Consider the following 57,376-nt stretch of genomic DNA (forward strand, 5'->3'; position numbering starts at 1 on the left):
GACGACGAGCTTCTCGTCGCCGATGGACTTGATGTAGTCGTCCAACTCCAGCGGCTCGGAGGCGCAGACCACCTCGGCCTCGGGCCACAGCTTGCGGCAGGTCGCGTACGAGCGGCGTTCCATGTACGGCTTGGAGATCAGTAGCAGCGACTCCACCTCCACGCCCGCCTCCGCCAGCAACTCCCGGGAGAAGGTGATGTTCTGGCCGGTGTTCGCCGCCTTCGACTCGACCAGGATCGCCTCGTCCGGAACGCCCAGGGCGAGCGCATGCTCGCGGTAGTGGACGGCCTCGCCGCGCGGGAAGCGGGCACGGGTGGTGGGGCTGTTGCCGCCGCTGAACACCACGACAGGGAAGAGTCCGGCGCGGTAGAGGTCGGCGGCCGTGGTGGCCACGCCCAGGTCGTGGCTGCCCAGGCCGATCGCCGCCGAGCAGGACCGCTGCTCGTGGCCCATCTGGTGGTAGTTCCAGATCAACGTCGCGTCGTGGAACTGCTCGTCGGTGATCTGGCGCTGCTGGTGCTCCGGCACGTGCACTCCCTGGCTCATCCCTGCTGGCCTCTACGGATGCCCTCGATGCTGCGCAGCTGGTGGCTCAGCCCGAACTGCTGAGCCACTTGTGCCGCCTGATCGAGGACGGACAGCCCATCATTCCGGGTCGCCGCATCCGACAGAAGGATGTGCCCGTACGCGGTGTCCAACCGCACCCGCTGCATCGGAGAGTCGACCGTGCCGGTGGTACGCGCGATCTCGATGTAGTGCAGGGCCTGCTTCAGGTCCCCTGCACCGCGGTGGGCCAGGGCCAGCTTCTGGTGGGCGACCGACCAGTCCTCCGGCTCGCCGAGGTCCTCGAACGCTCGAGTGGCGGCCGCCATCACGTTGGTGGCGTACTCGTTGTCGCCTTCCTTACTCAGGGCCGTACCCACCCAGAGCTGGGCCCTGGCGCGGTCGCGAGGGCTCAGGCGCTCGTCGGTGGCGAGGAGTTCGTAGTGGCGGGCGGAGGCTTCGAGTTGGCCGGACATCTCCTGTACGACAGCGAGGGACAGCTCGATCTGCGCCACCCGGCGCGGGATGTCGAGTTCGGTGAACATGCCACGGGCGGTCCGGTAGGAGTGCAGGGCGGAGAGCGGGCCGAGGATCGCGCCCTGGTCCCGCTGAAGGTCACCGAGGAGCACGAGTGAACGGCCGTACAGATAAAGGCCCTTGTCCTCCAGGCGGTGTGGGTCGTGACTCCCCAGCCAGCGGTTCAACAAGGTGGAGGCGAAGGAGAAGTTCTGGCGGCTGACGCAGACCACGGCCCGCTCGATGTCCTCGGTCCAGGTCTCGTAGTCCGCCGGCCTCGCGCTCTTTCGCTCCGGGCACAGCACCGCCTCGAACCGGGCATGGGCGGCGGCATCGGCACGAGCGAGCGCGGTGTCGAGGATCGCCTGCGTATCGGGCCGCGGCTGCGTTTCGGCGCGCAGGCTCTCCCACTTGGCCACCGTACGCAGGGCGACGCCCAGGTGCTCGGCGAAGGCGCGCGTGCTCATCCGCAGGGCAGCGCGCAGAGCGCTCGCCTCCCGGCCTGTCCATTGCTCCACGCTGACCACGGATTACCTCCCCTCCGCCAGGTATGTAAGCACCCTCTGTGACGGAGCAGGGCGAGAAGTGCAACGGAAGTACAACAGCAGGTCATTTCGAGGCCGTTCGCGCCGGCCGACGCTATGGGCATGGACGAGGAACTCATCACGGAACGCCGCCCGGTCACCGGCCCACACGTCTTCGGCTACATACGCCACGTCACCGGTGGACAGGCCCGCCACGCGGCGTTGGTCGACTGCCTCACCGAGTACTGCCGACGGCACGAACTGACCCTGTGCGGGGTCTTCACCGACCGCGAGGCGACTGTGACCGTCTGCTCCCCCGCCTTCGTCGGCCTCCTCGACGCCCTGGAACTCCCCGACACCTACGGCACCGTGATCCCCGTCCTCAGCCACCTCGGCCCCAAGCGCACCGCCAACGAGCGGAAGCGGCGGATAACCGCGACCGGCACCCGTCTGATCGTGGTCCGTTCCACCAGGGTGACCCCTGGTCCTTCGCCTTCACTCGGCGCAAGTTCCGACCTCCAACGGCAAGGAGGCACGTGATGTTCCTACGCGAAGCGCTGCGGAGCGCCCTCATGGTCAACGATGTGCCCGGACTGCGCCTGCTCCAGGTCGGCGACTGCTGGGACCTCGTACGGACGCCCGCGGACATCGGCCTCCTGGCCCTGGCTCACCTCCGCGCCACCGGCGCAACGATCGGCCCCGTGCTGTACGACAAGCCCAACGAACGCCTCTACTACGCGATCAGGACCGGCACCCTCGGCATTTGGGACGACCTGCCCGTGCGGCATCTCTCCAGCAACTCTTGGCTGGTAGCCCCTGGCCTTGAGCTGATGGACGACTGGTTCGGCGGCTGGTGCGAGCTGCCCGACGACAACACCCTCACGGACGTCGACACCCTCCGCGCCGCACTGTCCAATCCGTACGTCCTCGCCGGCCAGGAGGAGCCCTCCGGCGCCTGTCGCAGACAGACCGAGTTCGAAGAGGCAGGCCGGTGAATACGCGCGCAGTCATCTGCCACATGGAGTGGACCATCCAGCCCGACCGGGAGCCGGATGCGGAGCCGACCATGTACGCGATGCAATGCGCCGTCTGCGGCGAGACCTCCCCGCCCAGCGTCGACTTCGCCGAACCGCAGGACTGGGTGTTCGGGCACGGCGGCCGCAACCCCTCACATCACACATACCGCGAGATCATCACCCGACCGTGGCGAGCCTGGTGGAAGCCGTGACAGGCCACGTCGTGAGCTGCCTGGCGCGGTACACCGGCCCGCTTCCGACCACGCTGATTGCGGCTTCGTGATCGGTGTCGCGGTCTCCACCGCCCCGGCCGGCCCCTGAGTTCCCGTCCCTGCCGGACGTAGCCGATCGAGAGGTTCCCCCCACCCGATAAGCCCCGGCAGGGGCGGGTTGCAAGCCCGTCCCGGGCGGATCAACCGCCCGAGTCCATGGACAGGTCAAACGCCGTCCGGGACGGGTCTGCAATGCCGTTTCATCCCCGAACCCCAGGAGGAGCAATGCCGAACAACACCGCCACCACCCCGGCGACCGGACCGGCCCAGGCCGGACTGGTCAAGGCACGCCGCCGCATCCAGGCCGCCCGCGAGCGGGGCGTCACCCCGTCCGACGGCGGCAGCACCGGCCGTACCGACGGCAACGACTGACCCAGGAGGAGAAGCGTTGTCGCCGCTGAATCTGGCGGCTCACCTGGGCCAGGACGAGTTCCTGGCCCAGGTGCTCCACCGCCACTATCGCCACATCCCGTCCGCCGTCCCGAACCCGGGCGAGCTGATCACCTGGGACGACGTGAACACCATCCTGGCGACCCACCGCCTGGAGCCGCCCCGCTTCCGCCTGTCCACCGACGGGGAGATGCTGCCCGCCCACCGCTACACCGCGCCCGTCACCACCCGCCGGCACACCGTCTGGCAGCGCCTGCACCCCGCCGAACTCCACGCCCGGCTCGCCGAGGGCGCCTCCCTGGTCATCGACGCCGTCGACGAACTCCACCCACCCATCGGCCGCGCCGCCATGGAACTGGAGCAGTGGCTGCGCACCGGCGTGCAGACCAACCTGTATGCGTCCTTCACCGCACGCGAGGGCTTCGGCGTGCACTGGGACGACCACGACGTCGTCGTCATCCAGATCGACGGCGCCAAACGCTGGAAGCTGTACGGCCCCACTCGTACCGCTCCCATGTACAAGGACACCGACGAACCCGAACCGCCGCCGGAGGAACCGGTCGCGGAACTGGTCCTGCGCCCAGGGGACATGCTCTATCTCTCGCGCGGCTGGTGGCACTCGGTAGCCGCCTCCGAAGGCGAGCACTCCCTCCACCTCACCTTCGGCATCCAGGCCACCACCGGCGCCCAACTCCTGTCCTGGCTCGCCGACGACCTACGCCGCCACGACATCCTGCGCGAGGACCTGCCCGTACACGCCACCGCGGCGCAACAGGCCACGTACCTGGAACGACTGCGCAGGGAAGTCACCACCGCCCTAGAAGACCCCGGGTTGCTCGGCCGCTACACGGCGATGCGCGACAGCACCGACCTCACCCGCCTCCGCCCCAGCCTTCCTCACATCACCGGGCTCCTCCCCGCAGACCCGGACATCCGCATCCGGCTGACCAGCAGTCGCGCGCAGATAAGCCCCGCACCGGACGGGGACGGAGTGATCTTCCGAGCCTGCGACAACGAATGGGAGTTGGCCAAGGAGGCCCTGCCTCTGATTCAGCTCCTGACGTCCGCCGCACCCGGCACCGTCTCCGTCGGCGAGCTGGTCGCGGCAACCGGAATCCCCATCGCGGACGTGACGGCCGTCGTTTCCGATCTGGTGAACGGCCAAGCAGCCACAGTGGTGCAAGGAGACAGACGGTGACGATCCCATCTCTCGGTCTGGGCACCTACCGCATCCACCCGGCCGCACTGCCCGACGCCGTCATCCGCGCAGCCACCGACCCGACCACCGCATGGATCGACACAGCGCCCAACTACCTCAGCGGACAAGCCCAGTCACTGCTCGCCCCCGTTCTCACCCAGCACCGCGTCGCGGTCTCCACCAAGGTCGGATTCCTCACCGACCGAGCCATCAAGGACGCCGTCGCCGACGGAGCCCTCACCACAGACGCCGCCGAACACGGACACTGTCTGAGCACCCCGTACGTCCACTGGCAGTGCTCCCGCAACCGCACCGAACTCGGCCGCGACCACGTGGACCTCGTCTTCGCACACAACCCCGAGCGCGCTGACGGCGACCCGTACGAATCCCTGCGCGACGCCTTCACCGCCCTGGAAGCAGAAGCGGCAGCAGGCACCCTGAGCGCGTACGGCGTCGCCACCTGGGAAGGCTTCGACACCGGCGCCCTGAGCATCCCCTCCCTGCACCAACTGGCTGCCGAAGCCGCCGGCACGGAACACCATCACCTGCGAGCCGTCCAACTGCCCGTATCCCTCGTCACCGCCACCACGTTCGCCCAAGCCCTGGACGGAAAGGGTCCCATCGCCCAGGCAGCCGAACTCGGATGGCAGGTGTACGCCTCAGCGCCCCTGTTCGGCGGGGAACTTCCCCACCTGGCCACACCCGAACTCACCGCACTCCTCAGCCCGGATCTCACCGTCCCCCAGGCATGCCTCCTCGCCACGGCCTCCTGTCCGGGAGTGACGCGGATCCTGCTCTCCACCTCCACCCCGGCACACTGGGCCGAGGCACAAGCGGCTCTGCGAAGCCCGCCCATCCCGGTCCCCACGCTGCGAAAGGTGCTGGATGTACTCGCCGCCGACTGACGCCGCCGACCAACAGCGCATGCACCGAGCATTCGTCCAGGCCGCGCAGACGCTGAACACCACGGTCGTCGGTCCGGAGGTCTGGGGCTGGTACGGCCGCACCCTCAGCAGCCGCGTCCAGCACCCGGACCGCGGAGTCTGCTGGCTGAGGCTGCTCTCGGCACCCGAGGACAAGGCGGCCGGGAAGATCTGGGAGGGCAACGGCCGGGCCGCCGCCCTGTTCGACCGGCACGTCCGCAAACCGCTGCTGTACGACACCTCGGACACGAGCAGCGACGGCCACGCCTACCGCGCGGACCTGCACCAGTACGTCACCGAGCCCGCTGTCTCCCCGAGCCCGGTCCTGCACACGGATCCCGATCCGCCGGTCTCGTGGTGGGACTCGCTCCGAGCGAACCTGGACTACGTGAGCAGGGTCCCGACGGACCGCGTGGCCGTACGCCAGGAGTGGGTGGACCGCACCGTGCCCCGCTTCCTCAACATGCCCGGCCCCAGGATCACGGACTGGACGACAGCCCACGGAGACCTGCACACCGCCAACCTCACCGACACCACCCCCTACGTCCTCGACTGGGAAGGCTTCGGCCAGGCGCCGGCCGGCTACGACGCGGCCATGCTGTTGGCGTACTCCCTGCTCGTGCCCAGATTCACCCAACGCGTCCGCGAGACCTTTCCCGTACTCAAGACAGAGCCCGGACGCGTCGCACAGATCATCGTCATCACCGAGTTGCTGCAGTCAGCCTCGCGTGGAGACCACCCCGAATTGGTCCCCACGCTCCGAGCCCTGGGCGCGGAGCTTGCTTGACGAGTCTTCGAAGTTGAGCGGTGCAGCATCGACGCGCCCTGACTAGCCGTCAGAATCTGTGGTGAATGGGGTGGTTGTCAGTTCTGAACGCAGGACAACCCGTGGTCCTGATTGATCTTTTCTGTTCTCCATGCAGAAGGACCACCACCGGGGAGCCACGGGCTTGGTCAGCCATCCGGCATTGGGCGAGATTCTTCGGCGACGCAGATGTCGTCGCCCATGTCGTGTCGGGCCTGGGTCCGGCGATCGTCGGCCCCAATGAAGAGGACGAAGTCCTGCAGCGTCGTCGTCCTCTTCAGGGGCCAAGGCCGTTCTGGGAGGCGGTGCGTCGTGGTGCGTGTGCTGGACTGTCCCGGTGGCTTTCTCTCCTTAAAGTGAGAGGCAGTCGGCGAAAGCAGCGCTCGCTGCGATGGCCGGTCAGTGCCTGCGCAGGCCAGCGCCTCGGTGTCGCCGAGTTGCATAGGCAGCTGCCGCAACAAGGGAGGCACAAGCCAGGCCCGCGCCCAGGGCCCGTTCGAAATCGGCCGGGCTGGTGTTGCCGCCGATGCCACCCTGAACCCCGCGGGTGGGGAGAGGCGTGGCCGTCGTCATACTGGTGCTGCTTCGGTGGGGCAGGACCTCGCAGGCAATGCCATCATCCGGCCCTTGGTCCTCGTCCAGGCGGTGAGGGTCGCTGAGGTCTCGGTTCAGCTGTGCCTGCGCGTCTTCCTGGAAAACGAAGTCGCGGCAGTCCAGATCGGGTTGGGCATGCGCCAGACCCGCCAGGGGGCCGGCAACGAGGGTAATCGCCACCGCGGCGGCGTACGTGGTGCGTATTCGCATCGGGGTTCTTCCGGGCTGCGGGACCATCACCGCGACCCTATGGACATGGCCCCGGCCCGGCGCGTGATGTTGAGCCGAACGGGCACGGATGGGGTTTCGTCCAGAGCAGCAGACTCGCCGCCACGGTCGATCGGCGGTGGCCTGAGACCGCTCGTTCATCGCCACCGGCCCAGCGACACCAAAGAGAAGGCATCAAGCGCGTGATCAAGCTCGTTGCATGGGCTACCCACGGCTACCGCAATCGCGCTACTCAGCGTCTGCGGACACTATGTACCTCCACTCGCGCCGAGCCCGAGGCCACCTCCGCACCGCCTAAATTCGAAGACCCGGTTTTGCACGTCAGACGCGCTACCTCAGTATGAACGCCACGGAAATCTCGCCAGAAGAGCAGACAGTAGACCACTCCAAAAAATCAGACAAGCGGATGGCCCTTGAATTACACCAACGCGGCAGGGGCAGCCAGTTAGGAGTTTATCATTCCCAGCAGGGTCTGAGCATTTTCCGCTTCACCGTCGAGGCCGAGAATCGTATATAGCTGTATGGCTTCTCTCAGGTGACCGACAGCGCTCAAGTGCCGACTCGATTGAATCAGAGTCATGGCCATGGCTACGTGGGTCTGCGCTTGGAGTGCCGAATTTTCGGCCCGCGCGTATGCTGCCACCGCCTGTTGGTAATAAGTGACAGCCCGTTCAGGGTCAACAGTCTTCGACAATTCGGCCCTGATCAGGAGGAGTGTGCCCTGCTGATCAGGTTCGTCGAGAGGGCTGACCATCTCAAACGCGCGCTCGCAGGCAGCGAGGGCCTCCTGGGTTCGGTCCTGCTCGTGGAGTGCCCAGGCCATCGTTCCCAACGCTGTCGCTCCGTTTACGGCGTCATCGAGTTGATGGAAGAGTGAGGCTGATTTTTCTGCAGCTGCGGTGGCCTCGGCATGGTCCTGTAAATCTTGATGGACCAGAGAGATGTTGTTCAGTAGTGCTGCCTGTTCCCGCAAGTCTGCAGCATGCTGCTGGAGTGTCATCGCCTCACGGAGTTTCGGCAGGGCTTCAGCAGGACGCCCTACTTCACGCAGTGCCAGACCGTGGCTATTTAGAACCCTCCCCAGCTCATTCTGATCGTCGAGATCGGTAAATAGTTCGGCCGCTCGAGTGAAGGACGCGAAGGCATCCTCGTAGCGGTCTACTTCTGTGAGGGCGATCCCAAGGTTGTTGCTCGCCTTGGCTTCGCCCAACTTGTCTCCCGTGAGGCGGGCAGTTTCGACAGCGATGGCGGTGACGGCAATGAGGTCGTCGAAGTGTCTGCGTCGGGTCAGGTAGGCGTAGAGGCGTATTGGGAACCCAATGGCGATGTACTGGTGCCCGGCGACGCTGGCGGCCGCTACGGCGGCCGTGAGGTTGGGACGTTCTGCATCCAGCCAAGCAAGAGCTTCATCCCTGGTGGCGAAGGTCGCGGTCGGAAGCGGCCCGCGCGGGCCGCTCAGATGGTCGTCAGCAGCGTCCGTGGTGGCGAAGTAGTACTCCAGCAGCCGCATTTGAGCCTTACGGTACGACTCTGCAGGATGCTCACCACGGCCCTGGCCTAGCTCAACGCCTGCGGCCATTACGGCGGCGGCCTGTTCGCCGACGTAGTCGCGCACGAGGTCGTGCATGGTCCACCGGCCGCCGGTCCGCTCGACCAAGTGGGCCCGGACCAGTTCGCGAAGAGTGGTGCTCACAACCGCAGGGGGCTGGCCGGCGAGGACGGCCACGCCCGCAAGCGAGATATCGGGTCCAGGGTTGAACGCCAGGAGGCGCAACAAGTCGGCCTCCTCGTCCGTGAGGTGACAGTAGGAGAGATCGAAGGAGGCGCGCACGGCGCGATCGCCGTCATCCAGGTAGTCCAGGCTGGAACGAGCCTGGACCAGCGCGGAGGCCACGTCCGCGACAGTCTGTTCGGGCTCAAGAACCAGAAGGGCAGCGACGATCTGCAGGGCCAACGGCAGATAGCCACACAGCCGCGCCACCTCCGCAGCGTTCTCGCCAGCCTCGGCAACACGTTGGTCTGCGGGATCGGCCGTGCGCAGAGCTTGTCGCAGGAGTTCTACCGCCGCTTCAGCATCGAGAACCTTCAAATCGATCAGACGGGCTCCCAGCGTGGGAAGAGTGTGACGGGAGGTCACCAAGACGCGGTGTCGGCGAACACCAGGCACGAGCGGCATGACCTGATCTGGGCGAGAGGCGTTATCGAGGACCAAGAGGAGCGGTTCAGCCTGTTCCGCAAGAAGCGTGCGATAGAGGGAGCACTTCGCATCGGTGGTCGCAGGCAGGTCCGTGTCGCGCATACCGAGGGCTTCGAGGAGAGTAAGGACCGCCTGGTCGGTGGTGACAGGGTTGTCGTCGTAGCCGTGCAGATCGATAAAGAGCACGCCACCGGGAAACCAGCCGTCCCCAGCCGCACGGTGAGCGACGTGCAAGGCGAGCGAGGTTTTACCTATCCCGCCCAGACCAGACACGGCGCAGATCAGCACGGGCAGCTCCGCATCGGAATCCGGATCAATCAGGGGAAGTAGCCGACCCAAGTCGCCTTCCCGGCCCGTGAACACGAGCGGTGCTGCTGGCAGGGACGCGACGGCCGTCCGGACCGGACCAGGGTGATAGTGGTGCTCTACCTTGCCGGTGACGGGGCCGTGGAACGTGCTATCCGACAGGTCGAAGTGGTCACCCTCGTACGTATTCGCCATCAAACACCCCTGTTCCGCCAGGCAAATAATAGCCTCGCCGTTTCGCTTGGACGTGCCGGTCGTCGAAGCGGAAACGCGAAGGGTGTAGCTCACCTGGAGGGACCAGCGGAACTGAGACTGTGAACAGCTCGCTCAGGCGTGACTCAATCGAGATCCAGGCCATCACGCAGATGAACGCGCCGAGGACCGATCAATTCGCGGTTGCGGCGGTGGCCACCGAGGTACTGGAAGGATCACGCGTGAGATGCGAACCCACAGGTCTGCAAGGGCGGTTTAGGTTCCTCCAGACGAGCTACATAAATCAGACAATGCCAGCGCTAGTCGGGCCGCTCGGTCCGACCGGTTGGTTCGCGGCGCTGACTGCGGAGTGCGCGAGTCGCGCTGCCTCTTTGACCCCCTTGGGCTGCTTACGCAGGACGAAGAGGGAGGCTAGTGCCAGACACGTGGGTCCGAGTAGGACGTAGGAGAGTGCCGCATTGCCCAGTTGGGCACTGATGATGCTGCCCGGGCCATCACCACGACCCGGCTCGCCCACGCCCCGCTCACGCAGGGCGCCCCCGAAGCCGCCACGGCCACCGCCATGAAGGTCCCCGCCGACGCCGCCACCCAGCACGCCCGGGTCACACGCATGCTGCAGGAGTACGGGGCCGCACTGCGCGCCACCGCGCCCGGCAGCACCAGCGCGCAGACCTGGACCGAGCACGCCGCCACCTGGAGGATGGCCGCATGACCACGGCCCCCGCCAACGACCTGCGCACCTTCACCACCCTCGACACCGCCCGCGGCGACCTCCTCGACGTGTACGCCGACGTACGCGCCCCGCTTCTCCACCTGCCGAACTACGCGGTCACGGCGTTCGACGAGCGCCTGGACCGACACAGCACCGAGCCGGGGTTCGTAGCCGTCCTGGCGTACGCGGATGGACATCCGGTCGGCTACGCCTACGGCAACACCATTGAGCACGGCGATCGGTATTGGCAGCGCACAAGCCCGACGCCGGCGGAGAAGTACACCGAGCGCCCGGCCGTGGCCCTGAAGGAGATCGGCGTCCGGTTGGCCTGGAGGAAGACCGGCACTGCCCGCCGTATCCATGATGCCTTCCTCACCACACGCGAGGAGCCGTTCGTCACGCTTATGGTCAATCCGGCCGCTGGCGACGGAAAAGTCCACTCGCTCTACAAGTCATGGGGCTACCGGGACATCGGACAAAGCCAGCCGTCACCTGCCTCTCCAACCCTCACCGTGATGATCCGGGACACCCGCTGACCCACGAGGCGGGCAGCGCAGGAATTGCCCCTCGAGGCCCAGTCTCGGAGTACGTCCGGCGCGTGCTCTTGCCGATCGGCCCGGGGGCTTGCACGTGTTGCCGGAGCGGCAACTCCGCAAGGCGTTGGAAGATGGCAAGAACGAACCAGGCGCAGGCTGGCTTCGGCAACTCCAAGGTCCCTGACAGAGTCTGGCCACGGGTCCCGAACATCACCGCCCGCAGCTCCTCCACGTGGGGGGTGACAATGTGTTCACTCCGGTGAGTCCGGTGCCTTGGTGCGGCTCATGGCCCGTCACCAGCAGGATGCCCAGGGCCAGGGCCAGGACGACGTCGCGGATTCCCCTGACGATCAGGAAGCCGTCGCCGGACGGCCGGCTCGGCAGGCCGAAGCCCGGAGCCGTTGTCCCCGGGCGGGCGCAGCTCGCCGGGACGCCTGCTCCCGCCCGGGGAGTAGGCATAGTGCGCCGCCGACGTGGAGCCGGACCGCGGGGTCAGGCGAGGGCCGCGACGAGCAGGGCGAAGGCTGTGACAACTCTGACCCGGACGGACACCTGCCGCCCGAGGACACCGAGCGGAGGGTGGAACTGCTGGTGGACCGGCTCTCCATGACCTGACGACACCCACAGCGGCCACCCCTGATCGCCTCGTCGCCCTGCATGGAGCCCAGGCACACGCACACGCACACGCACACGCACAGGCGATCCTGGAGGAAGTCCGTCAGGTAGGGCGGCCGTTCCTTGCCTGAACGGTGGGGCCTCACTACGGTCGATCGTGTTGGTGAAAGTGGAAGTGGCAGGGGAAGTTCGAGGCAACTCGGGGCAGCCATCGGCACTCTGATGGACCGTCGGCGTTTCGGCGCCGGGCTTCCCTGCCGGTCGACGCGTTCCGTGGGGGAATATGAGGATGAGGATCATGAGCGCAGGCCTCGTCGAGGTCGGCTCAGCGAGGGCAGCCGGCTGAGAAGGGCGTGTTCGTCACGCCTCCTTCGGTGCGGGACCGGCTCCGGCACCGGCTCCGGCACCGCGTTCGGCGAAGAGGACGATGAAGTCCTTCAGCGCCGCCAGGTCCGCGGCCTCGCCGTTGGTCTCCAGGCACAACCGGCTGAGCTGAGGCATCACCAACGGCCAGGCGCCCAGTCCGATCAAGGTCAGCAGCAGGCGTCCGCTGTCCTCCTCGGAACAGCCGGTGTTCTCGGCCAGGGAGCTGGCCGCGAGCGAGTACCACGCGGCCCGGCCAGAGGTGTCCGAGGCGTCAGCGGTTCCGAGATGTCCGTCCTGGAGTCCTTCGAACATGAGCAGTCGCAGCAGGGTGGGGTCGTTGCGGTGGTAGTCGAAGACCCGTCCGACGTAGTCGCCGACTGACCCCTCACCCGGCCGCACCTCCCGGACGAGCTCGCTCATCGCCTCGGCGACGACAGCTCTGAACAGTCCCTCCTTGCTGTCGAAGTGCCCGTAGATGCGTTCCTTGTTGACCCCCGCGCGCTCCGCGATGCGGTTCACCCGCGCTCCGGCGATGCCGTAGCTGCTGAACTCCGCTCGCGCGGCGTCCAGGAGTCGACGCTTGGTCGTTTCGGTGCTTCCAGCCATGCGGCCAGTCTATTACCTGCACCACCCAACCAGTTGGTTGACAGCGTTCGATGCATATGCAAGTATTTCCAACCAACAGGTTGGATGGCTCTGCCGGCGCAGCCGGAGCCTCCCTGTGCACTCGTCGCTCCCGACCGGCGTTCCTGACCGGCGTTCTTGATCGTCGCCGACGGCAAGACCCCAGGTCCGGGCCCAACAGCGCGCCCGACCGCCTGTCTCGACCTCTCTCAACCGACCGTCCCGACCAGTCCCAACGGAAAGGCCATCAAGCGCGTGAAGATCGCAATCTCAGGTACGTACTCGGCCGGCAAGACCTCGACGGTCATGGCGTTGTCCCGCTACACCGGGGTTCCGCGCACCCTGGCCCGCACCATCCGGGAGATCCTCCCCGAGGCCGTGCCCGGCAAGGCCCTCGCGGAGGTCACGCCGGCTGAGTTCCTCCAGCTGATGCTGCGCCGGCACACCGGGCGGGCCGCGGCGGAGGCCGTGCTCGGCGATCACTTCATCTCCGACGGCTCGTCGCTGCAGGAATGGCTGTACGGCGCGGGCCGCGTCATGCACGGGATGAACCCGAACGCCACCGCGGACAACGCGGGTGGGCGCGCGGTCGTGACGGAGGCGGAGATGGAGTTCTTCGCCAAGGTCGTCGACCAGTACGCCATCGCGCTGAAGCAGCATGTGCGGGACACCTACGACGCGTACGTCCACCTGGAGCACGAGCTTCCGATAGCCGCCGACGGCCACCGGCCGATGAACGAGGGTTTCCGGGCGACGATCGACAAGAAGCTGCTGCAGACGCTGGACGAGCTGGAGATTCCGTACCACATCGTCCGGGGCACCATGCCCGAACGCCTCACGCAGATCTGCGAGTTGTTCGACCTCAAGCCCGTGATGGGCATGGACGAGGCCCTGGAACTCTCCCGCCTGGACTACGCGGCCCAGGACTTCCGCCTGGAGACGGAGCGCGTCGCGGCAGCCGCCTGACCGGCGGCGCCCACGGCTCCCGTTCCCCCTCCTCCGCTCCCGTTCCCCCTTCTCTGCTCCCGCCGCCCCAACCGCCCTTTCTCATAACGTCGTTATCGCCCTGGAGGTCCACCGCATGTCCAAGAAGCCGTCCGTCGTCATCGCCTACTACTCCGGCTTCGGCCACACCGACGTCCTCGCCCAGGCCGTCGAACGCGGCGCCCAGGCCGCCGGAGCGGACGTCACCCTCGTACGCGTCGACTCCATCACCGACGAGCAGTGGCAGCTCCTCGACGACGCCGACGCCATCGTCTTCGGCTCCCCCACCTACATGGGCTCCGCCGCCGGCAAGTTCCACGTCTTCGCCGAGGCCACCAGCAAGCGCTGGGCCACCTCCGCCTGGAAGGACAAGCTCGGCGCGGGCTTCACCAACGCCGCCTGCAAGGCCGGCGACAAGCACTCCACCCTCGGCTACTTCGCCACCCTCGCCGCCCAGCACCAGATGAACTGGATCAACCTCGGCCTCCACCCCGGCTGGCACACCAGCACCGAGTCCGAGAACGACCTCAACCGCCTCGGCTACTTCAACGGCGCCGCCGCCAGCACGCCCGCCGACCTCCCCCCGCAGGACGTCTCCAAGGCCGACATCGCCACCGCCGAGCACCTCGGCGAACGCGTCGCCCGGCACACCGCCGTCGTTCTCGCCGGCCGCGAAGCCCTCAGCGCCACCGCCTGACCCGGCGGACGACGCCGCTCATCGGGAGGGGCGGCCAACCGGCCCCGTCCCGGGGCCACTTCGCGCACGTCCTCACCGAGCCGCAATCGTTCCCGAGCGCCGCGTGCCAACCAACCTCCCCTCCCCGGAGCCCACCAGATGAAAAACTCCACCCTTCTCGTCCGCACCGCACTCGGTCCGGCGATCGGCGGCACCCTCTTCTACGTCGCCGGCCACTATCTGCCGCCCACCCCCTACTGGGACAGCTTCCTGCGGGTGCTGCCCGCCGGTCTGCTGCTGCTGGCGATCCGTCCCGGCCTGCCCCGCGGCGACTGGTGGTGGAAGTCGCTCGTGCTCGGCACGCTCAACATGGGCATGTTCACCCTGTTCCTGCTGATCTCGGCGCAGCGGCTGCCCGGCGGCGTCGCGGCCACGCTGAACTCCACGTCCAGCCTGGTGGCCATCGCCGTCGCGTCGGTGGTCCTCAAGGAGAAGATCCGGCCGCACCACTACATCGCCTGCCTGGTCGGTGTCACCGGCGTCGCGCTGCTCGTTCTGCGCAGCTCGGCGAGCCTCGACGCGATCGGAATCCTGGCCGGCTTCGGCAGCGCCTCCAGCATGGGTATCGGCAGTGTCCTCGCTCGTAAGTGGGGCCGCCCCGAGGGAGTGCACAGCCTCACCACGGCGGGCTGGACCCTGCTCGGCGCCGCGGTCGTCCTGCTGCCGCTCTCCCTCATCTTCGAGGGTGCGCCGCCGAGCTTCACCGGCAGGCAGCTGGCGGGCCTGGCCTGGGCCGCGTTCGTGGTCGGCGCACTCGGCTTCGCCCTCTTCCTCTCGGGCGTCCAGCGGCTGCCGGTCTCCCAGTCCGCTCCGCTTCCCCTGATGAACCCGGTCACCGCGGCGATCGTCGGCTGGGTGGCGGTCGGCGAACGGCTCACCGCACTGCAGGCCCTCGGCGGAGTGCTCGTGTTCAGCGCGATCCTCCTGGTCGCCAACCCGAAACTCCTGGGCCGCTTCTTCCCCCAGCCGGAACCGGCGAAGCCCGCCGCCCCCGCCGACGACACAGCGCGGGCCGCGTCGTCCTCCTAGACCGCGACGCGGCTTGTTCCCGAGAACGGGACAGCCTGAGAACGGGAGAGCAGGAGAAGGTATGAAGAACTACGACGTCGTCGTGATCGGCGGCGGGCCGACCGGGCTGGTCCTGGCGGGACTGCTGTCGCGGGCCGGGGTGCGGGTGTTCGTCGCGGAACGCCGGCTCCACCGCGGGGACCGGCCCAAGGCGGTCGTGCTACACGCGCCGACCCTGGAACTCCTCGACTCCTTCGGGCTGCTGGGCGACGTGTACGCCCGCAGCATTCCCCTCGAAAGGTTCACCTTCCGGGTCAGCGGGGCGGGGACGTACTCCGCCGAGATGACCGGAATGGACACCTTCCTGGACGGCTACCGGAACATGCCGCAGCCGATCCTGGAAGGGCTGCTCGAGAAATACGCGCTCGAATTCGGCGCACAGACGGAACACGGCGTCAGTTACCTTTCCCACGAGGCGACGGACAGCGGGGTAACGGTCCGTTTCGAAGGCCATGAGGATATTCACTGCTCCTACCTGATCGGCAGTGACGGCCCGCGCAGCGCCGTGCGCGAGTCCCTGGGCATTTCGATGACCGGCCGGAGTCTGACGTCGAGCTATCTGCTCGTCGAAGGCGTCCAGCGGGAACTCGTCGGCCGGGACGAAGTGGGTATCTACGTCGGGGAAGCGGGCATGGTCACCATGATGCCGATCCCCGGTGACCAGGTCCTCGTGGCTGGTCCGGCGGTGTCCGGGCTGGTCCTGGAACGTGGCGTGGACATTCCGTGGTGCCGGATCGCCGAGGCGATCGAGACCCTCGGCTTCGGCAGCCGACTGAGGCTGGCGGACGCCGTCCGCACCAGCCAGTACTCCGTGGATCTGCGGATCGCCGACCGCCTGGTGGCCGGAAACGTCGTACTGGCCGGTGATGCCGCGCATTTGAACACGCCGGCCGGTGGACAGGGACTCAATCTCGGAATAGGCGACGCCTTCGCACTGTCCTGGAGAATTCTCCTGGCATTGAACAACGACGATTCGAGTATTCTTTCGGGATATGATGAGGAACGTCGTTCCTACGCGGAAAAGGTAGTGAAGACGACGTTCCTGGCGCCGTTCATCGAGCGGATCCGGACCACGGACGAAACGACCGTCCCGGCTGTGCGACAGGAGCTGGACGCACTGGCTCTGTCCTGGAGTCAGCTGTATCCGGGCGACGAGAACTGGAACGGCGCCCACTACGAGCTGACAGCCGGAGCGCGGGTTCCCACCGCCCTGCGGACCACCGGGGGACCCGTCCCCTTCCTCCCCCTGAGCGACCGCGTCGACGGTTCGACGCTGGTGCTGTTCGACGACGACAACGAATTCGACGGCGACTTCGGCAACGACTTCGACGACGCGGCTGCCGAGACACTCGCCGCCGAGCCGTCGATCCCCCCGGTACGGGCAGTACACCGGCTCCCCCGACCCGCGCACGGCCGGGTCACCGCGCCGGCGAACGCCCGGGGACTCCTCGTACGCCCTGACCGCCGGGTCGCGCGGGTGCTGGGGGCACAGCCCCCGAAGGCCCCGACCGCCCCGGCCGCTTCACCATCCGACCAGGCCCGGCCGGATGCACACCCCTCCACCACCCAGAAGAAGTGGGACCCCCGATGACCACCGCCGCCACTCACACCACCGACGAGACCGTCGACGCCTTCTTCGCCGCCTTCGGCGCCGGGGACTCCAAGGCCCTGCTGGGCCAGTTCGCCGACACCGTCGACTTCTACGTCGCGGGCTCCCCGAGCATCCCCTGGGCCGGCTCCCGGTCCACCCAGGACGAGATCGCCGAGTTCTTCGGCCTCTTCCCCCAACTCCTCAGCGGCCCCGAGTCGTTCGAGATCACCACCCGCGTCACGCAGGGCCAGGACGCCGTGGTCATCGCCAACTGCGTCTTCGAAGTGATCGCCACCGGAAAGAAGTTCACCAACCGGTACGCGCTGCACTTCACCGTCACCGACGGCCGCATCGTCCGCTACCACATGTACGAGGACAGCTACGCGATCCACGAGGCGTTCACCGCCTGACCGGCGCACCCCGCACCGGCCCACCGGCCGCGTACGGATACCCGTACCCGTACCCACTGAAGTTCCGTCAGTTCCGTCAGTTCCAAGGAGAGAAGAACGATGTCATTCCCGGCCATGCCCAAGGCTGTCCACCAGTTCTACGCCGGTTCGCTGGCCGCCGACGCCGAGCTGTGGGGGGCGGGTTTCGCCGAGGACGCCCTCTTCCACGACCCGGTCGGCAGCGAGCCGATCCGCGGCCGTGAGGCGATCCTCGCCAAGCTGCGCAAGGTGATCCCGCTGTTCGACCCGTTCATCGGCATCACCCCGATCGAGGCGTACACCACCGGCGGCGAGACCGCCGTCTCCTGGCGCGGCGCGGTGGTGACCACCGACGGCAACCCCGTGAACTGGTCCGGTATCTCCGTCTTCCGCCTCGACGACGAGGGCCTCATCGCCGAGGCGCGGCTGTACTTCCACCACGGCGTCTTCGCCGCGCAGGCACAGCTCGGGGACCACTGAGTCCGCTCCCGCCCCGGCGCACCGCGCCGGGGCGGGCGACAGCCGACAAATCCTGATGGGGGAGAACACATATGCAGGTCAACGAACGAATACGGGAGCTTCGACTCAGAAGCGTCGACGAGGTTCTGGGGGATCGTCACGCACGGTTCTTCGGCGAGGGCTTCAAGCGGGTCACGTACTCGCTGACCGACATCGCCATCGCCGCCGGCACGCCTTCGACGCCGGGCGAGGTGCGCGCCACCGCGGGCATCCACCTGCCCGACAACTGGTCGCTCAAGGGTGAGGCCGTCCAGCGACCACACCTGTCGACCCTCGACGGGATGCTCCTCGCCGCCCGGCTCACCGGTCTGTACGCCGCCCACACCCACCGTCTGGCGGCCGACGCGCCCTTCCGGGTGCTGGGCATACGCATCAAGGCCGGTGCCGCCCCCGACGAAGAGGGCCTTGAGCGCTTCGACGTGACGGCCCGGCACCGCTCGACCACCGCTTCCCCGGACACCGCCGGCCTGTGCGTCACCACCATGGAGTGCACGGTGGCCTCCATGACCCTCCAGATCGAGGCCGAGCACCCGGCAGCGGACGAGCCCGACCGCGCGTCCGGCTCCTACGGCACGGCCGAGGACCTCGACGGTCCCTGGAACTCCACGGCGTTCGGCGTCTCGCACCACAGCCGCGCCCAGTACCTGGAGGACGTGGTGGCGGACGTCTCCGCCGGCACGGCGCACGCCCGGCTCACCCTCGTCGACACTCCCGACCCTTCCAGTCCTTCCAGTCCTTCCGGCCCGGACGCGGCGGAGGAGTACGGCCCCACCGCGATCGACCTGTTCGTCTCCGCGCTCCAGCTCGGGCAGGTGCTGCTCTACGAGCTCGACGGGCTGACCCGGGCGGACTCCAACACGCTGTGGATGCGCAGCACCGTCTTCGCACCCAGCACCGGGACCGAAGCCGCGGCCGGGGCCGATCCCGGCGGCCGTTTCCGCGTCACGCTGGACCGCACCGCGCAGCTTCCCACCGCCGAGGGCACCTGGCGCACCGCACGCATCACCGCCTCTCTCGGCGGAACCCGGCTGACCTGCAACGTCGTACACCTGCTGCCCTGACCGCTGCCATCCGCCAGAAAGCGATCGCCGTGCACACCACACCTGTCGCGCTGGTCGGTCTGGGCAGTTATCTGCCCCCGCAGCGCATCACCAACGCAGCCCTCTGCGAACGTCTCGACACCACCGACGAATGGATCACCAGCCGCACCGGCATCCGTAGCCGGCACTGGGCCGGACCCGGCGTCGCCACCGGTGACCTCGCCGTCGAAGCCGGCCACCGGGCCCTGAAATCGGCCGGCCTCGAAGCCGGTGCCGGCGCGGTCGACCTCGTCGTACTGGCCACCACCACACCCGACAACCCCTGCCCCGCCACCGCCCCCGACGTGGCCTCCCGCCTCGGCCTCGGGCCCGTAGCGGCCTACGACATCGCGGCGGTGTGCTCGGGCTTCCTCTACGCGCTCGCGGCCGCCTCGGCGTACATCGCCGCCGGGCAGGCTCGGCGGGCCCTGGTCATCGGGGCCGAGACCTACTCCACCATCCTCAACCCGTCCGACCGGACCACCAACGTGATCTTCGGCGACGGTGCCGGAGCGGTCGTCCTCTCCGCGGCGTCGGACCACGACGACCATGACAACCACGACAGGGCCGGTCTGCTGCTCGGCTTCGAGCTGGGCTCGGACGGCTCCGGACGGGACCTGATCACCATCCCGGGCGGCGGTTCACGCCAGCGCGCCACCACGCCGACGCCCGACGCCGACGACCGCTACTTCACCATGCAGGGCAAGCACGTCTTCACCCAGGCGGTCAACCGCATGACCGAGTCGTCGCAGGCCGTGCTCGACCGGCTGGGCTGGTCGGCCGAACAGGTCGACTGGCTCGTGGGCCACCAGGCCAACGTACGGATCCTCAACGCCGTCGCCCGCGGTCTGGGCATCCCCGCCGAGCGCGCGGTCATCAACCTCGACAAGGTCGGCAACACCTCCGCGGCCTCGATTCCGCTCGCCCTCGCCGACGCCGCCGCGAACGGCTCGCTCACCCCGGGTTCGCGTGTCCTGCTCACCGCGTTCGGTGGCGGTCTCACCTGGGGCGCGGCGGCTCTCACCTGGCCGGACATCGTGCCCGCCTGACCGTCCCGGCCCCGCGTCACCGCACACGTAGCTCTCATCTCCTCATACCCGGAAGGCAATTGCTGACATGAGCACCTCAACCCTGCCCCTGGCCGACGTTCTGATCGACATCCTCCGCTCCGACTACGAGGTCCCGGAGAACACCGACGTCGACACCGACTTCGAGAGCCTCGAGTTCGACTCCCTCGTCCTGGTCGAGTTCGCCGTGGCGCTCTCGCGACGCTTCGACATCGACGTGGAGGACCACGAACTCCAGGAGGCCGGCACCATCGCCGCCACCGCCGAACTCCTGAAGTCCAAGGGTGTCCAGGGCTGACCCGATCGCTTCCGCCGCCCCTGCGCCCCGCCCGACGCCGCGTTCGCCGGCGTCGGGCGGGGCGCAACGCCTCACAGGAGAGACCATGAGTCCCCAACGCCTCGCGTTCTTCGACGTCGACGGAACCCTCACCACGGACATCACGCTCTTCCGCTTCCTGCGCTTCTACCTCGCGGCGCGGGGACACGGCCCCCAGGTGTACGAGCAGCGGCGTCAGCGGCTGAAGGCCATGACGGCCGTGGGTGTGCCCCGTGAGGCGACGAACCGCGCGTACTTCGCCAACTTCCGGGACGCCGACGCGGCGACGGTGACCGATCTGGCCCGGGTCTGGTTCGAGCGGGAGCTGGACCAGGGCGGCTTCCTCAACCCCAGTGCCGTCGACGCGCTGCACCGGCACAGATCGCGGGGCGAGACCGTCGTCCTCGTCTCCGGATCCTTCCCGGCCGTGCTCCTGCCGCTCGCCGAACACCTCGGCGTGACCGACCTCTTGGCCACCACTCCCGAGATCCTCCACGGCCGCTACACCGGGGAACTGCTGCGCCCACCGATGATCGGCGCGGCGAAGGCCGACGCGGCACGACTGGCGGCCTCGGTCCACGGGGCGGACCTCGCCGACTGCACCGCCTACGGCGACCACCTGTCCGACCTGCCGATCCTGAACGCGGTGGGCACACCCGTGGCCGTGGCGGGCGACCCACGCCTCGATCAGCACGCCCGAGCCCACCACTGGACCGTCCTGCCCGGCGCCCCCGAACCACCGGAACTCCCGCTGGGCGAGTGCGCCGCACCCGGGGACGGCGAACGCCGGGCACGGGCACGGGAACGGGAACGGGCAGTACGGACGGCATGAACCATGTGAATCGCATGAACCGCACGAATGGCATGAACGGCACGGGCGACAGCGGCGGTTGAGGCACAGGAAGCCATCGGCTGACGCGCATACGTGCCCGCCCCCGAGCCGCGACCACTCCTCCCCCGCCTCCCCCTACCCGGCCCGTACGGCGTGCCGGGTGACCGGCGACGGCCGCCTCAGCGTCCCCCTCGCAGGGCCAGCAGGCGCATGGTGTGGGCGGCGGACGCGAGGGTCATGTGGCGGTGCCAGCCGCAGAACGACCGGCCCACGAAGTCCCGGGCCCCTGTCCGGTCCGCGCCGAGGCTACGGTCGAGGGCCACCTTGCGGGTCAGCTTGGTCAGTTTCAGCAGGTCCGCCGGAGTGGTGTCCGCCAGGTCGGACACCCATACCTGGGCGGGACCTTCCTGCTCGTGGCGCCACTCGCCGAGGAGCACCAGAGGCCGCTGATGGCCGAGTCCGGCCCCGGCCACCCGGACCCGGACGGCGGCCACGCTCGACGTGTGCACACTGCCCGAGCCGCCCGGGTCGGCCCAGTCGACGGCTCGCCGGGAGAACCTGGCCGATTCCAGGATGCTCGCCGCCGGCACGGGCCACTCGTCGAACCCCGGCAGCCCGGGGTCGTCCACGACGAACCGGGTGCTCGCGGCGATCCTCGCCACCACGGGCAGCCCTCCGGCGGCGAGACGCCGGGCGGACTGCCAGTCGGCGTCCGCCCGTAGGTCCATGAGCACGGGCCGTGGCGCGACGGGCCAGTCCCGTGCCGCCTCCAGCACCGTGTCGGCCGCGCACCGCTCCATCGACTCGTAGCCGACGGCGGGCGGGATGTCGGCCCGTCCCCGCAGTGCCTCGTCGTCGATCCAGTGCCGTGGCATGAACAGCTTCCAGTTGACGGGCGCGCTGAAGGCCGTGGAGGCGTACCACGCGCCGAAGGCCCGCTGGCCGCTCACGGACCGGCCGGCCTGGGGGTCGAGGAACCGGTCGACGCCCACCGTGTGCTCGCCGTCCTTGGGGATGGTCACGGCGTGCAGTACCCATGCCTGGGGCGGGCACAGCCGGTCGAGGAAACCGGCGTGCGCGGCACGCATCGGCTTCCAGTCCCAGGTCGAACCGCAGATGAAGTGGTGCAGCCGCTGCTCCTCGTCCGGCCAGCCGAGCGAGAGGGCGATGTTGCGGACCGACTTGCGGCCCTCGGCGAGCAGCAGACCGCGCAGATAGTGCTCACCGCGTACGCGCTGGTCCCGTCTGCTGAGGGAGGAGAAGAGCGTTTCCAGGAACTCCTCCCGGTGCCGTCTCAGCTCGGCGGTCCTGTGCTGGTCTCTCGGGATCCGTCCGGGACCACGGCTGATGGTGGTCCTGGTGTGCTGTGAGCGTGCGGGCCCCGGCTGGACCACGGTGTACATAGAGCTCCCCCGTCTCGTGCGGGCCCGGCTGGCCAGGGCACCGCCTGGGGAAAATATAGAATACTCGTTTTGTTTTTGCACCCCCGGTTTGTAGCGGGCACACTGGCGGCGGCATCCGACAGCCGTGCCGCCGCTACAGCGCACCGCCGGCGATCCCGCGCTCGATCAGCGGCCATACGCGGGCGAGTTCGCCACTGAGATCGGCCCGCCGCCCGGCCGGCGTGCGCGGATACGCCTCGACCCCCGCCACCAGCCAGCCCACCAGCGTCGCCACCAGGTACGGCCCGCCACCGGGGCCGAGTTCGCCGCGCGCGTCGGCCTGGTCGGCCAGTTCGACGAGGCACGGCATCCATGCCTCCTGCCAGTCGGTGGCGATGTCCGCCCGTTCGCGCGCCAGCAGGGCGGTCGCCCGGACGACGACGTCCTCCTCGATCAGCCGTACGAGGGCGCGCAGCAGAAGCCCCACCGCCCGCAGGGGCGAGTCGTACTCCTTGGACACGGCCTCCACGACCTCGCGAACGGTCGCGGCACCCAGGTGGATCACCGCCGCGGCCAGGCTGGTCTTGTCGGGGAAATGAAAGGTCAGGGCGCCCATCGAGACGTCGCACAGTTTGGAGATGGCCGCGAGGGTGGCTCCTCTGTAGCCCTGTGCGTCCATGCACAGGGCGGCGCCCCGGATGAGGAGCTCCCGGGTATGTGCCGCCCTGACCTGCACCGCCGCGATCCCTCCCGTGGGCTTCCGCCCGGCCGGGCGGATCCGTCGGGGCGGCCGGCTTCATACGGCCGCCCCGATGCGGAAACTACCTCCCGAGCAGCACTTTTTCAAAGCGATCGTTCTCTTTTTAAGCCCGGGACAGGGAGTGTTGGCAGGAAGTGTTCGGCGCGAGCAGATCAGTGGGTGGCGGTCGCACCCCCGTCGACCGGCACGGCCGCTCCGGTGACGAAGGATGCCTGGTCACTGCAGAGCCAGGCGGCGGTCCGCGCCACCTCCACGGGGTCGGCCATGCGCCGCTGGATCGAGGCCGCCGCGAACGCCTCCTCCAACTCCGGTGCCTGCTGGAGGACTTGCTCCATCATCTCGGTGCGGGTGCTGCCCACCACCAGGGCGTTGACCCGGATGCCCCGGACGCCGTAGTCCGCGGCGGCGGCCTTGGTCAGGCCGATGACCGCGTGCTTGGCGGCCACGTACGCCGCGGACGCACCCGTCGCCGCGGTGCCCGCGACACTGGAGGTGTTGACCACGGCGCCGCCCCGGCCGGAGTCGAGCATGGCCGGTATCTGATGCCGGAGACAGTTCCACACGCCACGCAGATTGACGTCGATGGTCTGCTCGTACGTCGCGTCGTCGATCTCGTGGAGCGGCAGGCCGGCCGTGGCGTACCCGGCGTTGTTGAAGGCGGCGTCCAGGTGGCCGAAGGTGTCGACCGCGCGCTCGACCACGTGGGCCATGTCCTCGCCCCTCGCGACGTCGCCGGGCACGGCCAGGGCACGGCCGCCGAGGCCGCGTATCTCCTCGGCCAGGGTTTCGAGCGGCTCGGCGCGTCGGGCCGTGAGCACGACCGCGGCGCCCTCGGCGGCGAAGAGCCGGGCCGCCGCCGCCCCGATGCCGCTGGACGCGCCGGTGATCATGGCAACTCTTCCGTGCAGCACGGTCACTCCCCCCACGCGTCGCCGGTCGCGGCCCGGGCGTCGACGAGACGCAGCAGGTCCTCGTCGATCCGGTCGAGGCGGTCGACGACGTGACGCACTCCGGCCTCCCCCATCAGCTGACGCTGGAATCCGTGCTCGAAGGGGCTGGGGAGCCCGATGAAGGGGGTTCCCAGGTCCTTGGCGGCTTCCGCGACGCGGGCCACATCGTCCACGAACACGGCCTGGTCCGACTTCAGTTGGAAGACGTCCGTGGTGATCTCGTGGACCCCGGGCCGGAAGTCGTTGGTGCACACGTACCCCGGGCCGTCGAAGAGTTCGGCGTGGGCCCCGAGGAAGTGGTCGAAGTGGGCCTTGGGCAGTCCGCCGTAGCAGACGGTGCGCAGCCCCAGGCTCCGCAGGAGCCGCAGCAGTTCGACCGCGCCGTCCGCCACCACGACGGGATGGCGGGCGACATGGCGGTCACGTTCCTCGAAGTAGGCGGCCAGGGCCTCCTCGCCCGACATCGTGCCGCCCACGGCCTCCGCCATCCGCTGCCCCGCTATGTGCTGGGGCTGCGAGAAGATCGCGCGCTCCGTCTCGGCCGTGTACGCACCGCCCCGGCTGACGACGAAGTGGTGGATCACCGGACTGAAGGTGTCGTTGAGCAGCACCCCGTCGATGTTGAGCGCGGCCAGCCGCAGTTTTTCGAATTCCCGTCTCATGTTCCCCCTCCAGAGGCCCCGCACCCGCCGCCCGGAGACTCCCGTGGGCCGCGCACAGCTGATGCGCGTGCGGGGAGCCGCCCGGGCGTCGTTGCTCGGGGCGGACGGCGGCGGCAGTCCCTGATCATGTGGATCACCGATTCACCGGAACGCCGGATCACCGGATCACCGGGCCACCGCCGTGCGGGGCCCGGTCAGGTCATTGAACCCGCAGCGGGAAGACTGCCATAGACAGCCGCCCTGCCCTGCTCGGGATCGATCACGATGCGGACCGCCAGGGCGGGGACGGCGACGCCGGGGAGGACCAACTTCCACATACGGACGGCGCGTTGTGGCAGATCCGCCCGTCCGGTGGCGGCGGCGGAGAAGAGCTGCATGCCCGTACAGGTCTCGACCACGAGCTCGGCCAGCTCCTTCGGGTCCACCCCGGCCTGCAGCTCCCCCCGCTCAGCGGCCGTGACCAGGCATTCCTCCATGATGGCCGCCCACTCCTGGTAGGGAGTCGCGGCGCCTTCCATGCCGAAGGCGCTCTGCTCCGTCGTCAGGCGTACTCCGGCGCGCAACAGCGTGTCCGTCTGCAGCAGATGGGACCAGATCATGGTGATGTCCACCAGCCGCTGGAGCCCCTCGGAGGTCAGCAGCGGCATTATCGTCCGCGGCTGCGCCTGCATGACGGCGCGGGCGAGGCCGTCCTTGGACGTGAAGTGGAAGTAGAGGGCACCGGAGGTCGCACCCGCCCGCTCAAGGATGCGGTTGATGCTCGCGCCGGCGTACCCGCACTCGTCGAACACCGCCGCCGCGGCATGAAGGATCGCCTCCCGCGTCTCCACGGCTCGTTGCTGCTTCAGCTGTCTCATGCCGGCTCCAAAAAAGAATAATCATTACGCTAAAGCTTGACGACAAAATTTTACGCTTTACGAACGAACACCTGATATGCGCCCCGCGCCATCGGCCGTCCGAGCCGAGCGACACCCGCTCGCTTGACGTCTAATTGAAGACCCCTTTACCTACCCGTGAACATAGAGAGCAGAGCAATCTTTATGTTTATGTGACCCAGCCTCGCGGCCGGGTCAGATTTGGTCAATGCCAGGGGGAGCTCACATGTCCATTACCGCTCAGGATCTGCCGGACACCGTGGTCGGCATTCCGGTCACAAGTGACTATGTACACAAGGTGGACGCGTCGGAGGTCCTGCTCACGGAGTGGCAGGAAACGGGACCCGACACGTACCGCGTCATGGCCGACTGGCCGAAGGACCACAGCTTCTACCGCTCCAGACACGGCCTGCACGACCCTCTCCTCTTCGCCGAAACGATCCGCCAGACGGTGCCCCTGCTCAGCCACGCCGCCTACGGCGTGCCCTTCGGTCACCGCCAGTCGTGGAGCAGCCTGAGCTACGCCCTCACCCCCGCGGCCCTGGCCGTCGGTGAGGGCGACACCGCCGTCGAACTCCGCGTCGCCTGCCAGGACGTCGTACGCCGTGCCGGCCGGCTCGCCTCGGTGAACATGCAGCTCGAGATCGTGCGCGACGGCATGACGGTGGGAACCGCCCAGACCCGCTTCGCCAACCACGCACCGGCCCTCTACGCGCGCCTGCGCGGCCCCTACGCCGACATCGCCTGGTCCACCGGCCGCGCACTCCCCGTGTCACCTCCGGTGGCACACCTCCGCGTCGGGCGCGACCACCCCGGGGACGTGGTCCTTTCCGCCTCCGACGTACCGGGGCGCAGCCGGCTGCGGGTCGACCTCCAGCACCCCATGCTGTTCGATCACCCGGTCGACCACGCGCCGGGCATGCTGGTCCTGGAGGCCGCACGCCAGGCCGCGCAGGCCCTGGCACACCCGCGGCCCGTGACGGCCATCGGCATGGACGCGGTCTTCGCCCGCTACTGCGAGTTCGACGCACCGACCTGGGTCCACGCCAGCCTCCTGGACTCACCCGACGGAATCACGACCCGTGCGGTCGTCTCCCTCGTGCAGAACGACCTGTGCCTGTTCTCCGGCGTCATTACCCTGCTGGAGACGCCGACGCGCTGAACGCCGACAGACAGCGCCCGGGGAGGACCGAACCGCCCCTCCCCGGCGCTCGCGGCGACCGGGTCCTCGATCCCCTTCCCGGCGGGCCGAGTTGGACAACGAACGGCAGGGGGTCAAGGGTGACGTCGGCCGAGCCGCCCCTCACGAAGGAGTTCGCCGTGGAGTACCCAGACCTGTCGGACCTGCCCGCAGACCTACGGGAAGCCGTCACCGAGCACGGTTCACTCAACGTCTTCCGCATGATCATGCACTCGCCCGCACTCGCCCCCGGCCTCCTCCAGCTGGGCGACGCGGTCCTGCGGGGCAACTCCCTCCCGGACCAACTGCGCGAACTCGCCATCGTGCGGGTCGGCCACGTCTACCGGGCGCCGTACGAGGTTCACCATCACGAGAACATCGGCCGCCTGGTCGGTCTCGGCGAGGCCGCGATCACCGCCGCCTCGACCGGATCCACCGAGGGACTGCCGAAGGCGGAGGCGTCGGTCCTGCGCTGCACCGACCGCCTGCTCGCCCGGCACACCCTGAGCGACGCCGAGCGCGCGGAGGTGCTGGAGTTCCTCACGGTGCAACAGCTCTCCGACCTCGTCATCACCGTCGGCTTCTACCAGCTCGTCAGCAACTTCCTGAACACCTTCGGCGTGACGACCGAGGGCGAGATCAGCCCGTACTTGAGCCCCACTCCGCCCAGGACCGTGAGGTCCGTGCGGCTCGGCGGGGCGACAGCGGCGCCAGGACATCGGCGGGGCCGGGCTGTCGGCGGTCGGTGGAACGGCGAGGGCGGCCCTTCCTTCGCCGTGCCATGAGCCGGCTGTGTGCTGTACACGAAGCGGCAGGTTCTGGTCAAAGCCTGTCCAAGTGCGGGCCGCTTCGTCCTCCGTCCGTGATCAGGTCCCTGCGACGGCTGTTACAGCCGTCTCAACGCCTGTTCTGGGAGGACCTGGTGTCAGCACCGACTCGTAGAAGACGATGGCTCACGATCTGCGCCATCACCGCCTCCGCCGCACTCGTCGCGATACCCGCCGGCGCCACGCCCGGGGCGGGCGGCAGCCCCTTCGGGCCTCGCGTTCTCGGCCGACTCGCCGCGGATCGTGCGCAGTCGGTGGGTGCGCTCACCCCGGCCCTCAAGGGCGACGACGGCGACGGGGACGACGGCAACGAGGCCGACGAGATCGCCGAGGGCGCGGACCAGTACTCCGAGGCCCGCACCTCACCCGGTGTCGTCGCACCGGGCGCGTACGGCGCCGCGTGGCAGAGCCTGAACAAGTTGCCGAGTACCAAGGGGAGTTGGCGGAACATCACCGACCTGCCCTACAACTCCGACGACCCGCGCTACCGGGACGTCGACTCCAACTCCAGTGGCGGCTCCGGAAATGTGACAGGCCGTATGGCCGCGATGGCCGCCGACGACGACGGATACGTGTACGCCGGCAGTGCGGGCGGCGGGGTCTGGCGGTCCAGGTCCGGCGGAGGGCACTGGCAGGCCATCAGCGACCGGCTGCCCGCGCAGTCCACCGGCGCGCTCGCCCTCGACGGCGCCGGACGGCTGTGGCTGGGCACCGGCGAGGCGACGACCAACGCGGACGCCTACCTCGGCAGCGGCGTCTACGTCCTGACGGACCCGCACCACGGCACGTTCTCCTCCCGCGCCCGGGTCGGCGGCGACGAGCTGGAGTCCACCACCGTCCACCAGCTGCGCTTCGGCGGCGGCAAGGTGTGGGCGGCGACCGGCAAGGGCGTCTGGAGCCACTCCACGAAGACGCTGAAGGGCGCCTGGAAACTGGAGTTCGCCCCCAACCCCGAGTTCCTGCCCGGTGGTTCGGAGGCGGCGGACCCCGACGCCCCGTACAAGAACATCGCCAACGACATCGCGATCGACCCGAAGAACCCGAACAAGGTGGTCCTCGCGGTCGGTTGGCGCAGCGGTGACGACTACAACGGCTTCTACACCAAGGGCGCGGGCGGCACCTGGACCCGGATCACCAGCGGCCTGGGCGACCTCCCGGCCGACCCGGACGACGTCGGCAGCGTCACCTTCGCCCGCTCCGCCGACGGCTCCCGCTACTACGCCATCGACCAGTCCCCGGAGCAGCTGAACACCAACCCGGACAGCGGACTGGAGGGCTTCTACGTCTCCAAGTCCGGTTCCCCGACCGGCCCCTGGACGAAGATCGCCGACTACCAGGGCCTGGCCGCCTCCGGTTCGGCGCTGACGTCCAGCGGCTACATGCCCGGCGTCCAGGCCTGGTACAACCAGTTCCTGACCGTCGACCCGAGCGACCCGCAGCACGTGTACGCGGGGCTCGAAGAGGTCTACGAGTCCAGGGACGGCGGCGGCACCTGGTCGACCGTGGGCCCGTACTGGAACTTCGGCTTCTCCTGCTGGAGCATCGACCCGGCCAAGCAGTCCGGTGACTGCTCCCAGACCACCCACTCCGACCAGCACGGTGTCGCGATCGGCCGCTACCACGGCAGGAGCTTCGTGTACGTCGGCAACGACGGCGGCGTCTACAAGCGCCCGCTGAACGGCCGGCAGGACACCTCCGGCCACGCCACCGACTGGACCTCCCTCAACGACGGAACCATCGACACCCTGCAGTACTACTCGGTCGGCATCGGCAAGGACCTCGACCACGGGGGCGTCTCCGTCACCGGCGGCCTCCAGGACAACGGCCAGTCCGTCCTCCGCGGCAACGACCGGGTGATGGGCTCCAACTTCGGCGGCGACGGCGGCGACACCCTCACCGACCCGGCCAACGGCTGTGACATCGCCGAGGAGTACGTCTACCTGTCCATCCAGGTCACCCAGAACTGCGCTGTCAACGACGGCAGTTGGATCGACGACTCCAGCAAGGTCACGTCCTACAACGTCGCCCCGGCCGACAACGCCACCAGCGAGGCCCGCTTCATCGCGCCGCTCGCGGCCGACGCGAAGAGCCCCTCGACGTGGATCGCGGGCGGCCGTCACGTGTGGGTGCAGACCCACGGGTACGCCATCCGCAGCGGCGACGAGTGGACCAGCGTGTACGACCTCGGTGCCGGCCACACCGCGACGGCCGTGGCGGCCTCCGGCGGCAAGGTCTACGCGGCCTGGTGCGGCCCCTGCAACAACCAGGGCTTCGCGCGCGGCATCTCCGTCGGCAACGCGGACGGCACCGGCTGGCACGACATCACGCTGCCCGTCGACGGAACCGTACCCAACCGGTACCTGAGCGGCTTCGCCATCGACCCGAAGAACGCCGACCACGTGTTCCTCACGGTCAACGGCTTCTCCCGGCAGTGGACCGAGGGTCCTGGCGCGGGCGTCGGCCATGTCTTCGAGTCCAAGGACGGCGGCACCACCTGGAAGGACATCTCCAAGAACTTCCCGGACGTTCCCGCCGATTCCGCCGTCGTCACGTCGAACGGCGGCCTGGCCGTCGGCACCGACCTCGGCGTCCTCTACCGCGCACCGGGCCGGACGACCTGGCAGCGCGTGGGTGACCTCCCGGCTGTCGCCGTGCTCCAGCTGAAACTCGGCCCCGACGGCAGCACCCTGTACGCGGCAACGCACGGCCGCGGTATCTACTCGATCAAGGTGCGCGCCCTCGGCTGACCCTGTTGCCGAGGACGACGAGGACGACGAGGACGAAGGGCAGGGAGGGGTGGTCCGGCTGATCGCCGGGGCCGGGTCACCCCTCCTCCGGTCAGTGCGTCGCCTCGACGCTCCGGTCCGCGCCTTCCTCGTACCGCCCCCGGAGCTCCGAGAGCACGCCGAACGCCGCCGCCGTCAGCGGTACGGAGAGGAGCATGCCGAGGATGCCGGCGAGTGAGGCGCCTGCGGTGAGGGCGACGAGGATCACCGCCGGGTGCATCTGGAGCGTACGGCTCTGGATCATCGGCTGGAACACGTTGCCCTCCAGAAGCTGGACGAGGGCGACCACACCGAGAACCCACAGCGCGGTGGTCAGCCCACCGTCCGCGAACGAGACCAGGACCGCCACCGCGCCCGAGAGGAACGCGCCCAGGTAGGGGATGTACGCCCCGATGAACACCAGCGCCCCGAGGCCGACGGCGCCCGGCACCTGGAGGATCAGCAGACCGACGGTGATGCACACGGCGTCGATGAACGCGACGATCGTCGTACCCAGCATGAAGCCCTCGATCGCCTGGAAGGCGCGCCGGGCCATGACCTCCAGGGTCGCGCCGGAGCCGCGGGGCGCCAGCGAGTGCAGCGAGGCGACGGCCCGGTCGGAGTCGCGGAGGAAGAAGAAGAGGAGCAGGATCGCGAGCGTCGCGGTGGCGATCATCTCGGTGAGCAGACTGACGCCGCTCAGCACACCGGAGACCGCGGTACCGCCGAACTTGGAGAACAGTTCCTTGGCGTTCGTGGCGAGTTCGTCCAGGGAGTTGCCGACCACGTCGAAGCGCTCGCTGAGGTCCTTCGCCGCGTGCTGCACGGAGGTGACGATCTGGTCGCCGGTGTCGATCAGTGCGTTCACCACGATGTACGCGGCCCCGCCCATGACCAGGATCACGGCGGCGCAGGTCAGCCCGGCGGCGAGGGACTTGTTGAACCTCATCCTGACCAGCCGCCGGTAGAACGGGCCGAGCAGGGCCGAGAGAAGCAGCGCGAGCAGCACCGGCGTGACGACGGTCTGGAAGGTGATGCAGAACCACACACCCACCGTGATCACGCCGCTGAGCAGCAGCATCAGCGCGCTCACGGCGGCGATACGCCGGGCGGGGCCCGAGAGAAGGGGTCCGCCGTGGTTGTCGGCGCTGACCGGCGGGTGCGAGGGGACGCCGGTGCTGCGTACCGTCGTACGCGTCCGGTGTATCCGCGTACCGCGTCGCCCTGGCTGCCTGTCGCGGCTGCCGCCGACTCTGCGAGGGGCTCCCGTACGGCTGTTCATCCTGTTTCGTCTCCGCTCACACGCATGACCGCTGTCCGCTGTCCGCGGCGTCAGAGTAGACCGGCGCGAGACCCGCAGGGTTGAGCGGACGGGGGAGGGACGACGTGGAGAGTTCGGGCGGAGGCGTGGCGTCCGGAAAGCGGTCCTGAAGCTGTGGAGACCATAAGAACGGGTGTGACTCCGCCGATGCGGGGCAGGCGCGGTCGTTATGAGCACCCCCACCAACCGGAGCGCGGTAGACACCGTAAACGCGGCGGACAAGGCAGGCACGACGGTCGCGGCGGTCGCGACGGACGTGCGGCGCAGATCCGGTGGCGGGCGGGGTTTTCCGTCGGCGCTGCGCGGTGGTGGGCGGGTGGCGGGGCTGGACGGACTGCGGACGGTCGCGGTCGTGCTGGTGATCGTCTACCACGTGAAGCCGGAGCTGGTACCCGGCGGCTCGGTCGGCGTGGACGTCTTCTTCACGCTCAGCGGCTTCGTCATCACCCGGCTGCTGATCGCCGAGTACACCCGCACCGGCGGCATCGGCCTGCGGTCGTTCTACAGGCGCCGTTGGCTGCGGCTGGGCCCGGCCATGCTGACGATGTGCGCGGTCACCGCGATTCTCTCCCTGGCGTTCCCGCTGCCGCTGTTCGACGGAGCGTGGACGGCGGCGGTGCTGGCGGCGGTGTCGGTCGTCAACCTCGTACGGGCGGGTGAGTCCGGCCCGTACTCCGACCTCACCTCGCCCCTCAGCCACACCTGGTCCCTGGGGGTGGAGGAGCAGTTCTACCTGGCCTGGCCCCTGCTGCTGCTCCTTCTTCTACGGCGGACCACGGCGCGGAAGGTACTGGCCTGGGTGGCGGCCCTGTGCGTCCTTCCGCTGCTCTGGCGCCTCGCCCTCTGGGACCCGGGGGCGGCCCACCGCATCTACAACGGCCCCGACACCCGCGCCGACCAACTCCTCATCGGCGCCCTGCTGGCCGTCGTCCTGGCCCGCCTACGAGCCGACGATCCCCGCCTGGAGCTGCTCCGCCGCTGGTCGGGCCGCCTGTGCTGGCCCGCGCTCGCGCTGCTGGGCCTGGTCGCGTGGCAGATCCCGATCGCCGAGACGAGCGCGTGGAACCCCGTCTGGTACACGGTCGGCTTCATGTTCGCCGCGGTCCTGACGGCCACGGTGGTGGCGACCCTGGATCTGCTCCCCCGGTCCTGGCCGTCCCGTCTCCTCTCGATCGGCGCCCTGGCCTGGGTCGGCCGCAACCTCAGCTACGGGATGTACCTGTGGCACTACCCTGCCATCCGCCTCCTCTCCGACCTGGGCGTGCCGGACGACCAGTTGCTGCCGATGGGCATGGTGGCGACGGTCGCGGCGGCCCTCGCGTCGTACGCGCTCGTGGAACGGCCGCTGTCACGCCGGAAGTGATGCCGGAAGTGGCCCCGGAGGCGGTGCCGGAGGTGATGTCAGTGGGTCGCCCTAGACTCCGGCGCACCATGACCGACCACAGCAGAACCCCGAAGCCGGCCCTTGATGCCATGACCGTGCTGGTCGCCGCCGTGATCGTCCACGACCGGGCGGCGGGCCGTGTCGTTCTCCTCCAGCGTGGCCCGCGCGCCGTGTTCGGGCAGGGCCTGTGGGACCTGCCCATGGGCAAGAGCGAACCGGGCGAGCCCATCACGGAAACGGCGGTACGCGAGCTGTACGAGGAGACCGGTCTGACCGTGGAGCCGGAGACCCTGGAGCTCGTGCACGTCGTCCACGGCTCCCTGGGTGTCGCGGCCCCCAACGGTTACGTGACCGTCGTCTTCGCCACCGCCGACTGGACCGGCGAGCCCGAGAACCGCGAACCCACCAAGCACGCCCAGGTCACCTGGGTCGACGTCGACGAACTCCCCTTGGCGCCGGGGGAGTTCGTCCGCACGAGTGCGGGGGCCCTGCGCCGCTATCTCGACGGCGGCCCGCTTATTTCGCTGGCGGGCTGGGGGTAGGCGGTTACTAGAATCGCAATCTTCGGTTGGCGGAAGCCGCCTGGAGTCCCTTGAGGCTGTGCCGACAATGACGAACCCGGCAGCGACGAACGTCGAAGACATCCCCCGTACCCGGCTCCGGCTCGACCGCGCCCTGGACAGCCTGGCCGTCACCTTTCGCGGTGCGACCGCCCGTGCCGACGAAGCGCAGTGCGTCTGTCACTGGGGCGACCCGGAAGAGCTCGCGCTGCTGAAGGTCCCGGACGTGGAGCTCGATCCGGATCTCCTCTACCGCACCTGGCACGCCTACGACTGGGACGACCACGGCGCGGTACTGCGCCGCGTCCTGCCCCAGTTCGCCAGAGCGCTGACAGGCGGCCACGTGGAGCCGTACCTCATGGAAGAGGTGGGACGTTCCTTCGGCATGGGCAAGTGGAACCGGTGGCCCGTGCGCCAGAGTGCGGTGGTGTGGGAGTTCCTGCACGCCTGGTGGGCGCACAGCCTCACCGACCCGGATCCCGTCGCCCCTGTGTACGAGCTCCTGGCCGTGTGCGCCGAGGCGTCCGGCGTCCTCAGCCCGTGGCTCACGGTCTGGGAGTCGCTCGACCACCCGGTGGCCGACCGGCACTTGGCGACAGCGGCTGCCCAGTGGGAGTACGAGCTGCTGGGAGACGAGCTTCCCTGGAAAAACTGGTGGCGGGAGGACGACGACGCGGACGAGATGCGCACCGAGCTCACGACCTGGCTGGTCCGCCATGTCCCCGCACGTCTGCGTTCCCAGGACGCGGCGACCGTGGAACTCCTGCACCGGGTACGGCTGATGGGTCTCACGGGCCCCGCCCGCTGGGAGGACCCGCACTGGCCCGACCGCCGCTACTGAACCCCCTTACCACCTGTCGCTCAGTGACCGTATGTCAGAACGAGGTGGTAAGTATGGGGCTGTGGATGCCACTTACTCCGTCCTGCCCTCTGCCGAAGACCCTGCCGAGATCGCGTTCGGACGCGGGTGCCATGCCATGGACTCGTGGGACCTGGAACGCGCGCGCGGCCTGTTCGAGGAGGCGATCAGCGGTTCCGGCCCTCAGATGCTCTGGCGCGTGGCCGAGGCATGCCTGACAACCGAGGACAGTGCGTTCTGGATGCGTCGGGCCGTGGTCTCGGAGAGCGAGCCGGGCGGCATCACGGTGGACCCGGGCGCGCTGCCGATCCTGGGCGGGGGCGATGGCGACGCGATGCAGCAGCACTGGGAGATCGCCGTCGAGTCGAACGACCCGGCCCGTGCCGTCGTGGCGCTCACCGCTGCGCAACGCCGCCTGGGGCGCGTACTCGAGGACGGCCACGAACTCTCGCCGGAGGAGGCCGAAGACGACGCCACCGAGCTCTACAGCCCCAACTACGTCGCCGTCGAGGAGGAGGTCCCCCGCGTGTGGATGGACTGCAAGGGCGGGATGTTTCCGTACATGGCCCGCACCGCGCTGCGCATCGTGGCAGACGAACTGCGCAAGGCCGGCGTACGGCAAGCCCACCTGTTCACCCGCCCCGCATCGCACACCGCGAACAGGTAGCGACGACGACCGCCGGCGGGGGGCCAGAGGAATCGTGAAGGCGAGATGGTGTGACGACGACGTACGAATGGCGCGCCGACTTCGACAACGCCTCCCTCAACGCGCTGCACGCCGAGGGCTTCGGCGGCCCGCCCGGTGACATCGACTGGCGCACCCGACTACGACGTCACAGCCTCGGCTGGATCTGCGCCTGGGACGGTGACTCCCTCGTCGGATTCGTCAACGTCGCCTGGGACGGCGGGGTTCCGTAGGTCGAGGTGACGACGGCCCGCCGGTTCTCCCGGCGGGCCGTCGTTGTCTCTCCGTCTCCGTACGTCCACTCAGCTGGCCGGACGCCGAATGCGCCCCCCGTAGTGCCGCTCCAGCCCCAGGTTCCCCTCGAAGCCCCCCGGCACGTTCGCCGACACGTACACCGGCGGACGCTCCCCCGCCTCGATCAGTAGCGCCGCCGTCTCCGCGACCGTCATCTGCACCAGCATCACGCCGGTCAGTGTGGACAGCGCGCACACCGCGCCCCCGCCCGGCAGTTCCAGCAGCGCGTCGCCCGTGGGGGCCTCGTTGTCCAGCACCACGTCCGCGATGTCGGCCAGCTTCCTGCCGCTGGTGTGGGCCGCCGGGACCGTGCGGGTGTGGGTGAGGGAGGTGATCGCGAGGATCCTGTGGCCGCGTTCCTTCGCGTGGAGCGCCATCTCGACGATGACGTTGTTGACGCCCGAGTTGGAGATGATCACGAACAGGTCGGCGGGGCGCGGCTCGGCCAGTTCGTACAGCCGCTCGGCGATGCCCGGCTTGCGTTCCAGCAGCGGGTCGTCGAGGGCGCTGGGCGCGTCGCCGCCGTAGAGGACGAGGTCGGCCATGCCCAGGCGGTTGGTCGGGACGAGGCCGCCGGCCCGGCCGGCCAGCTCCAGGACGAGGGCCTGGGAGTGGCCCGTACCGAAGGCCTGGATCACGCCGTCCGCGCGGATGCAGTCCGCGATCAGACGCGCGGCGCGGGTCACGGACTCCTGGGCCGACTCCGATCCGGTGATGCGGTCGAGGACGGCCCGGCTCTCGCGCACGAAGCCCTGGGCGCTGACGGACTCGACGGACACTCGACTCTCCCCACCGGTGGATTGAACCACCCACTCTATCTCTATCGGTGAATCAATAAATCACAGAGTACTGGCTGCGAGCAACGGGCCACGAGGAGGGCCACGGGCGCAGCCCTCGGGACGGCCACCCCTGGCCCGTTCCTGGGCCCAACTCTGGTCCTGGGATTCAGACCGCCCCAGACACGGTGGCTGATACATTCGCCCCTTACCATCAAGTACTGCCAGCCGCACAGCCGCACCGCGGCCCAGCAGCACCGCACCGAGGAGATCGGGTAACCCCATGGAACGGACCGGATCCGGCAACGGGATGCCCCCGACCGACGTCACCACCCTCATCCGTACGGAGCTGCCGCGTCTCGCCGGCTCCCTGCGGAAGGTCGGTGAGCTGATCCTTGAGGACCCCGCCGCCGTCACCCACTGCTCGGCCGCCGAGCTGGGCCGCCGTACCGGCACCTCGCAGGCCACGGTCACCCGGTTCTGCCGTGCCATCGGCCTCGACTCCTACCAGCATCTGCTCATCGAGCTGGCCCAGGAACGCGGTCGCGGCGAGGTGTCCGACTGGGGCACCGCCGAGATCGGGCCCGATATTTCCCCTGATGACAGCCTTGAGCGCGTCGTCCAGGTGGTTGGCAGCGCCGACCTTCGGGCCATCCAGCAGACCATCGACCGTATCGACCTCGACTCGATCGAGCGCGCGGGGCAGGCCGCCGCCCGCGCCCGCCGTATCGACGTGTACGGCGTCGGCGGCAGCGGAGCCGTCGCCCAGGAGACCGAGACACGGCTCTTCCGCATCGGCTGCGCGGTGCGCGGCTGGACCGAGGTGCACGCCGCCCTCACCTCCGCCGCCCTCCTCACCCCCGCCGACGTCGCGATCGGCATCTCGCACTCCGGCTCCACCCGCGAGACCATCGAGCCCTTCGAACTGGCCAAGCAGCGCGGCGCCACCACCGTGGCCATCACCGCCGACCCCAAGTCCCCGCTGGCCCGCGTGGCCGACGTACGGCTCATCTCCTCCTCCTCGGAGACCAGTTTCCGCACCGAGAGCATCGGCGCCCGCCACTCCGTGCTCGTCCTCATCGACTGCCTGTACGTCCGGGTCGCCCAGCTCTCCTACCAGCGCGCCAGCGCCTCCCTCGCCCTCACCGACCACATCGCCAGGGAGCACGCGGTGAGGTCCCGCCGCACCCGCTGAGCTTTCACGAATCAGCACGAATCAGCACGCGAAAGCCGCCTCGGGGTTACCGACCCCGAGGCGGCTTTTGCATGGATGAACCACCAAGGAAACTTGAAGATGGTTGTTTGAACCATCCGAACGGTGCCACGATGAGCCGCGCCGTTCCCCGGCCGCCCACGCCCCTGTTTCCCGTAGGCCTCTTAGGAGACCCATGCGCGTCACCTCAGTCGAGTCGACCGAGCTGTTCGTCGGCAGCGCCGAGCACCCGCGTCAGGTGGTGATCGCCGAGATCGGCCTGGCCACCGCCGGCCGTACGGTCCGGCTGACCGCCGAAGGACCCGGCGTCCGCGCCGACGGGGAGACACTCGCGACCGTCGGCGACGACGGCACCCTCCGCGCCGAGATACCCGTGGTCTGCGACCTGCCCCCCGGCGAGCGCACCCACGTCACCGTCACCGCCGAGGACACCGAGGACCCCGACCGACGGGCCTCGCTCACCGGCGGCCTCCTCGTCGCCGAGCCCGGCTGGACCATGTTCATGGTCAGCCACTTCCACTACGACCCGGTGTGGTGGAACACCCAGGCCGCCTACACCGAGACCTGGGACGTCGCCGACGATCCGGCCACCTCCGGGCTGCCCGCGCGCACCTTCGACTCGCGCGGCCAGTCGGGCATGAGCCTCGTCCGCGCCCACATCGATCTCGCGCGGCGCGACCCCGCGTACACCTTCGTGCTCGCCGAGGTCGACTACCTGAAGCCCTACTGGGACGCCTTCCCCGAAGAGCGCGCCTTTCTGCGGCAGTTGCTGCGCACCGGGCGCGTCGAGATCATGGGCGGGACGTACAACGAGCCCAACACCAACCTCACCGGCGCCGAGGCGACCGTCCGCAACGCCCTCTACGGCGACGGCTTCCAGCGCGGGATCCTCGGCGCCGACCCGCACACCGCCTGGCAGCTCGACGCCTTCGGCCACGACCCCCAGTTCCCGGGGCTGATGGCCGACGCGGGCCTCTCGTCCAGCTCCTGGGCACGCGGCCCGTTCCACCAGTGGGGACCCACTCTCTCCGTCTTCGGGGAGGAGCCCCGCGACCCCCAACGGATGCAGTTCCAGGCCGAGTTCGACTGGATCGCGCCCAGCGGACGCGGCCTCCTCACCGCGTACATGGTCAATCACTACGGCGCCGGCTGGGCCATCGACAACGCGCCCACCCTCCCGGAGGCGGAAGCCGCCGCCCTCAGGCTCTTCACCGGACTGAAGAAGGTCGCGCTCACCCGCAACGTCCTCCTCCCCGTAGGTGGCGACTACGCACCGCCCTGCCGCTGGGTCATGGCCATCCACCGCGACTGGAACGAGCGGTACGTCTGGCCGCGCTTCGTCTCCGCGATCCCCCGCGACTTCTTCACCGCCGTACGCGCCGAACTCGACGCCGAGGGCCGCAGAGCCTCGCCGCAGACGCGGGACATGAACCCGATCTACACCGGCAAGGACGTCTCGTACATCGACACCAAGCAGGCCCAGCGGTACGGCGAGACACTCCTCGCCGACGCCGAGGCCTGGGCGACCCTCGCCTCCCTCCTCACCGGGCGCGCCTATCCCGACGCCGCGCTCGACAAGGCCTGGCGGCAGCTGATCTACGGCGCCCACCACGACGCGGTCACCGGCTCCGAGTCCGACCAGGTCTACATCGACCTGCTGACCGGCTGGCGCGAGCTGTACGACCTCGCCGAGTCCGTGCACGCCGACGCCACCCAGGCCCTCGCCGACCAGGTGACCCCGCTGCCCGGCGGCGGCCCGGACCTCGTCGTCCTCAACTCCGCGACCTGGCAACGCCGGGACATCCTCGTCGTCGACCTGCCCGAGGGCCTCGTCCCCCTCGACGAGACAACGGGCCTGCCACTGCCCGCGGTTCGGGAGGCGGACGGTCAACTGCGGGTGGTGATACCGGAGGTGCCGGGGCTCGGGCTCAAGGCACTGCCCCTCGCGGACGGGACCGTTCCCACCTGGACCACCGGCGAGGGCCTGACCATCCGCAACGAGTTCTACGAGGTGACGGTCGACCCCGCACGCGGCGGCGGCGTCAGCAGCCTGCGCCAACTCGCCGATGGTGAAAGGGAGTTGCTGCGCGCCGGTGACATCGGCAACGAGCTGGTCGTACAGGAGGAGTATCCGAGGCACCCGCGCTTCGGCGAGGGGCCCTGGCATCTCACCCCGACCGGGACGACGGCCGCCCGCAGCGCGGACGTGACGGCCGCCGTGACCGTCGAGCACTCGGCGGCCGGGTCGCGGATCACCGTCACCGCCATCCTCGGTCAACTCTTCACCTACACCCAGCAGTTGACCCTCTGGAAGGGCGTCGACCGGCTGGACCTCAGCACGGCCGTCGACGGGTACGACGGTTCCGACCGTCTCATCCGGGTCCGCTGGCCCGCCAACGTCCAGGGCGGACTGCCCGTGCACGAGGTGGCCGACGCGGTCATCGGGCGCGGGTTCGGGTTCGTCGAGGTGGACAGCGAGCGGTTCCCGTGGACGCTCGACAACCCGGCCAACAACTGGTTCGCGCTGGGGACGACGGCCCGGGTGGCCGTGCACGACGACTCCGGCGCGCTCCTCGGCCAACGGGCCATCGGCGTCGCCGAGTTGGTCTACCCGTCCTGGGACGAGGCCGGCGAACTCGGTGCCGAACTCGCCGCCGCCCTCGTCCGGGTGGGCGTCACGGCCACCTCGACGATCGCGGGCGGGCAGCGTTACGGCGACCTCGAAGTCGACTCCAACCTCCCCGACATCCGGATCGCCGTCGGAGCCCCCGAGCGCAACTCCGTCGTCGCCGAGGCCCTCGGCATGGACCCCGCCGCCGGCCGTGAACTCCGGCGCCAGCTGGCCGAGTCGGGCGTGGCCGCCGTGTGGGTCGCGCCGCGTGCCGGGCTGCGCGAGGAGTGGGTGCCCGGGGCCGACCTGCGCGATCTGGAGCGGCTGCCGCTGCTCGTGGTCGCGGGCAACGGCCCGCAGGACGACGCCAAGGCGGTGGACGCGCTGATCGCCGACCTGGCCGACGCGGTCGTGCACGCGACCGCCGCGGGTGGCGGCGAGGCGCTGCCGCCGGGCGACACCTGGGACGGCACCGGCTTCGCCGTACTCAACCGGGGCACGCCCGGCTGCGTGGTCACACCCTCCGGCGACCTTTACATGTCCCTGATGCGCTCCTGCACCGGCTGGCCGTCCGGTATCTGGGTCGACCCACCGCGCCGCACGGCCCCCGACGGTTCGGCGTTCCAGCTCCAACGCTGGTCACACACCTTCGAGTACGCCGTCCTCGGCGGCACGGGCGACTGGCGTGAGCTACGGCTGCCACAGGCTGGACACGCGTACAACCGTCCACTGCGGGCGCGCCTTCGGCAGCGGTCGGCGGGCGACGGCGGCCTTCCTCGTACGGCAACCCTGTTGAGCCTCGAACCCGCCGGTGAGGTGCTCCTCGACGCCCTCAAGCCGGCCGGTTCGCCGCTCGCCCGGGGCAGTGTGGCGCCCGCCGATCCGGGGCGCGGTGTCGTCGTACGGATGCACGAGGTCAACGGCCGGTCGGCGCCGGTGCGGGTGCGCGGGCCCGTGGCCTGGACGGACGGCGCCCGTACCGACGTCCTGGAGAGGCCGGGGGAGCCACTGCCCCCGGACGCGGACGGCGCCCTCTCGGCCCACCTGACCGGCTTCGAGGTCGCCACCGTCCTGGCGACTCCCGCCGCCGCACCGACCGTCGAGGGCGCGGGGGTCGACGCGTACGAGCCGGCCCAGCCCGTCCCCACCCGGTACTGGCTGCACAACTCCGGCCCGGCCCCGCGCGGCAACCTGCCCGTCGCCGTCTATCTCTCCCCCGCCGCCCTCACCGCCTCCGGGCCGGTCACGGTGACGGTCCGCGTCAGCTCCGAGCTGACCGACTCCCCCGTCTCCGGCACGCTGGCCCTCGGCGTCCCGCCGGGCTGGTCCGCGGAACCGCCCGACCTGCCGTACGCCCTCGGCCCCGCCGGTTTCACCCTCACCGAGGTCACGGTGACCCCGCCGAAGGACGCGCCACCGGGCCGCCACTGGCTCACCGCCCGCCTGCCGTACGGCGGCCAGGTGTACGAGGACGCCGTGGCCCTGGACGTACCGGGCGGCCATACCGGCCCAACCCTGGTGACACGGCTGGGGGTCGACCGGGTCGTCGTACGTCGCGGGGAGCGCGTACGGGTGCCGGTGAGCCTGCGCAACACCACCCTCGGGGAGATCAACGGCACCTTGTGGGCCGTGTCCTCGTGGGGGACCTGGGCGGGGGTGGGGCCCGGGATGCGGGGGTTCGCCGTACCGGCCGGGGAGTCGGTGGAGTACGGGATCGAGGTGGACGGCGGGGCGCTGACGCCGGGGTCGTACTGGCTGATGGCGAAGGCCGGCTGGCACGGGTGCGTGGCGTACACGGAGGCCGTAATTCTGGAGGTGACCCCATGAACGAACACCTGCCCGAGGACACCTGCGCCGTCGTGGGCGGCAAGCCGATACCCCGCGAGGAGGTGGAGGCGCTCCTGGCGGCAGTACCGGCGCGGGACGCGCCGTACCAGGGGCGCGGGGAACTGCGCGACCAGCCCCCACGGACCCGCAGCCAATCCACAACCCCCTCCGCGGTACGACAACGCCGCCGCTGGGCAACCCAGATCGTCGTGGCCGACGCACTCGCACGCCAAGCCTGCATGGAACGCGCCCTACCCTGCCCCGACCCCCCGAGAACCCTCGGCGCCGTGCCGCAGGCAGACGTCGCGGGCCTCGGCAGCATCATCGCCGTGGTCCTGGCATACTCCCCCGCCGCCCAAACCCTCCTCACCCACCTGGAAGCCCGCCAGGAGATCCCCGAGAGGGCGGTGCGGGAGTACTACGAGCACAACAGGGACCGCTTCCTGACGGTGGACGCCCTGCGCTCCGGCGTCGACCCGTTCGGCGCCTCGACGGACACGGACTTCCTCCCGTACGAGCACGTAAAGGCAGGCGTCGAGGGCGAGTTGAGGCAGGCGGCGGGCCGGTGGGCCTTCTTCTCGTGGCTCGACCTGGCGCGCGCGGACGTGGTGTACGCGCCCGGGCACGAGCACCCCGGGGACCCGTCCCACCCGGACCACGAACACCGCCACTGAGACGGCCGCCGCACGGCCCCGGCACTCGTCCGGAACCTAAACGCAACACGGCACCCCATTGACCTCCGATGAATTCTGGTCCACATTTTCATCACTCGGAGTCAAAGTTGGTGAATTAAACCAGCACCCAGCCCATCCAGGAGGGCAGCAGCAATGCGCGCAAGAAGACTGACCGGATCCCTGTCCTGTCTCGTCGTACTGACGTTGACGGCCGCCGGCTGCGGCCTCTCCGGAGGCTCCGACGACAGTGGCACCACCGCCGGCGCCTGCAAGGTCGACAAGGGCAACGTCGGCTCCGGGAAGCTCACCGGCGATGTCAAGGGCACCATCACCTTCCAGACCACCAACCTGAAGAAAGACTTCGGCGACTTCTTCAACGGTGTGATCGCCGACTTCGAGAAGGCCCACGCCGGCACCAAGGTCAAGTGGATCGACGACCCCGGCGACAACACCTTCACCAGCCGGACCGTCGCCGACGCCCAGGCCTGCACGATGGCCGACGTCATCAACGTCAACGCGCCGACGGCGACCGCCCTCACCAAGGCCGGCTACCTGCTCGACCTCGGCACCAAGGACCCCGACGCGTCCAAGCCCTTCGTCCCGTCGTTCTGGAAGACCGCCACCTTCGCGGACGCCTCGGGCAAGTCGATCCACACCACGCTGCCCTGGTACACCGGCGGCGTCCTCCTGACGTACAACAAGGACCTGCTGGCGAAGGCGGGCATCGACCCGGCCAAGGCGCCGACGAGCATCTTCGGGCTCTTCGCCGACTACGAGAAGGTCGCCAAGGCCTCCGACGGCAAGTACTTCGCGACGATGGCCAACCCGATCTGGCGCATCCCCGCCGACTTCGACCAGATGGGCATCAAGGTCCTCTCCGGCGACGGCAAGTCCGCCGTCTTCGGCGACGACCCGCGCACCACCCAGTGGGTGGAGTGGATGGCGAAGCTGTACAAGGAGGGCGCGATGCCGAAGGACTCGCTGTCCTCCAGCAACGACCCGTCCACGCTCTACAGCCAGGGCAAGGTGGCCTACGGCTCGACGAACCCGAGTTTCGTGCGGTTCGTCAAGCAGAACAGCCCGTCGGTCTACGCCAAGACGGCCGTCGGCCAGCAGCCCTACGACGCCCTCGGCGTCGCCTCCGCCGGCGCCCCGCAGTACATCTCGGTCGCCGCGACCAGCAAGCACGCCCCGGTGGCGCTGTCGTTCGCGGAGTTCCTCACCAACGCCGAGAACCAGACGGCCTGGTGCAAGGACCCGGCCGTGGTGATCTTCCCGACCACCACCGAGTCGCTGAGCGACCCGTTCTTCCAGAACGTCACCGGCACCGACCCGTTCTCCCAGGCCCGCAAGCTCGTCGCCGACCAGCTGAAGACGGCCTCCACCAACCAGACCAACCTCTCCCCGGCCGTACAGAACGCCATCGTGTCCCAGGTGCAGCTGGCCATGCAGGGCAAGAAGAGCGCGGCGGACGCGGTGAAGGACGCCCAGGAGAAGGCGAACGAGCTGCTGAAGCAGGGCAGCTGACAGTGACGGCACAGATCACGAACCCGGTGTCCGGGGTGGAGGCCCAGACCTCCGCCCCGGCCCCGGCCGCCTCCGCGTCCACGGCCCCGTCCCGCCTCCGCCGACTCGCCAGGGCCACGCTGCCCGGTCCGGCTCCCGGGGCCAACGGGGCGGCCATGTACCGCCGTTGGTGGCTGCCGTGGCTGTGGACCGCACCCGCGATCGTGTGCGCGGTGGTCTTCGGGGTGTTCCCGTTCCTCAACACGCTTCTGCTGTCGTTCACCAACGCCAAACCGCTGGGCGGCGCCGCGGGTTTCGTCGGACTCGACAACTACACGCGGATGATCCAGGACGACGACTTCTGGCTCGCGACCCGCAACAGCATCCTGTACGCGGTGATCGTCGTGCCGCTGATGGTGCTGCTGCCGCTGATGCTGGCCGTCCTGGTGGAGAAGAACCTGCCGGGCATCGGCTTCTTCCGCTCCGCCTTCTACACACCGGTGCTGGCGTCCAGCGTGGTCGTGGGCCTGAGCTGGCAGTGGCTGCTCGCGGACGACGGCCTGGTCAACACCTGGCTGGAGAAAGCCCACTTGATCAGGTCGGCGATCCCCTTCCTCTCCGACTCGTGGCTGATCCTGCTCTCCGCGATGGGCCTGACCCTGTGGAAGGGCCTCGGCTGGTACATGGTCTTCTATCTGGCCGCCCTCGGGAACGTGCCCAAGGAACTGCACGAGGCCGCGCAGATGGACGGCGCGGGTGCCGTGCGCCGCTTCTGGAACATCACGGTCCCCGGTGTCCGGACGGCCATGATGCTCGTAGGCACCCTGACCGGCATCGGCTCCCTCAGAGTCTTCACCGAGATCTACATGCTCGGCAGCTCCACCGGCGGCCCCGGCGGCGCCGACCGCACCCTGCCGTTCTACATCCGGGACGTCGGCCTGGACCCGATCACGGGCAACGCGGGATACGGCTCGGCCGTAAGCGTCGCCCTGTTCGCACTCACCCTGGGCCTGACCCTGCTGGCGCAGCGCCTGACGAAGGAGGACGAGTCGTGAGCACGGCCACTGTCGACAAGAGCCGTCGCCTGATGCCCCGTTGGCGCGACTACGGCCGCCCGCGCGAACTCCTCATCCGCTACCTGCTGTTGCTCCTCGTGCTGGGCCTCACGGTCGGCCCACTCCTCTGGCAGCTGCTGGCCTCCCTGAAGAGCACGAGCGAGGACGTCTTCGGCGCGGACGCCACCCTGCTGCCGCACCACCCGACGCTGCGCGCGTACCGGACGGTCTTCGACCAGGTGCCGGTGTGGTCGTACATCAAGAACAGCCTGATCGTGGTCGCCCTGTCGATCACCAGCCAGCTGGTCTTCTCCACGACGGCCGGCTACATGCTCTCCAAGCCCTCCTGGAAGGGCCGCAAGGCGGTCTGGGTGGTGCTGATCGCCTCGATGATGTTCCCCTTCGAGTCGATCATGGTCTCGCTGTTCATCAGCATCCGCGACCTGGGCCTGGTCGACAGCCTGGCCGGCGTGTGGCTCCCCGGCTTCGTCGGCGCCATCAACGTCATGCTGATGCGCGGCGCGTTCCTCGCGGTCCCGCGCGAGATCGAGGACTCGGCGATGCTGGACGGCGCGAACGAGTGGCAGCGCTTCAAGTACCTGTATCTGCCGTCCGCGTGGGGCGCGATCATGGTGGTCGTCATCAACACGTTCATCAGCGCCTGGGACGACTTCCTGTGGCCGCTGATCGTGCTGCGCTCGGAGTCCAACATGACCCTGACGCTGGGCCTTTCACGCCTCCAGTCGTCGTCGTTCGGCTACGACCAGCGGATGGTCATGGCCGGTTCGGTGATCTCCGTGATCCCGGTCCTGGTGCTGTTCGTGATCACACAGCGGTGGTTCTATCGGGGGGTGGCTTCGGGGGCGGTGAAGATCTGAGGGTGGCGGAAGAGGCGGAGGAGGGGGAGACGGCGGGGCTCAACTCGCTCGCCCGCCACCGAACTTGTGACATCCCTGTGGCCGGAACTATGGCCTCCGTCACACGCACAGGGTGCACGCCCTGATCGGATGACCGGATGCGCCCACCGCCCGCCTCCCTCCGCCCGGCCCTCGTCAGGACCGTCCCCCTTCTGTCGGCCCTCGCAGCGACCGCACTGCTGCTCACAGCCTGCGGCACGGAGACGGACCGCGCCGGCGCGGCCGGCCCACCGTCCCGAACACAGGTAGACGACCCGGGCAAGGACGGCGTACGGATCACCTCGCTGACCCTCCCGCAGACCTCACCCACACCCACACCCTCCCCCACCGACAACTACTCCGTCTCCGCCGACAGCCTCTTCAGTGACCCGGGCGTTGTCGCCTCCTACGAGGTCACCAACAAGGGCGGCGAGGCGCTGACCTACACGGTCGTCTTCTCCTTCATGAGCGCTGACGGCGGAGCCATGGGCGCCGAGACCGTGACAGTGCGGGACGTCGGCCCCGGGAAGACGGTGCGGGGCGAGGTCCGGGCCGGGAAGGTACCGCCGTCCGCACCACGGGTGACCCAGGCCAAGGTGCTCGAAGTGACCAAGGTGCCCGCGAGCGAGGCGCCGGCCGCGCTGGGCACGTGTCCCGCGTCCGGGATCCGCGTCAGTGCCGACGAGGGCGACGCGGCCATGGGCCTGCGCGTAGTGGGCCTGCATCTCGACAACTGCGGCACACGTGACTACACCGTCGAGGGCTACCCGCTGCTGGAGCTCCTGGACGACGCCCGCAAGCCCGTCGACGGCGTCAGGATCCTCCACGGCAGCACCGAGATCACCACCGGCGCCGGCCCCGACGACCCACCCCGCCCGGTCACACTCAAACCCGGCGAATCGGCGACCGCCGGCCTGGTCTGGCGCAACACCACCCAGTTCGGCACACCGGTGAACGTGCCCTACGTACGCGTCCGGGCCAAGGCCGGCGCCACCCCGGTGACGGTGACCCCGAACCTCGACCTCGGAACCACGGGGAAGCTCGGGGTGAGGCCCTGGACGAAGGCGGAGCGGTAGGCGGCCCACCCGGATGCCGGAGACCCACCGGATTCACGACGGATGCGCACCGGATCCACAACGGGCTCGCGACGCACTCACGACGCGTATCGCGTCACCTCGGTCACCCGGCACTTGATCTTCGCCTTGATCGTGTCCAGGCCCTGCGCCGTCTCCTGGGCCTTCTGGCCGGGCGCGAGGTTGTTGGTCGCCGTGAACGCGTCTCCGAGCCGCTTGCCCGACGCGTCCACGAACTCCACGCTCACCGCGTAGTTCGACGTCTTCGACGACCGGTTGGTGATCAGCAGCTCGGCCGACGGCCACGAAGTCGTCGCGTCCACCTTGCACGACGTGATCCTCACGTCGCCCTCGGGACCGTCCGGCACTCCCGCCGCCGTCTCCTTCGCCGGGGCGCTGCTCCTGCCCGTGGACGACTTGTCCGACGTGGGCGTGCTCCCGCCCTTCGGCGAACCGCTGTCGCCGCCGCCGACCGCCAGAACGATCACGATCAGTACGACGAACACCGCGACCACGCCGAGGCAGCTGAACCCGATGATCTTCCCCGCGCTGCTGTTTCTCGGCGGAGGCGGACCGCCCCAACCCGGCCCGGTCGGCGGCTGCTGCCACCCCGGCGGAGCGGGCGGCTGCTGCTGCTGACCCCACTGCGGCTGCCCCTGCGGCGGCTGCTGGCCCTCCGGCCCCGGATACCCGTACGACATGAGACCCCCCACGGTCTGTGTGATGAGAGGGGGACACGGTATGCGGTGATATGCGCACAGTGTGCGCTTGTTCCCTATCTGTGACGATCGGTCCTCGGCGGCTACATCACCAGCGTGCGCCCGGACGGTCAACGACGCACGCCGACGGGCGTCACGCCACTGCCAGGTGCCCTTTGGGAGAGCCTTCGTCGGCTTCCTGGCTCGGAAACCCGAACACCGGCCCGCGTCACAGGCGTTGTCACGTTCCCGAGCCCGCCGGTGTCTTCATGTCCAGCAGGTCGACAGACCGACGGGCCAACAGGCCGCCGGACAGAGACATCAGGCACTGAGGAGAACACCGTGACACTGCGCATCCCCAAGGCGGAACTCCCCACCGATCTGAGCGAGAGCATGGTCAAGCAATTCGGTGCCGTGCCCGAGCCCTTCGAGGTGACGGCACACAACCTCAAGGTCGCCCAGGACTCCACCGACATCGGGAGCAGGGTGAGCGAGTGGGACATGGCCGACGAGGGGCTCAAGACCTTCGCGCACATGGCCGTCGCCGCGCAGGTCGGCTGCAGTTGGTGCCTCGACATCAACTACTTCCAGGCGCTGCACAAGGACCTGGACCTGACCAAGGCGAGTCAGGTGCCGCGCTGGCGCGAGTCGGAGGTGTTCACGCCCCTGGAGCGGGACGTACTGGAGTACGCCGAGGCCATGACGAACACCCCGCCGACCGTCGACGACGAGTTGTACGCCGGTTTGCTCGACCGGCTCGGCCCGGCCGCGATGGTCGAACTCACCGCGTCCATCGGCTTCGCCAACATGGCGACGCGCAACAACTTCGCGCACGGCATCACCTCGCAGGGCTTCTCCGACGCGTGCGGGATACCGCTGGCCGCGCGCCCTGAGACGGCCGACTCCAACAGGTCCGGCATCGGGACGTCCGGCGTGGTGCCGGCGGCGACATGACCGAGGATCCGACGGCCGATCCCTTCGTCACCCACCGCGGCCTCCTCTTCACGGTCGCCTACGAGATGCTCGGCTCGGCGGCCGACGCGGAGGACGTGCTGCAGGAGTCCTGGCTGCGGTGGGCCGACGTCGACCGGTCGCAGGTGCGTGAGCCGCGTGCGTACCTCGTCCGCACCGTGACCCGGCAGGCACTCAACCGTCTGCGCGCGTTGTCCCGCAGCCGCGAGGAGTACGTGGGTGAGTGGCTGCCGGAACCCCTGCTGACCAGCCCTGACGTCGCCGAGGACGTGGAGCTCGCGGAGAGCGTCTCGATCGCGATGCTGACCGTCCTCGAAACCCTCGGGCCCACCGAGCGGGCGGTGTTCGTGCTGCGGGAGGTCTTCGCCATGCCGTACGGCGAGATCGGCGAGGCCATCGGGAAGTCCGCGGCGACGGTACGGCAGGTCGCGCGGCGGGCGCGTGAGCATGTGGCCGCCCGGCAGCCGCGAGTACGGGTGAGCCGGGCCGAGCAACGGGCCGTCGTGGACCGCTTCCTGCTCGCCCTGCGCACCGGGCGGTTGCAGGACCTGCTGGACGTCATGGCACCGGACGTGGTCCTGGTCGCCGACGGCGGCGGGGTCGTGGCCGCCGTGCTCGCCCCGGTCCACGGAGCCGAAACGGTGGCGAAGCTGCTCACGCGCGCGAACCAGGACCAGATCGCGGTCCCGTTCGACATGACGACCGTGTGGCTCAACGGCGCCCCCGCGGGCCGCATCGACCTGCACGGCGAACCGACCGCGGTGAGCGTCGTGGTGGAGAACGGGCAGGTCACCCGGATCTACATCATGCGGAACCCGCGGAAGCTGACACGGCTCGACGAACCGGCCGAACTCACCCGGTAGGCATGCGGGGCAACGGCACAGGTGTCGTCAGGCGCGTCGGCCGCTCTTCACGGCCTCCGTGATCCGCAGGGCGACCTCGCCGGGGGTGAGGCGGGAGGTGTCGACGACCTCGCCCTCGGCGTGCAGCCATGTCCGGGCCGCCTCGGCGTAGGGCTCCAGGTATTTCAGACGGAACGGCGAGTTGGGGCCGAGAACGGTGTCGCCCGCGATACGGCCACGGAGGGTGTCCTGGTCGGCGTGGAGGACGAAGTGCCGTACAGGAATGCCGTGTTGGGCGAGGCCGGTGCTGATCTCGCGCCAGTACCGCTCGACCAGGACGGTCATCGGCATCACCAGTGTGCCGCCGGTGTAGTCGAGTACGCGGCGGGCGGTTTCGACGACGAGTGGTCGCCACGGCGGCCAGTGCTGGAAGTTGTCCGTCACGGGCAGCCCGGGCGTGATGTCCATCAGTGTCTCGCCGACCTTCTCGGCGTCGAACACCCGTGAATCCGGGATCAGTTGCTGCACAAGCACACTGGTGGTCGTCTTGCCGGCGCCGTGGGTGCCGTTGAGCCATACGATCATGCGTCCGACGTTAGCGCGCCGTGGGGCGGTCGGCCCGGAGACCCACAGCCTGGGTGTCAGTCCCCTCCCCTACAGTCCTCCGCGTGACCCACGACCCCTGCGCACCCTCCCCCACCTACCTCACCGCGATCCGCGACTCGTACGACACCGTCGCCGCCGACTACGTCCGACTAGTCAAGAATCCGACGGAGTTGGACCCGCTGTCGCGCGCGATGCTGACCGCTTTCGCCGAGGCCCTGCGGGTGGCCGACGCCGGTCCGGTCGCGGACCTGGGATGCGGACCCGGCAAGGTGACCGCGCATCTGGCAGGCCTCGGAGTGCCCGCGTTCGGCGTCGACCTGTCCCCGAGGATGATCGAGCTGGCCCGCCGGGCCCACCCCCACCTGAGCTTCACCGTGGGCTCGATGACCGCCCTCGCGCTGCGGGACGACGAACTCGGCGGCATCCTCGCCTACTACTCCACCCACCACACCCCACCCGAGCAACTACCCGTTGTGTACGACGAGTTCCACCGCACCCTCGCACCCGGCGGCCTCCTGATGCTGGCCGGCTACGTGGGAGACGACGAGTATCTGCGCCTGTGTCCGACCCAGGCGTACGGCGGCCATCCGGTGTCCTACGAGGCCCATCTGCTGCCGGTGGAGCGGATCGCCGAACTGCTCGGCAGGGCGGGGTTCGTGATCACGGCGCGACTGGTGCAGGCGCCCGACGAGAACGTGCGGAGGACAGTCGCCACCTTCCTGGCCCGGAAACCCGAACGCCCGCTCGCGCCCCAGTCATTGTCACGTGGTCCTGGTCAAGGACAGCCCGCTCCGGCCGGAAATTCGTTTCGGTCGCCGTAGCGGACGTTCTAGTGTGGCGCGGTGTCGATTCCGTTTCAGCCTCAGGTCCAGATGATCATCCTCAACGGTGGTTCCAGCTCGGGGAAGTCCGAGATCGTACGGTGTCTGCAGGCCGAACTGCCGGAACCGTGGCTGGCGTTCGGGTGTGACTCGTTCGTCGACGCCCTGCCCGCGAGGATGCGGGAGTCGGACGCGGGGATCGCGATCACGACGGACGGCGAAGTGAGCGTCGGGGCGGACTTCCTGGCGCTGGAGGCGGCCTGGCGGGAGGGCGTCGTGGCGACGGTCCGGGCCGGCGCCCGGGTCGTCATCGACGACGTCTTCCTCGGCGGAGCGGCGTCCCAGCAGCGGTGGCGCAAGGCTCTCGGCGAAGGGGGTGCGCTGGGCGAACCCGCTGTGCTGTGGGTCGGCGTCCGGTGCGAGCCCGCCGTAGCCGCGCGCCGCGAGATCGCCCGGGGAGACCGGGCCCTGGGGATGGCCGCCGCGCAGGCGGATGTCGTCCACGAGGGTGTCGTCTACGACCTGGAGGTCGACACGTCGCACACCGAGTCCCTGCTGTGCGCGCGAACCATCGCCGCCCACAGGTACCGGCGGTGAGAGCCCGGTGGGCACGCGAGCGGCGCTGACCGCACCGGTCAACGCGTGAGGTCAAGCACCACCGGTACGGCCCCCAACGCCCCCCGCGCCGACTCCGCCACCCGAATCTCCACGCTCCCGGGCAGCACCGCCCACTCCAAGTCCCCGTCCACCTGTGCGAGTTGTTCCGTCCCGAGGGTGAACACGACCGTACGACTCTCTCCCGGGGCCAGATCGACGCATCGGAAGGCGCGGAGTTCCAGGGTCCGCGGCCACACCGTCGTACGCAGCGGGCGGATGTAGAGCTGCGCCACCGAACGACCGGCCCGTTCGCCGGTGTTGGTGATCCCGACCGTGCAACTGGCGCCGTCGTCATCGACCTTCGGAACGCCGTACTCGAACGTCGTGTACGTCAGGCCGTGGCCGAAGGAGTAGAGCGCCTCGGCGTCCTCGTCCGCGTACGACCCGTACTCCGTGTCCTTGTGGTTGTAGTAGACGGGGAGTTGGGCCGCCGAGCGCGGGACCGAGACGGGGAGGCGGCCGGTCGGGGAGGTGTGGCCGAGGAGGATCTCGGCGATCGCCTCGCCGCCCCAGGGGCCCGGGTACCAGGCCGTCAGAAGGGCAGCCGCGTGGTCCGTCGCCTCGGGGACCGCGTGCGGGCGGCCCTGGATGAGGACGACGGCCGTGGGTGTGCCCGTCGCCGTCACCGCGTCCAGCAGGGCGTGCTGGGCCCGGCCCAGCCGCAGGTGGGCCAGGTCGACGCCCTCGCCGCAGGTCATCTCCGAGACGGTCGTCCGGGCGGCGCCGTTGGCGTCGAACTCGGTGTCCGGGGTACGGGCGCTGCTGCCGCCCAGGACCAGTACGGCCAGGTCGGAGGCGGCTGCCGCCGCCACCGCCTCGGGAATGCCGGAGAGGTCGTCGCCGGTCAGGGCGCAGCCGCGGGCGTGGCGGATCTCCGTCTCGGGGAGGGTGAGGCGGTTCAGGGCGGCCAGGACGCTGGTACCTGTGCCTGGACGTTGGGGGGCGGTGTAGTCGCCGAGTTGGTGGGCCGTGGTGGCGGAGTGCGGGCCGATGACGGCTACGCGGGAGACTCTCGCCGGGTCGACGGGCAGGACACCCGCACGGTTGTGGAGGAGGGTGACCGACGAGCGGGCCAGGGCTGTGCTCAGCGCACGGCCGTCCTCGGCGGACGGTGACTCCGGTGTCGTATACGGGTGTTCGAAGAGGCCGAGGCGGAATTTCAGGGTCAGTACCCGGGCCACGGCCGCGTCGACCGTCGCCTCCTCCACCAGGCCCCGTTCCACCGCCTCCGCGAGATGCGTGAAGCCCTCGTCCCAAAGGCTCAGGTCGATACCGGAGTTGAGGGCGAGAGCGCCTGCCGAGACCTTGTCGCCGGTGATACGGGCGAGGCGGTCCACGGCCAGTCCGTCCGCCACGACCAGGCCCTCGAAGCCCCAGCCGCGATCCCCGCTCCCGCGCAACAACCCGTTCAGCAAAGGGCCGTTGGCCGAACACGGGATGCCGTCCACCTCGTTGTACGCGGCCATGACCGCTGCGGCGCCCGCCCGTACGCCTGCCCTGGCTGCCGGGAGGTGGATCTCGTGGAGTTCGCGGGGGCCCAGCTCCGACTCGGCGGAGTTGCGCCCACCGACCGTCGCGCCCTGACCCGCGAAATGCTTCAGGACCACCGGTGCCTTGTCCAAGGAGAAACCCCCCTGCGCCCCTACCTGCCCCAGGTCCCCCTGCATGCCTCTCACCAGCGCCTCCGTCAGGCGCGCGGCAAGGTACGGGTCCTCCCCGAAGCACTCCTCCGTACGGCCCCAGCGTGGGTCGCGGGCGATGTCCAGGGCCGAGACGAGGGCCAAGTGGCCGCCCCGGGCGCGGAGTTCGGCGGCGGCGTGGGATGCCGCCCGCTCGTACAGGTCCGGGTCCCAGGTGGCGCCCACCGCGAGGTTGACGGGGAGGACCGTGCCGTCGAGGGCCATGAGGCCGTGCGGTACCTCCTCGACGAAGAGGGCGGGGATGCCGAGGCGGCTGCGTTCGAGTACGTGACGCTGGACCAGGTGGGCGAGTACCGGACCGGCGTCGGCGTCGGCGCCCGTCGAGTGGTCGACGCCGGACCAGGCGTCGGCGCGCAGGAGTCCGTACAGGGCGCCGAGTCCCTCGAAGCGGTCGGTCTCCTCGTACAGGGCCTCGGTCAGCTCGAACCCGCCGTCCGGGCGGCGGCGGTAGGCGTCCCAGCCGTACATCCGCTGGTTGAGCTGGCCGACCTTCTCGCGCAGGGTCATCCGGGCCAGCAGGTCGGCCACGCGGGCGGCGACGGGGGCGGCGGGGTCGCGGTAGAGGGGAGAGGGGGGCGCGGTCACTGGTTCTTCTCCGGGTGGGTGTCGGGGCCGCCGCCGTGGGCGAGCCGGGCCAGGGCCACCGCGCCCCGGCTGCCGTCGGGGACCCAGTGGGCCACCAGGCCCAGGGCACTCAGGCGCCGGTCCAGGGGGCCGGTCAGGGGGCCTTCGGGGCCGAGCAGGCCGCCCGTCGCGACCAACGACTCGCCCGGCCTCGGCTCCAACGCCCGTACGCAGTCGGTGAGGTGGCCGGCCGCCTCGCCGAGGATCGCCTGCGCGAGCGCATCCCCCGCCCGGGCGGCCTCGGCGACCAGCGGGGCCAACCGGGCCAGCCGGACCGGCGGTTCGGTCATGACGGCGGGCAGGACATGCCGACGGTAGGCCTCGCGGGCGGCACGGGGCCAGGAGGGACCGGCGCCCTCACCGCCGTACGGGAGAACCGCGTCCGGCACCCTCAACTCCCGTCCCACCAGCGCCGCCAGAGCCGTGTCGCCGCCCCGCCGGTCCGCCATGCGCAGGGCGACCCGTACTGCCTCCCGGCCGATCCAGAAGCCGCCGCCGTCGTCGCCGAGGAGCCAGCCGTCGCCGCCGACGGTCTTCTCGCAGTGGCGGTCGGCGATACGCATCGCGACGGCGCCCGTGCCGGCGACGAGAGCCAGACCGTCCGCAGGAGGGCCGGCGAAGCCCGGGGCCGCGGCGAAGGCGGCCTCGATGTCGCTGCAGATCCGAACCTCGTGCGCGGGGATGCCGAGGCGCCGCAGGGCCTGCGTCAGCGCGGTGAGGGCGTTGACGCGGCCGGGTTCGTCGGCAGTGCCGGCGGCGCCCGCGAAGCCGCCCACGACGGCGACGACCCGGGGGCGGTCCGCTTCCGGCACCGCCCCGGTGAGGGCCTCGACGAGGTGCTCGGTGAGCTGCGCGACGGGGACCGTGAGGGCGTTGCCCGGCCCGGCGACGCCCTCGCCGAGCGGGCGCCCGTCGGAGGCGGACGCCAGCACGGCCCGCGTACGGGTTCCACCGGCGTCGAGCCCGACGACTAGGGCGCCGCCGGACGGAACCCCGTGTCCGCCCCGGCCGGAATCCCGACCCGAATCCTGGTTCAATTCATTGCTCATCGCGCACTATGGTGGTTCATACATTCGCCGAGGACAAGACCCGACTCGCGGCCCGGCGCAGTCACGTACGTCCGAGGAGGACCCGTGAGCACACTCCCCGCCCCCCGTTCCGGCCCCCGCTTCGGCGTCAACTACACGCCGCGCCGGGGCTGGTTCCACTCCTGGTACGACTTCGACCCGGCCCTCGCCCGCGAGGACCTCGACCAGATAGCCGGGCTGGGCCTGGACCACGTACGGATCTTCCCGCTCTGGCCGCTGCTCCAGCCGAACCGCACACTGATCCGCGCCTCCGCCGTCGACCAGGTGGCGCAGCTCGTGGACGTGGCGGCGGAGGCGGGCCTCGACGTCATGGTGGACGGTGTGCAGGGCCACCTCTCCAGCTTCGACTTCTACCCGGAGTGGACCCGCAGCTGGCACCACCGCAACGTCTTCACGGACCCGGAGGCGATCGAGGCGCAGGCCGAGCTGCTGCGCACCCTCGGCCGCGCCCTCACCGGCCGCCCCAACCTCCTCGGCCTCCAGCTCGGCAACGAGCTCAACAACCTGGTCGAACACAACCCGGTGACGGTGGCCGACATCGACCACTACCTGGACACGCTGCTGGCGGCGGCCCGCTCGGGACTCGGCCCGGCGGGCCTGGCGACCCACTCCGCGTACGACGCCGCCTGGTACAGCGACGACCACCCCTTCACCCCGGAGGCCTCGGCCCGCAAGGGCGACCTGACGACCGTCCACCCCTGGGTGTTCTCGGCCGACTGCGCCCGCCGCTACGGCCCCCGCTCCCCGCAGGTCCAGCATCTCGCGGAGTACGGCGTGGAACTGGCCACCGCCTACGCCGAGGACCCCGCCCGGCCCGTCTGGGTCCAGGAGACCGGCGCCCCCGAACCGCACATCCCGGCGGCCGACGCCCCCGGCTTCGCCCGCGCGACCGTACGCAACGCCGTCGACTGCGCCAACCTGTACGGGGTCACCTGGTGGTGCTCCCACGACGTCGACCGTTCCCTGGCGGACTTCCCCGAACTGGAGTACACGCTCGGCCTGTTCGACGCGCAGGGCAACCCGAAGCCGATCGCCCAGGCATTGGCGGAGACGGTGGCCGAGCTACGCACCTCCCCCCGCCCGACCGACCCCCGCACAACCGCCCTCGTGCTGGACTGCACCCCGGGGAACCGTTCGATTTCAGGCCCTGGCGGCGCGTACTTCGAGGCGTGGATGCGGTTGCGCGCGGAGGGAGCACGCCCGGCGGTGATCCTGGCGGAGCGTGCGGAGGACGAGGGCTACCTGACGGCGAGGGCCATCAAGGAGGTCGTCGTACGGCCCAGCTGAGTGGACGCGGACGGGGGCCCCGGGGCCAACCGCATGCCTTCAGGGGCCCCTCTGAACACGGGCAACCGTAACCGACCTGCTTTCAGGGGCGCGGGGCTGTATCGATATGCGGCTCCGCCGCGTGGGCGCGACCAGCCCCCACCGACCCGCACCCCACACACCACCTCAGACACCCCCCACCAACACCTCGGCCAACGCCCGCAGATTCACCCGCCCCCGCCCGTACGAACACAACGCGGCGGCGCGATCCGGCAACCCCGTCTCCACCACCACCGCGTCCCCGCGCCCGGCCGTCAACGCGTCCCGCAGCTCCCGCTGCCACGGATACAACCCGGCATCCGACGTGGCGACCACCAACGGCACCCCGGCCGCCCACCCCAGAATCCCCTCGACCATGGCACGCGGATCCACCGGAACCTCGTTCAGCGCCAGGCCCGCGGCCGTGGGATCCAGCGCGCGCACCTCGCTCAGCAGATCCTCGCCACCCCAGTTCAGCGCGGGATGCGGCGGTGCGAACAGGTCGACGACATACGCACCGCGCACCGAAGACACCGCACCCCCAAAACCGGCGGAACCACCCCGCACGGCCCGCCGAGCCGCGTCGAGCCCCGCATCCGCGTCCCAGGGCGGGACCGTACCCGCCCCCGCCGCGCCGGCGTACCGCTCCGCCAGCCTCCGCACCCGCCCGGCGGCCTCCTGCACCCGTGTCTCCACGAGCGTGCCGTCCCGCAGCGCGCCGATCACCGCG

53 protein-coding genes and 2 pseudogenes (2 of these 55 running past the window's edge) are annotated in these 57,376 nt (G+C 69.6%); 39 read left to right on the forward strand and 16 right to left on the reverse strand.

From position 1 onward, the window contains the following. Nucleotides 1-546, reverse strand: the 5' portion of a protein-coding gene (locus tag PV734_RS15215; protein ID WP_319090593.1) for a YdcF family protein. It extends 144 nt beyond the left edge of the window; only the first 546 of its 690 coding nucleotides appear in the window; it begins with the start codon at nucleotides 544-546; the stop codon falls past the left edge of the window. Beyond that, complete coding sequence (locus PV734_RS15220) at nucleotides 543-1,586, reverse strand: hypothetical protein (RefSeq protein WP_319289838.1); 1,044 nt, start codon at nucleotides 1,584-1,586, stop codon at nucleotides 543-545. The genes PV734_RS15215 and PV734_RS15220 overlap by 4 nt, the downstream gene beginning before the upstream one ends. Nucleotides 1,587-1,706: 120 nt before the next feature. On the opposite strand from PV734_RS15220, the gene PV734_RS15225 reads away from it, so the two are divergent. The 7 genes from PV734_RS15225 to PV734_RS15255 all read left to right on the forward strand — a co-directional run bounded on the left by PV734_RS15225 (nucleotide 1,707) and on the right by PV734_RS15255 (nucleotide 6,169). After that, a complete protein-coding gene (locus tag PV734_RS15225) occupies nucleotides 1,707-2,123 on the forward strand; it encodes a hypothetical protein (protein WP_319090595.1) in 417 nt (138 codons plus the stop codon). Beyond that, entirely contained in the window at nucleotides 2,123-2,578 is a 456-nt protein-coding gene (locus PV734_RS15230) for a hypothetical protein (protein ID WP_319090596.1), read from the forward strand. The genes PV734_RS15225 and PV734_RS15230 overlap by 1 nt, the downstream gene beginning before the upstream one ends. A gap of 23 nt (nucleotides 2,579-2,601) precedes the next feature. Further along, the gene (locus tag PV734_RS15235) at nucleotides 2,602-2,811 is read left to right on the forward strand and encodes a hypothetical protein (RefSeq protein ID WP_319090713.1); all 210 of its coding nucleotides are present in this window, start codon (nucleotides 2,602-2,604) and stop codon (nucleotides 2,809-2,811) included. A 285-nt stretch (nucleotides 2,812-3,096) separates the two neighbouring features. After that, nucleotides 3,097-3,243 (forward strand): hypothetical protein, encoded by a 147-nt coding sequence (locus PV734_RS15240; protein WP_319090597.1) that lies wholly within the window; start codon nucleotides 3,097-3,099, stop codon nucleotides 3,241-3,243. A gap of 16 nt (nucleotides 3,244-3,259) precedes the next feature. Beyond that, nucleotides 3,260-4,459, forward strand: coding sequence for a cupin domain-containing protein (locus tag PV734_RS15245; protein ID WP_319090598.1), 1,200 nt, complete (start codon nucleotides 3,260-3,262; stop codon nucleotides 4,457-4,459). Beyond that, on the forward strand, nucleotides 4,456-5,364 hold the full coding sequence (locus tag PV734_RS15250) for an aldo/keto reductase (protein ID WP_319289840.1): 909 nt from the start codon (nucleotides 4,456-4,458) through the stop codon (nucleotides 5,362-5,364). The genes PV734_RS15245 and PV734_RS15250 overlap by 4 nt, the downstream gene beginning before the upstream one ends. A 19-nt stretch (nucleotides 5,365-5,383) precedes the next feature. Further along, nucleotides 5,384-6,169, forward strand: coding sequence for a phosphotransferase (locus PV734_RS15255; RefSeq protein WP_319090600.1), 786 nt, complete (start codon nucleotides 5,384-5,386; stop codon nucleotides 6,167-6,169). 1,285 nt (nucleotides 6,170-7,454) lie between these two features. Here the strand turns inward: PV734_RS15255 and PV734_RS15260 are convergent. Next, nucleotides 7,455-9,800: an ATP-binding protein gene (locus tag PV734_RS15260; protein WP_319090602.1), complete on the reverse strand. Its 2,346-nt coding sequence runs from the start codon at nucleotides 9,798-9,800 to the stop codon at nucleotides 7,455-7,457. A gap of 409 nt (nucleotides 9,801-10,209) precedes the next feature. Between PV734_RS15260 and PV734_RS15265 the strand changes: the two are divergent. Together PV734_RS15265 and PV734_RS15270 are read left to right on the forward strand one after the other, a co-directional pair. Further along, nucleotides 10,210-10,437: pseudogene (locus PV734_RS15265) on the forward strand (hypothetical protein); the annotation flags it as partial. Then, on the forward strand, nucleotides 10,434-10,973 hold the full coding sequence (locus PV734_RS15270; protein ID WP_319090603.1) for a GNAT family N-acetyltransferase: 540 nt from the start codon (nucleotides 10,434-10,436) through the stop codon (nucleotides 10,971-10,973). The pseudogene PV734_RS15265 and the gene PV734_RS15270, both read left to right, overlap by 4 nt. Nucleotides 10,974-11,948: 975 nt before the next feature. Here PV734_RS15270 and PV734_RS15275 read toward each other — a convergent pair. Continuing rightward, nucleotides 11,949-12,560 carry a TetR/AcrR family transcriptional regulator gene (locus tag PV734_RS15275; protein WP_319289842.1) on the reverse strand — a complete coding sequence of 204 codons (612 nt, stop codon included), beginning with the start codon at nucleotides 12,558-12,560 and terminating at the stop codon, nucleotides 11,949-11,951. 273 nt (nucleotides 12,561-12,833) lie between these two features. Between PV734_RS15275 and PV734_RS15280 the strand changes: the two genes are divergently transcribed. From PV734_RS15280 to PV734_RS15325, 10 genes are all read left to right on the forward strand, one after another. Beyond that, a complete protein-coding gene (locus PV734_RS15280) occupies nucleotides 12,834-13,544 on the forward strand; it encodes an ATP-binding protein (RefSeq protein WP_319090605.1) in 711 nt (236 codons plus the stop codon). A gap of 115 nt (nucleotides 13,545-13,659) precedes the next feature. Beyond that, a complete protein-coding gene (locus tag PV734_RS15285) occupies nucleotides 13,660-14,259 on the forward strand; it encodes a flavodoxin family protein (protein WP_319090606.1) in 600 nt (199 codons plus the stop codon). 138 nt (nucleotides 14,260-14,397) lie between these two features. Further along, on the forward strand, nucleotides 14,398-15,327 hold the full coding sequence (locus PV734_RS15290) for a DMT family transporter (RefSeq protein WP_319090607.1): 930 nt from the start codon (nucleotides 14,398-14,400) through the stop codon (nucleotides 15,325-15,327). 61 nt (nucleotides 15,328-15,388) lie between these two features. Continuing rightward, nucleotides 15,389-16,957: an FAD-dependent oxidoreductase gene (locus tag PV734_RS15295; RefSeq protein ID WP_319289844.1), complete on the forward strand. Its 1,569-nt coding sequence runs from the start codon at nucleotides 15,389-15,391 to the stop codon at nucleotides 16,955-16,957. After that, nucleotides 16,954-17,367, forward strand: coding sequence for a nuclear transport factor 2 family protein (locus tag PV734_RS15300; protein WP_319090610.1), 414 nt, complete (start codon nucleotides 16,954-16,956; stop codon nucleotides 17,365-17,367). The genes PV734_RS15295 and PV734_RS15300 overlap by 4 nt, the downstream gene beginning before the upstream one ends. A 99-nt stretch (nucleotides 17,368-17,466) precedes the next feature. After that, nucleotides 17,467-17,865, forward strand: a complete 399-nt coding sequence (locus PV734_RS15305; RefSeq protein WP_319090611.1) for a nuclear transport factor 2 family protein — start codon at nucleotides 17,467-17,469, stop codon at nucleotides 17,863-17,865. A gap of 71 nt (nucleotides 17,866-17,936) precedes the next feature. Further along, complete coding sequence (locus PV734_RS15310; RefSeq protein WP_319090612.1) at nucleotides 17,937-18,965, forward strand: AvrD family protein; 1,029 nt, start codon at nucleotides 17,937-17,939, stop codon at nucleotides 18,963-18,965. 29 nt (nucleotides 18,966-18,994) lie between these two features. Beyond that, the gene (locus tag PV734_RS15315; RefSeq protein ID WP_319289846.1) at nucleotides 18,995-20,032 is read left to right on the forward strand and encodes a beta-ketoacyl-ACP synthase III; all 1,038 of its coding nucleotides are present in this window, start codon (nucleotides 18,995-18,997) and stop codon (nucleotides 20,030-20,032) included. A 67-nt stretch (nucleotides 20,033-20,099) separates the two neighbouring features. Then, the gene (locus PV734_RS15320) at nucleotides 20,100-20,348 is read left to right on the forward strand and encodes an acyl carrier protein (RefSeq protein ID WP_319090614.1); all 249 of its coding nucleotides are present in this window, start codon (nucleotides 20,100-20,102) and stop codon (nucleotides 20,346-20,348) included. An 85-nt stretch (nucleotides 20,349-20,433) separates the two neighbouring features. Beyond that, on the forward strand, nucleotides 20,434-21,198 hold the full coding sequence (locus tag PV734_RS15325) for an HAD-IB family hydrolase (RefSeq protein WP_319289848.1): 765 nt from the start codon (nucleotides 20,434-20,436) through the stop codon (nucleotides 21,196-21,198). Nucleotides 21,199-21,377: 179 nt separating this feature from the next. Here the strand turns inward: PV734_RS15325 and PV734_RS15330 are convergent, their stop codons facing one another. From PV734_RS15330 to PV734_RS15350, 5 genes are all read right to left on the reverse strand, one after another. Further along, the gene (locus PV734_RS15330; RefSeq protein WP_319289849.1) at nucleotides 21,378-22,601 is read right to left on the reverse strand and encodes a transposase; all 1,224 of its coding nucleotides are present in this window, start codon (nucleotides 22,599-22,601) and stop codon (nucleotides 21,378-21,380) included. A gap of 133 nt (nucleotides 22,602-22,734) precedes the next feature. Then, nucleotides 22,735-23,316 (reverse strand): TetR/AcrR family transcriptional regulator, encoded by a 582-nt coding sequence (locus tag PV734_RS15335; protein ID WP_319289850.1) that lies wholly within the window; start codon nucleotides 23,314-23,316, stop codon nucleotides 22,735-22,737. A gap of 176 nt (nucleotides 23,317-23,492) precedes the next feature. Then, nucleotides 23,493-24,251: a glucose 1-dehydrogenase gene (locus PV734_RS15340; RefSeq protein ID WP_319289851.1), complete on the reverse strand. Its 759-nt coding sequence runs from the start codon at nucleotides 24,249-24,251 to the stop codon at nucleotides 23,493-23,495. Nucleotides 24,252-24,253: 2 nt separating this feature from the next. Continuing rightward, complete coding sequence (locus PV734_RS15345) at nucleotides 24,254-24,952, reverse strand: HAD family phosphatase (protein WP_319289852.1); 699 nt, start codon at nucleotides 24,950-24,952, stop codon at nucleotides 24,254-24,256. 194 nt (nucleotides 24,953-25,146) lie between these two features. Beyond that, nucleotides 25,147-25,809 (reverse strand): ScbR family autoregulator-binding transcription factor, encoded by a 663-nt coding sequence (locus tag PV734_RS15350; protein ID WP_319090620.1) that lies wholly within the window; start codon nucleotides 25,807-25,809, stop codon nucleotides 25,147-25,149. A gap of 244 nt (nucleotides 25,810-26,053) precedes the next feature. Between PV734_RS15350 and PV734_RS15355 the strand changes: the two genes are divergently transcribed. The 3 genes from PV734_RS15355 (at nucleotide 26,054) to PV734_RS15365 (ending at nucleotide 30,581) form a co-directional block, all read left to right on the forward strand. After that, complete coding sequence (locus PV734_RS15355) at nucleotides 26,054-26,989, forward strand: ScbA/BarX family gamma-butyrolactone biosynthesis protein (protein ID WP_319090621.1); 936 nt, start codon at nucleotides 26,054-26,056, stop codon at nucleotides 26,987-26,989. Nucleotides 26,990-27,147: 158 nt separating this feature from the next. Next, nucleotides 27,148-27,792, forward strand: coding sequence for a carboxymuconolactone decarboxylase family protein (locus PV734_RS15360; protein WP_319289853.1), 645 nt, complete (start codon nucleotides 27,148-27,150; stop codon nucleotides 27,790-27,792). Between the two features lie 137 nt (nucleotides 27,793-27,929). Further along, entirely contained in the window at nucleotides 27,930-30,581 is a 2,652-nt protein-coding gene (locus tag PV734_RS15365; RefSeq protein WP_319090623.1) for a glycosyl hydrolase, read from the forward strand. 91 nt (nucleotides 30,582-30,672) lie between these two features. Here the strand turns inward: PV734_RS15365 and PV734_RS15370 are convergent, their stop codons facing one another. After that, nucleotides 30,673-31,881, reverse strand: a complete 1,209-nt coding sequence (locus PV734_RS15370; RefSeq protein WP_415924209.1) for an AI-2E family transporter — start codon at nucleotides 31,879-31,881, stop codon at nucleotides 30,673-30,675. Nucleotides 31,882-32,089: 208 nt separating this feature from the next. On the opposite strand from PV734_RS15370, the gene PV734_RS15375 reads away from it, so the two are divergent. From PV734_RS15375 to PV734_RS15395, 5 genes and pseudogenes are all read left to right on the forward strand, one after another. After that, a complete protein-coding gene (locus PV734_RS15375; RefSeq protein ID WP_319090624.1) occupies nucleotides 32,090-33,283 on the forward strand; it encodes an acyltransferase in 1,194 nt (397 codons plus the stop codon). A gap of 68 nt (nucleotides 33,284-33,351) precedes the next feature. Beyond that, a complete protein-coding gene (locus PV734_RS15380; protein WP_319090625.1) occupies nucleotides 33,352-33,846 on the forward strand; it encodes an NUDIX domain-containing protein in 495 nt (164 codons plus the stop codon). Between the two features lie 67 nt (nucleotides 33,847-33,913). Further along, nucleotides 33,914-34,705: a hypothetical protein gene (locus tag PV734_RS15385; RefSeq protein ID WP_319289855.1), complete on the forward strand. Its 792-nt coding sequence runs from the start codon at nucleotides 33,914-33,916 to the stop codon at nucleotides 34,703-34,705. 136 nt (nucleotides 34,706-34,841) lie between these two features. After that, nucleotides 34,842-35,390 carry a hypothetical protein gene (locus tag PV734_RS15390; RefSeq protein ID WP_319289857.1) on the forward strand — a complete coding sequence of 183 codons (549 nt, stop codon included), beginning with the start codon at nucleotides 34,842-34,844 and terminating at the stop codon, nucleotides 35,388-35,390. A 50-nt stretch (nucleotides 35,391-35,440) separates the two neighbouring features. Beyond that, a pseudogene (locus PV734_RS15395) lies at nucleotides 35,441-35,635 on the forward strand (GNAT family N-acetyltransferase); the annotation flags it as partial. 75 nt (nucleotides 35,636-35,710) lie between these two features. Here the strand turns inward: PV734_RS15395 and PV734_RS15400 are convergent. Further along, entirely contained in the window at nucleotides 35,711-36,481 is a 771-nt protein-coding gene (locus tag PV734_RS15400; RefSeq protein WP_319289859.1) for an SIS domain-containing protein, read from the reverse strand. 307 nt (nucleotides 36,482-36,788) lie between these two features. Between PV734_RS15400 and PV734_RS15405 the strand changes: the two genes are divergently transcribed. The 7 genes from PV734_RS15405 (at nucleotide 36,789) to PV734_RS15435 (ending at nucleotide 47,336) form a co-directional block, all read left to right on the forward strand. Then, a complete protein-coding gene (locus PV734_RS15405; RefSeq protein ID WP_319289915.1) occupies nucleotides 36,789-37,673 on the forward strand; it encodes a MurR/RpiR family transcriptional regulator in 885 nt (294 codons plus the stop codon). Between the two features lie 193 nt (nucleotides 37,674-37,866). Further along, nucleotides 37,867-42,129, forward strand: a complete 4,263-nt coding sequence (locus PV734_RS15410; protein WP_319289861.1) for an NEW3 domain-containing protein — start codon at nucleotides 37,867-37,869, stop codon at nucleotides 42,127-42,129. Continuing rightward, on the forward strand, nucleotides 42,126-42,803 hold the full coding sequence (locus PV734_RS15415) for a peptidyl-prolyl cis-trans isomerase (protein WP_319090630.1): 678 nt from the start codon (nucleotides 42,126-42,128) through the stop codon (nucleotides 42,801-42,803). Before PV734_RS15410 ends, PV734_RS15415 begins: the two co-directional genes overlap by 4 nt. Nucleotides 42,804-42,956: 153 nt before the next feature. Then, a complete protein-coding gene (locus tag PV734_RS15420) occupies nucleotides 42,957-44,330 on the forward strand; it encodes an extracellular solute-binding protein (protein ID WP_319090631.1) in 1,374 nt (457 codons plus the stop codon). A gap of 2 nt (nucleotides 44,331-44,332) precedes the next feature. Beyond that, nucleotides 44,333-45,364 (forward strand): sugar ABC transporter permease, encoded by a 1,032-nt coding sequence (locus tag PV734_RS15425; protein ID WP_319090632.1) that lies wholly within the window; start codon nucleotides 44,333-44,335, stop codon nucleotides 45,362-45,364. A 32-nt stretch (nucleotides 45,365-45,396) separates the two neighbouring features. Beyond that, on the forward strand, nucleotides 45,397-46,242 hold the full coding sequence (locus PV734_RS15430) for a carbohydrate ABC transporter permease (RefSeq protein WP_415924213.1): 846 nt from the start codon (nucleotides 45,397-45,399) through the stop codon (nucleotides 46,240-46,242). Between the two features lie 137 nt (nucleotides 46,243-46,379). Further along, entirely contained in the window at nucleotides 46,380-47,336 is a 957-nt protein-coding gene (locus PV734_RS15435; protein ID WP_319289863.1) for a DUF4232 domain-containing protein, read from the forward strand. Nucleotides 47,337-47,413: 77 nt separating this feature from the next. On the opposite strand, the gene PV734_RS15440 is transcribed toward PV734_RS15435, so the two are convergent. Next, complete coding sequence (locus PV734_RS15440) at nucleotides 47,414-48,034, reverse strand: FxLYD domain-containing protein (RefSeq protein ID WP_319289865.1); 621 nt, start codon at nucleotides 48,032-48,034, stop codon at nucleotides 47,414-47,416. Between the two features lie 339 nt (nucleotides 48,035-48,373). Here PV734_RS15440 and PV734_RS15445 point away from each other — a divergent pair, with 339 nt between their 5' ends. Together PV734_RS15445 and PV734_RS15450 are read left to right on the forward strand one after the other, a co-directional pair. Continuing rightward, on the forward strand, nucleotides 48,374-48,985 hold the full coding sequence (locus PV734_RS15445; RefSeq protein ID WP_319289867.1) for a carboxymuconolactone decarboxylase family protein: 612 nt from the start codon (nucleotides 48,374-48,376) through the stop codon (nucleotides 48,983-48,985). Beyond that, nucleotides 48,982-49,866, forward strand: coding sequence for an RNA polymerase sigma-70 factor (locus PV734_RS15450; RefSeq protein WP_319090637.1), 885 nt, complete (start codon nucleotides 48,982-48,984; stop codon nucleotides 49,864-49,866). Before PV734_RS15445 ends, PV734_RS15450 begins: the two co-directional genes overlap by 4 nt. Before the next feature lie 27 nt (nucleotides 49,867-49,893). Here PV734_RS15450 and PV734_RS15455 read toward each other — a convergent pair whose 3' ends face one another. Further along, the gene (locus PV734_RS15455) at nucleotides 49,894-50,430 is read right to left on the reverse strand and encodes an ATP-binding protein (RefSeq protein WP_319090638.1); all 537 of its coding nucleotides are present in this window, start codon (nucleotides 50,428-50,430) and stop codon (nucleotides 49,894-49,896) included. An 83-nt stretch (nucleotides 50,431-50,513) separates the two neighbouring features. On the opposite strand from PV734_RS15455, the gene PV734_RS15460 reads away from it, so the two are divergent. Beyond that, nucleotides 50,514-51,272, forward strand: a complete 759-nt coding sequence (locus tag PV734_RS15460) for a class I SAM-dependent methyltransferase (protein WP_319090639.1) — start codon at nucleotides 50,514-50,516, stop codon at nucleotides 51,270-51,272. A gap of 51 nt (nucleotides 51,273-51,323) precedes the next feature. Then, nucleotides 51,324-51,869, forward strand: coding sequence for a chloramphenicol phosphotransferase CPT (cpt, locus tag PV734_RS15465; RefSeq protein WP_319090716.1), 546 nt, complete (start codon nucleotides 51,324-51,326; stop codon nucleotides 51,867-51,869). A gap of 38 nt (nucleotides 51,870-51,907) precedes the next feature. Here the strand turns inward: cpt and PV734_RS15470 are convergent, their stop codons facing one another. Both PV734_RS15470 and PV734_RS15475 read right to left on the reverse strand, forming a co-directional pair. Beyond that, nucleotides 51,908-54,136: a glycoside hydrolase family 3 N-terminal domain-containing protein gene (locus tag PV734_RS15470; protein WP_319289917.1), complete on the reverse strand. Its 2,229-nt coding sequence runs from the start codon at nucleotides 54,134-54,136 to the stop codon at nucleotides 51,908-51,910. Between the two features lie 74 nt (nucleotides 54,137-54,210). Further along, nucleotides 54,211-55,302 carry an N-acetylglucosamine kinase gene (locus tag PV734_RS15475; protein WP_319289869.1) on the reverse strand — a complete coding sequence of 364 codons (1,092 nt, stop codon included), beginning with the start codon at nucleotides 55,300-55,302 and terminating at the stop codon, nucleotides 54,211-54,213. A gap of 84 nt (nucleotides 55,303-55,386) precedes the next feature. On the opposite strand from PV734_RS15475, the gene PV734_RS15480 reads away from it, so the two are divergent. Next, complete coding sequence (locus PV734_RS15480; protein WP_319289871.1) at nucleotides 55,387-56,628, forward strand: cellulase family glycosylhydrolase; 1,242 nt, start codon at nucleotides 55,387-55,389, stop codon at nucleotides 56,626-56,628. A 165-nt stretch (nucleotides 56,629-56,793) separates the two neighbouring features. Here PV734_RS15480 and nagZ read toward each other — a convergent pair whose 3' ends face one another. Continuing rightward, nucleotides 56,794-57,376, reverse strand: partial view of a beta-N-acetylhexosaminidase gene (gene nagZ / locus PV734_RS15485; RefSeq protein WP_319289873.1) — the end only. It continues 923 nt past the right edge of the window; the window shows 583 of its 1,506 coding nt (coding positions 924-1,506); the start codon falls outside the window, past its right edge; the stop codon is at nucleotides 56,794-56,796.

Origin of the sequence: Streptomyces sp. AK08-02 (genome assembly GCF_033795085.1) — a bacterium.
Lineage (GTDB): Bacteria > Actinomycetota > Actinomycetes > Streptomycetales > Streptomycetaceae > Streptomyces > Streptomyces echiniscabiei.

Coding starts and splice junctions, on each gene's coding strand:
- PV734_RS15405 (WP_319289915.1), top strand. CDS start 36,789: ATGCCCCCGACCGACGTCACCACCCTCATCCGTACGGAGCTGCCGCGT.
- PV734_RS15330 (WP_319289849.1), bottom strand. CDS start 22,601: ATGTACACCGTGGTCCAGCCGGGGCCCGCACGCTCACAGCACACCAGG.
- PV734_RS15305 (WP_319090611.1), top strand. CDS start 17,467: ATGTCATTCCCGGCCATGCCCAAGGCTGTCCACCAGTTCTACGCCGGT.
- PV734_RS15270 (WP_319090603.1), top strand. CDS start 10,434: ATGACCACGGCCCCCGCCAACGACCTGCGCACCTTCACCACCCTCGAC.
- PV734_RS15370 (WP_415924209.1), bottom strand. CDS start 31,881: ATGAACAGCCGTACGGGAGCCCCTCGCAGAGTCGGCGGCAGCCGCGAC.
- PV734_RS15285 (WP_319090606.1), top strand. CDS start 13,660: ATGTCCAAGAAGCCGTCCGTCGTCATCGCCTACTACTCCGGCTTCGGC.
- PV734_RS15290 (WP_319090607.1), top strand. CDS start 14,398: ATGAAAAACTCCACCCTTCTCGTCCGCACCGCACTCGGTCCGGCGATC.
- PV734_RS15385 (WP_319289855.1), top strand. CDS start 33,914: ATGACGAACCCGGCAGCGACGAACGTCGAAGACATCCCCCGTACCCGG.
- PV734_RS15225 (WP_319090595.1), top strand. CDS start 1,707: ATGGACGAGGAACTCATCACGGAACGCCGCCCGGTCACCGGCCCACAC.
- PV734_RS15430 (WP_415924213.1), top strand. CDS start 45,397: ATGCCCCGTTGGCGCGACTACGGCCGCCCGCGCGAACTCCTCATCCGC.
- PV734_RS15325 (WP_319289848.1), top strand. CDS start 20,434: ATGAGTCCCCAACGCCTCGCGTTCTTCGACGTCGACGGAACCCTCACC.
- PV734_RS15320 (WP_319090614.1), top strand. CDS start 20,100: ATGAGCACCTCAACCCTGCCCCTGGCCGACGTTCTGATCGACATCCTC.
- PV734_RS15475 (WP_319289869.1), bottom strand. CDS start 55,302: ATGAGCAATGAATTGAACCAGGATTCGGGTCGGGATTCCGGCCGGGGC.
- PV734_RS15390 (WP_319289857.1), top strand. CDS start 34,842: ATGGACTCGTGGGACCTGGAACGCGCGCGCGGCCTGTTCGAGGAGGCG.
- PV734_RS15275 (WP_319289842.1), bottom strand. CDS start 12,560: ATGGCTGGAAGCACCGAAACGACCAAGCGTCGACTCCTGGACGCCGCG.
- PV734_RS15255 (WP_319090600.1), top strand. CDS start 5,384: ATGCACCGAGCATTCGTCCAGGCCGCGCAGACGCTGAACACCACGGTC.
- PV734_RS15415 (WP_319090630.1), top strand. CDS start 42,126: ATGAACGAACACCTGCCCGAGGACACCTGCGCCGTCGTGGGCGGCAAG.
- PV734_RS15235 (WP_319090713.1), top strand. CDS start 2,602: ATGGAGTGGACCATCCAGCCCGACCGGGAGCCGGATGCGGAGCCGACC.
- cpt (WP_319090716.1), top strand. CDS start 51,324: ATGATCATCCTCAACGGTGGTTCCAGCTCGGGGAAGTCCGAGATCGTA.
- PV734_RS15435 (WP_319289863.1), top strand. CDS start 46,380: ATGCGCCCACCGCCCGCCTCCCTCCGCCCGGCCCTCGTCAGGACCGTC.
- PV734_RS15380 (WP_319090625.1), top strand. CDS start 33,352: ATGACCGACCACAGCAGAACCCCGAAGCCGGCCCTTGATGCCATGACC.
- PV734_RS15295 (WP_319289844.1), top strand. CDS start 15,389: ATGAAGAACTACGACGTCGTCGTGATCGGCGGCGGGCCGACCGGGCTG.
- PV734_RS15450 (WP_319090637.1), top strand. CDS start 48,982: ATGACCGAGGATCCGACGGCCGATCCCTTCGTCACCCACCGCGGCCTC.
- PV734_RS15420 (WP_319090631.1), top strand. CDS start 42,957: ATGCGCGCAAGAAGACTGACCGGATCCCTGTCCTGTCTCGTCGTACTG.
- PV734_RS15355 (WP_319090621.1), top strand. CDS start 26,054: ATGTCCATTACCGCTCAGGATCTGCCGGACACCGTGGTCGGCATTCCG.
- PV734_RS15350 (WP_319090620.1), bottom strand. CDS start 25,809: ATGAGACAGCTGAAGCAGCAACGAGCCGTGGAGACGCGGGAGGCGATC.
- PV734_RS15410 (WP_319289861.1), top strand. CDS start 37,867: ATGCGCGTCACCTCAGTCGAGTCGACCGAGCTGTTCGTCGGCAGCGCC.
- PV734_RS15455 (WP_319090638.1), bottom strand. CDS start 50,430: ATGATCGTATGGCTCAACGGCACCCACGGCGCCGGCAAGACGACCACC.
- PV734_RS15345 (WP_319289852.1), bottom strand. CDS start 24,952: ATGAGACGGGAATTCGAAAAACTGCGGCTGGCCGCGCTCAACATCGAC.
- PV734_RS15440 (WP_319289865.1), bottom strand. CDS start 48,034: ATGTCGTACGGGTATCCGGGGCCGGAGGGCCAGCAGCCGCCGCAGGGG.
- PV734_RS15310 (WP_319090612.1), top strand. CDS start 17,937: ATGCAGGTCAACGAACGAATACGGGAGCTTCGACTCAGAAGCGTCGAC.
- PV734_RS15230 (WP_319090596.1), top strand. CDS start 2,123: ATGTTCCTACGCGAAGCGCTGCGGAGCGCCCTCATGGTCAACGATGTG.
- PV734_RS15240 (WP_319090597.1), top strand. CDS start 3,097: ATGCCGAACAACACCGCCACCACCCCGGCGACCGGACCGGCCCAGGCC.
- PV734_RS15470 (WP_319289917.1), bottom strand. CDS start 54,136: ATGACCCTGCGCGAGAAGGTCGGCCAGCTCAACCAGCGGATGTACGGC.
- PV734_RS15375 (WP_319090624.1), top strand. CDS start 32,090: ATGAGCACCCCCACCAACCGGAGCGCGGTAGACACCGTAAACGCGGCG.
- PV734_RS15300 (WP_319090610.1), top strand. CDS start 16,954: ATGACCACCGCCGCCACTCACACCACCGACGAGACCGTCGACGCCTTC.